Origin of the sequence: Brachybacterium sp. J153, from assembly GCF_036311905.1 — a bacterium.
In the GTDB taxonomy this organism is placed as follows: Bacteria; Actinomycetota; Actinomycetes; order Actinomycetales; family Dermabacteraceae; genus Brachybacterium.
Window position 1 is genome coordinate 1 of the sequence record NZ_JAZDCH010000029.1, and the last position, 55,708, is coordinate 55,708.

52 protein-coding genes and 1 pseudogene (1 of these 53 cut by a window edge) are annotated in these 55,708 nt (G+C 73.1%); 31 read left to right on the top strand and 22 right to left on the bottom strand.

The genetic code is table 11. The features are described from left to right. Positions 1-154 precede the first annotated feature (154 nt). The 5 genes from ykgO to rpmB form a co-directional block, all read right to left on the bottom strand. Complete coding sequence (ykgO, locus tag V1258_RS14380) at positions 155-280, bottom strand: type B 50S ribosomal protein L36 (protein ID WP_329745550.1); 126 nt, start codon at positions 278-280, stop codon at positions 155-157. Then, positions 277-534, bottom strand: a complete 258-nt coding sequence (locus V1258_RS14385; RefSeq protein WP_329750323.1) for a type B 50S ribosomal protein L31 — start codon at positions 532-534, stop codon at positions 277-279. Before V1258_RS14385 ends, ykgO begins: the two co-directional genes overlap by 4 nt. Positions 535-603: 69 nt before the next feature. After that, positions 604-909: a 30S ribosomal protein S14 gene (gene rpsN, locus V1258_RS14390; protein WP_329745548.1), complete on the bottom strand. Its 306-nt coding sequence runs from the start codon at positions 907-909 to the stop codon at positions 604-606. Continuing rightward, the gene (gene rpmG, locus V1258_RS14395; RefSeq protein WP_329745547.1) at positions 909-1,076 is read right to left on the bottom strand and encodes a 50S ribosomal protein L33; all 168 of its coding nucleotides are present in this window, start codon (positions 1,074-1,076) and stop codon (positions 909-911) included. The genes rpsN and rpmG overlap by 1 nt, the downstream gene beginning before the upstream one ends. A 14-nt stretch (positions 1,077-1,090) precedes the next feature. Further along, positions 1,091-1,327 carry a 50S ribosomal protein L28 gene (gene rpmB, locus V1258_RS14400; protein WP_329750324.1) on the bottom strand — a complete coding sequence of 79 codons (237 nt, stop codon included), beginning with the start codon at positions 1,325-1,327 and terminating at the stop codon, positions 1,091-1,093. Between the two features lie 57 nt (positions 1,328-1,384). On the opposite strand from rpmB, the gene V1258_RS14405 reads away from it, so the two are divergent. Continuing rightward, entirely contained in the window at positions 1,385-2,485 is a 1,101-nt protein-coding gene (locus V1258_RS14405; protein ID WP_329750325.1) for a GTP-binding protein, read from the top strand. A gap of 4 nt (positions 2,486-2,489) precedes the next feature. Here the strand turns inward: V1258_RS14405 and V1258_RS14410 are convergent, their stop codons facing one another. The 3 genes from V1258_RS14410 to V1258_RS14420 form a co-directional block, all read right to left on the bottom strand. Beyond that, positions 2,490-3,191: a DUF4282 domain-containing protein gene (locus V1258_RS14410; RefSeq protein WP_329750326.1), complete on the bottom strand. Its 702-nt coding sequence runs from the start codon at positions 3,189-3,191 to the stop codon at positions 2,490-2,492. A 437-nt stretch (positions 3,192-3,628) separates the two neighbouring features. Further along, entirely contained in the window at positions 3,629-4,291 is a 663-nt protein-coding gene (locus V1258_RS14415; RefSeq protein ID WP_329750327.1) for a carbonic anhydrase, read from the bottom strand. Between the two features lie 51 nt (positions 4,292-4,342). Beyond that, on the bottom strand, positions 4,343-4,924 hold the full coding sequence (locus V1258_RS14420) for a helix-turn-helix domain-containing protein (RefSeq protein ID WP_329745542.1): 582 nt from the start codon (positions 4,922-4,924) through the stop codon (positions 4,343-4,345). 79 nt (positions 4,925-5,003) lie between these two features. Here V1258_RS14420 and V1258_RS14425 point away from each other — a divergent pair, with 79 nt between their 5' ends. From V1258_RS14425 to V1258_RS14435, 3 genes are all read left to right on the top strand, one after another. Beyond that, positions 5,004-6,017, top strand: coding sequence for an NAD(P)/FAD-dependent oxidoreductase (locus V1258_RS14425; RefSeq protein WP_329750328.1), 1,014 nt, complete (start codon positions 5,004-5,006; stop codon positions 6,015-6,017). A 117-nt stretch (positions 6,018-6,134) separates the two neighbouring features. Continuing rightward, the gene (locus tag V1258_RS14430; RefSeq protein ID WP_329750329.1) at positions 6,135-6,623 is read left to right on the top strand and encodes a PTS sugar transporter subunit IIA; all 489 of its coding nucleotides are present in this window, start codon (positions 6,135-6,137) and stop codon (positions 6,621-6,623) included. Positions 6,624-7,643: 1,020 nt separating this feature from the next. Next, the gene (locus V1258_RS14435; protein ID WP_329750330.1) at positions 7,644-8,132 is read left to right on the top strand and encodes a GNAT family N-acetyltransferase; all 489 of its coding nucleotides are present in this window, start codon (positions 7,644-7,646) and stop codon (positions 8,130-8,132) included. A gap of 146 nt (positions 8,133-8,278) precedes the next feature. Here V1258_RS14435 and V1258_RS14440 read toward each other — a convergent pair whose 3' ends face one another. Further along, the gene (locus V1258_RS14440) at positions 8,279-9,544 is read right to left on the bottom strand and encodes an MFS transporter (protein ID WP_329750331.1); all 1,266 of its coding nucleotides are present in this window, start codon (positions 9,542-9,544) and stop codon (positions 8,279-8,281) included. Between the two features lie 352 nt (positions 9,545-9,896). Here V1258_RS14440 and V1258_RS14445 point away from each other — a divergent pair, with 352 nt between their 5' ends. Together V1258_RS14445 and V1258_RS14450 are read left to right on the top strand one after the other, a co-directional pair. After that, a complete protein-coding gene (locus tag V1258_RS14445; protein WP_442878632.1) occupies positions 9,897-10,583 on the top strand; it encodes a winged helix-turn-helix domain-containing protein in 687 nt (228 codons plus the stop codon). 8 nt (positions 10,584-10,591) lie between these two features. Continuing rightward, positions 10,592-11,260, top strand: coding sequence for a nucleotidyltransferase family protein (locus V1258_RS14450; protein ID WP_329750333.1), 669 nt, complete (start codon positions 10,592-10,594; stop codon positions 11,258-11,260). A 37-nt stretch (positions 11,261-11,297) separates the two neighbouring features. Here V1258_RS14450 and V1258_RS14455 read toward each other — a convergent pair whose 3' ends face one another. Further along, positions 11,298-12,020, bottom strand: a complete 723-nt coding sequence (locus V1258_RS14455) for a YoaK family protein (protein ID WP_329750334.1) — start codon at positions 12,018-12,020, stop codon at positions 11,298-11,300. A gap of 99 nt (positions 12,021-12,119) precedes the next feature. On the opposite strand from V1258_RS14455, the gene V1258_RS14460 reads away from it, so the two are divergent. The 6 genes from V1258_RS14460 to V1258_RS14485 all read left to right on the top strand — a co-directional run bounded on the left by V1258_RS14460 (position 12,120) and on the right by V1258_RS14485 (position 18,729). Continuing rightward, the gene (locus tag V1258_RS14460; protein WP_329750335.1) at positions 12,120-13,211 is read left to right on the top strand and encodes an acetamidase/formamidase family protein; all 1,092 of its coding nucleotides are present in this window, start codon (positions 12,120-12,122) and stop codon (positions 13,209-13,211) included. Next, positions 13,208-14,812, top strand: a complete 1,605-nt coding sequence (locus V1258_RS14465; protein ID WP_329750336.1) for an AtzH-like domain-containing protein — start codon at positions 13,208-13,210, stop codon at positions 14,810-14,812. The genes V1258_RS14460 and V1258_RS14465 overlap by 4 nt, the downstream gene beginning before the upstream one ends. After that, the gene (locus tag V1258_RS14470) at positions 14,809-15,318 is read left to right on the top strand and encodes a 2-oxo-4-hydroxy-4-carboxy-5-ureidoimidazoline decarboxylase (protein WP_329750337.1); all 510 of its coding nucleotides are present in this window, start codon (positions 14,809-14,811) and stop codon (positions 15,316-15,318) included. Before V1258_RS14465 ends, V1258_RS14470 begins: the two co-directional genes overlap by 4 nt. An 80-nt stretch (positions 15,319-15,398) precedes the next feature. After that, positions 15,399-16,643: a pyridoxal-phosphate-dependent aminotransferase family protein gene (locus V1258_RS14475; protein ID WP_329750338.1), complete on the top strand. Its 1,245-nt coding sequence runs from the start codon at positions 15,399-15,401 to the stop codon at positions 16,641-16,643. Then, complete coding sequence (locus V1258_RS14480) at positions 16,640-17,881, top strand: allantoate amidohydrolase (protein ID WP_329750339.1); 1,242 nt, start codon at positions 16,640-16,642, stop codon at positions 17,879-17,881. The genes V1258_RS14475 and V1258_RS14480 overlap by 4 nt, the downstream gene beginning before the upstream one ends. Continuing rightward, entirely contained in the window at positions 17,878-18,729 is an 852-nt protein-coding gene (locus tag V1258_RS14485; protein WP_329750340.1) for a MurR/RpiR family transcriptional regulator, read from the top strand. Before V1258_RS14480 ends, V1258_RS14485 begins: the two co-directional genes overlap by 4 nt. Positions 18,730-18,810: 81 nt before the next feature. Here V1258_RS14485 and V1258_RS14490 read toward each other — a convergent pair whose 3' ends face one another. After that, positions 18,811-19,905, bottom strand: a complete 1,095-nt coding sequence (locus V1258_RS14490) for an ABC transporter substrate-binding protein (RefSeq protein ID WP_329750341.1) — start codon at positions 19,903-19,905, stop codon at positions 18,811-18,813. Between the two features lie 267 nt (positions 19,906-20,172). Here V1258_RS14490 and uraH point away from each other — a divergent pair, with 267 nt between their 5' ends. The 5 genes from uraH to V1258_RS14515 are packed head-to-tail and all read left to right on the top strand — an operon-like array spanning position 20,173 to position 27,004. After that, positions 20,173-20,493 carry a hydroxyisourate hydrolase gene (gene uraH / locus V1258_RS14495; RefSeq protein WP_133677879.1) on the top strand — a complete coding sequence of 107 codons (321 nt, stop codon included), beginning with the start codon at positions 20,173-20,175 and terminating at the stop codon, positions 20,491-20,493. Between the two features lies 1 nt (position 20,494). Beyond that, positions 20,495-21,499 (top strand): factor-independent urate hydroxylase, encoded by a 1,005-nt coding sequence (gene pucL, locus V1258_RS14500; RefSeq protein ID WP_329750342.1) that lies wholly within the window; start codon positions 20,495-20,497, stop codon positions 21,497-21,499. 11 nt (positions 21,500-21,510) lie between these two features. Then, the gene (allB, locus tag V1258_RS14505) at positions 21,511-22,938 is read left to right on the top strand and encodes an allantoinase AllB (protein ID WP_329750343.1); all 1,428 of its coding nucleotides are present in this window, start codon (positions 21,511-21,513) and stop codon (positions 22,936-22,938) included. Continuing rightward, positions 22,935-24,194 (top strand): XdhC family protein, encoded by a 1,260-nt coding sequence (locus V1258_RS14510; protein ID WP_329750344.1) that lies wholly within the window; start codon positions 22,935-22,937, stop codon positions 24,192-24,194. Before allB ends, V1258_RS14510 begins: the two co-directional genes overlap by 4 nt. Next, a complete protein-coding gene (locus V1258_RS14515; protein WP_329750345.1) occupies positions 24,191-27,004 on the top strand; it encodes a molybdopterin-dependent oxidoreductase in 2,814 nt (937 codons plus the stop codon). Before V1258_RS14510 ends, V1258_RS14515 begins: the two co-directional genes overlap by 4 nt. A gap of 7 nt (positions 27,005-27,011) precedes the next feature. On the opposite strand, the gene V1258_RS14520 is transcribed toward V1258_RS14515, so the two are convergent. Continuing rightward, positions 27,012-27,656 carry a nucleoside deaminase gene (locus V1258_RS14520; protein WP_329750346.1) on the bottom strand — a complete coding sequence of 215 codons (645 nt, stop codon included), beginning with the start codon at positions 27,654-27,656 and terminating at the stop codon, positions 27,012-27,014. A gap of 272 nt (positions 27,657-27,928) precedes the next feature. Between V1258_RS14520 and V1258_RS14525 the strand changes: the two genes are divergently transcribed. The 6 genes from V1258_RS14525 to V1258_RS14550 all read left to right on the top strand — a co-directional run bounded on the left by V1258_RS14525 (position 27,929) and on the right by V1258_RS14550 (position 33,266). Continuing rightward, a complete protein-coding gene (locus tag V1258_RS14525) occupies positions 27,929-29,011 on the top strand; it encodes an ABC transporter substrate-binding protein (RefSeq protein ID WP_329750347.1) in 1,083 nt (360 codons plus the stop codon). 27 nt (positions 29,012-29,038) lie between these two features. Further along, complete coding sequence (locus V1258_RS14530; RefSeq protein WP_329750348.1) at positions 29,039-29,878, top strand: ABC transporter ATP-binding protein; 840 nt, start codon at positions 29,039-29,041, stop codon at positions 29,876-29,878. Positions 29,879-29,910: 32 nt separating this feature from the next. Further along, a complete protein-coding gene (locus V1258_RS14535; protein WP_329750349.1) occupies positions 29,911-30,780 on the top strand; it encodes an ABC transporter permease in 870 nt (289 codons plus the stop codon). Further along, a complete protein-coding gene (locus V1258_RS14540; protein ID WP_329750350.1) occupies positions 30,780-31,568 on the top strand; it encodes an ABC transporter permease in 789 nt (262 codons plus the stop codon). The genes V1258_RS14535 and V1258_RS14540 overlap by 1 nt, the downstream gene beginning before the upstream one ends. A gap of 4 nt (positions 31,569-31,572) precedes the next feature. Continuing rightward, complete coding sequence (locus tag V1258_RS14545) at positions 31,573-32,508, top strand: FAD binding domain-containing protein (RefSeq protein WP_329750351.1); 936 nt, start codon at positions 31,573-31,575, stop codon at positions 32,506-32,508. Between the two features lie 80 nt (positions 32,509-32,588). Beyond that, positions 32,589-33,266, top strand: coding sequence for a CotH kinase family protein (locus V1258_RS14550; RefSeq protein WP_329750352.1), 678 nt, complete (start codon positions 32,589-32,591; stop codon positions 33,264-33,266). A gap of 30 nt (positions 33,267-33,296) precedes the next feature. On the opposite strand, the gene V1258_RS14555 is transcribed toward V1258_RS14550, so the two are convergent. From V1258_RS14555 to V1258_RS14570, 4 genes are read right to left on the bottom strand one after another with little or no spacing between them, the layout of a single operon-like run. Beyond that, entirely contained in the window at positions 33,297-35,717 is a 2,421-nt protein-coding gene (locus tag V1258_RS14555; protein ID WP_329750353.1) for a TIM-barrel domain-containing protein, read from the bottom strand. A gap of 8 nt (positions 35,718-35,725) precedes the next feature. Further along, a complete protein-coding gene (locus V1258_RS14560) occupies positions 35,726-36,544 on the bottom strand; it encodes a carbohydrate ABC transporter permease (protein ID WP_329750354.1) in 819 nt (272 codons plus the stop codon). Position 36,545: 1 nt separating this feature from the next. Continuing rightward, complete coding sequence (locus tag V1258_RS14565; RefSeq protein ID WP_329750355.1) at positions 36,546-37,490, bottom strand: carbohydrate ABC transporter permease; 945 nt, start codon at positions 37,488-37,490, stop codon at positions 36,546-36,548. 45 nt (positions 37,491-37,535) lie between these two features. Then, complete coding sequence (locus V1258_RS14570) at positions 37,536-38,912, bottom strand: ABC transporter substrate-binding protein (protein ID WP_329750356.1); 1,377 nt, start codon at positions 38,910-38,912, stop codon at positions 37,536-37,538. A gap of 196 nt (positions 38,913-39,108) precedes the next feature. Here V1258_RS14570 and V1258_RS14575 point away from each other — a divergent pair, with 196 nt between their 5' ends. Then, positions 39,109-40,125, top strand: a complete 1,017-nt coding sequence (locus V1258_RS14575) for a LacI family DNA-binding transcriptional regulator (protein ID WP_329750357.1) — start codon at positions 39,109-39,111, stop codon at positions 40,123-40,125. Positions 40,126-40,298: 173 nt separating this feature from the next. On the opposite strand, the gene V1258_RS14580 is transcribed toward V1258_RS14575, so the two are convergent. Next, entirely contained in the window at positions 40,299-42,068 is a 1,770-nt protein-coding gene (locus tag V1258_RS14580) for a helicase (protein WP_329750358.1), read from the bottom strand. Between the two features lie 28 nt (positions 42,069-42,096). Further along, on the bottom strand, positions 42,097-43,116 hold the full coding sequence (locus V1258_RS14585; RefSeq protein WP_329750359.1) for a helix-turn-helix domain-containing protein: 1,020 nt from the start codon (positions 43,114-43,116) through the stop codon (positions 42,097-42,099). 91 nt (positions 43,117-43,207) lie between these two features. On the opposite strand from V1258_RS14585, the gene V1258_RS14590 reads away from it, so the two are divergent. Further along, a complete protein-coding gene (locus tag V1258_RS14590) occupies positions 43,208-44,596 on the top strand; it encodes an alpha-glucosidase/alpha-galactosidase (RefSeq protein ID WP_329750360.1) in 1,389 nt (462 codons plus the stop codon). Between the two features lie 508 nt (positions 44,597-45,104). Beyond that, entirely contained in the window at positions 45,105-46,679 is a 1,575-nt protein-coding gene (locus tag V1258_RS14595; RefSeq protein ID WP_329750361.1) for a glycoside hydrolase family 68 protein, read from the top strand. Positions 46,680-46,868: 189 nt separating this feature from the next. Here V1258_RS14595 and V1258_RS14600 read toward each other — a convergent pair whose 3' ends face one another. Then, positions 46,869-48,578, bottom strand: coding sequence for a glycoside hydrolase family 32 protein (locus V1258_RS14600; RefSeq protein WP_329750362.1), 1,710 nt, complete (start codon positions 48,576-48,578; stop codon positions 46,869-46,871). Positions 48,579-48,813: 235 nt separating this feature from the next. On the opposite strand from V1258_RS14600, the pseudogene V1258_RS14605 reads away from it, so the two are divergent. The 3 genes and pseudogenes from V1258_RS14605 to V1258_RS14615 all read left to right on the top strand — a co-directional run. Beyond that, a pseudogene (locus V1258_RS14605) lies at positions 48,814-48,930 on the top strand (LacI family DNA-binding transcriptional regulator); the annotation flags it as partial. 247 nt (positions 48,931-49,177) lie between these two features. Beyond that, a complete protein-coding gene (locus V1258_RS14610; protein ID WP_329750363.1) occupies positions 49,178-50,554 on the top strand; it encodes a glycoside hydrolase family 32 protein in 1,377 nt (458 codons plus the stop codon). Positions 50,555-50,865: 311 nt separating this feature from the next. Further along, positions 50,866-51,186: a hypothetical protein gene (locus V1258_RS14615; protein ID WP_329750364.1), complete on the top strand. Its 321-nt coding sequence runs from the start codon at positions 50,866-50,868 to the stop codon at positions 51,184-51,186. Between the two features lie 57 nt (positions 51,187-51,243). On the opposite strand, the gene V1258_RS14620 is transcribed toward V1258_RS14615, so the two are convergent. Beyond that, complete coding sequence (locus tag V1258_RS14620; protein ID WP_329750365.1) at positions 51,244-51,510, bottom strand: hypothetical protein; 267 nt, start codon at positions 51,508-51,510, stop codon at positions 51,244-51,246. 236 nt (positions 51,511-51,746) lie between these two features. Here V1258_RS14620 and V1258_RS14625 point away from each other — a divergent pair, with 236 nt between their 5' ends. Continuing rightward, entirely contained in the window at positions 51,747-52,952 is a 1,206-nt protein-coding gene (locus V1258_RS14625) for an MFS transporter (RefSeq protein ID WP_329750366.1), read from the top strand. 140 nt (positions 52,953-53,092) lie between these two features. On the opposite strand, the gene V1258_RS14630 is transcribed toward V1258_RS14625, so the two are convergent. Next, the gene (locus tag V1258_RS14630) at positions 53,093-53,569 is read right to left on the bottom strand and encodes a hypothetical protein (protein ID WP_329745491.1); all 477 of its coding nucleotides are present in this window, start codon (positions 53,567-53,569) and stop codon (positions 53,093-53,095) included. 134 nt (positions 53,570-53,703) lie between these two features. After that, entirely contained in the window at positions 53,704-54,666 is a 963-nt protein-coding gene (gene ku / locus V1258_RS14635) for a non-homologous end joining protein Ku (protein ID WP_329750367.1), read from the bottom strand. A gap of 128 nt (positions 54,667-54,794) precedes the next feature. Between ku and V1258_RS14640 the strand changes: the two genes are divergently transcribed. Continuing rightward, a protein-coding gene (locus V1258_RS14640) for an ATP-dependent DNA ligase (RefSeq protein WP_329750368.1) crosses the window boundary here: on the top strand, positions 54,795-55,708 show its beginning. Its footprint extends 1,606 nt past the window's final position; the window shows 914 of its 2,520 coding nt (coding positions 1-914); the start codon lies at positions 54,795-54,797; its stop codon lies off the right edge, out of view.

Genomic DNA, 55,708 nt, shown 5'->3' on the forward strand with positions numbered 1-55,708 from the left:
CACCATAGTGTGTGTCGCACAGTGTTGTCTATGGGGCAGTCTCAACACCCGGAAACGGGCGGGCGCGGCGACCGTGAAGGCCGCCGCGCCCGCCCGTCGGGAGCTGGGGTGTCAGGTGGTGGTGGCTGCCGCGAGGTGTTCGCCGGGTCCCGCCTCAGCCCTTCTGCCGCCCCGTGAAGCGGGGCTCCTTCTTGTTGATCACGTAGAGGCGCCCGCGGCGGCGCACCACCTGGGCGCCGGGTCGGGCGGCGAGGGAGCGGAGCGAGCTGCGCACCTTCATCGGAGATCCTCCGTCCGGGCGTAGCGCCGACGGAAGCGCTCGACGCGCCCCGCGGTGTCCAGCACCGTCGCGCGGCCGGTGTAGAAGGGGTGCGAGGCGGAGGAGACCTCCACGTCGATCACGGGGTATTCACGACCGTCCTCCCAGAGCACGGTCTGCTCGGAGGTGCGCGTCGAGCGGGTCAGGATGGCGACGTCGGCGCTGCGGTCGCGGAAGACGACCGGGCGGTAGTCGGGGTGGATGGTGCTCCTCATCGGATGCTCCTTCGGTCAGTGCGGTCAGCGTGATCGGGGGATGGGGTGGGCGTGCGGCGGGGCGCGAGGTCACCAGCTGGACTTCCGGATCCCCGGGAGCTCGCCGCGATGGGCGAGCTCCCGGAAGCGCACCCGGGAGAGGCCGACGCGGCGCAGGTGGCCGCGGGGCCGGCCGTCGACGGCGTCCCGGTTCCGCAGCCGCGTCGGACTCGCGTCGCGGGGCTGCCGCTGCAGGGCCCGCTGGGCGAGGACCTTCTGCGCGGCGGAGGCCCGGGGGTCCTTGATCACGCGCTTCAGCGCGGCGCGCTCGTCCGCGTGCCGGGCGACGATCGCGCGGCGGCGGGCGTCGGCGGCGATCTTCGAGGTCTTCGCCATCAGCGCTCCTCGCGGAACTCGGTGACGGCCCGCAGTCGCGGATCGAACTTCCGCAGGGTGAGCCGATCGGGGGTGTTCCGCCGGTTCTTCGTGGTCATGTAGGTCGAGCCGGTGCCGGCGGTCGAGCGCATCCTGATCGTGGTGCGCACATCGTTCTTCCTGGCCATGGGGCGGGGTCCTCTCAGATCTTCTCGCCGCGCGCGCGGATCTCGGCCACGACGGCCTCGATCCCGCGCCGGTCGATAGTGCGCAGGCCCCGGGCGGAGACCTGCAGGCGGATGGTGCGGCCGAGCGAGGGGACGAAGAACCGCTTCGTCTGCACGTTCGGGTCGAAGCGGCGCGAGGTGCGCCGATGGGAGTGGGAGACGGACTTCCCGAAGCGGGGGACCGCTCCGGTGACTTGACAGCGTCGGGACATGGTGGGCGATAGTAGTTACTGAGACCCATTATCGTCAAGAAGGAAGGGCTGGCCCCTGTGTCCGCCATCTCCCCGAAGCCCGTCGCCCCTCCCGTCCCCGTCGCCGTGATCACCGCGATCGACCCCGTGCTGCGTGACGTCCTCGTCGGCAGCCTCCTGCTCGAGGGCGAGGGGCTGCTCGCCCTGCGCTACGAGGTGGACCACGAGGCCGCCGCACTGCGCCGCCTCGTGGTCGCTGCCGACGGAGTGCGCGAGGACGAGCTGGTCGAGCTCGACCACCCGTGCGTCTCCTGCGCCATGCGCGAGGATGCCGTGCCGACCCTGCGCCGCCTCGCCGAGCGGCGCGAGGTCGACGGGATCCTGCTCGCCCCGCCGCTCAGCGCCGATCCCGCGACCGTCGTCGGCACCCTCCACCCGCATCAGGGCGACTGGGAGCTGGCCTCCTCCCGCGCCGTCGCCGCGAGCGGCACCGCCCGCGAGGACCTCCTCGGGGACGACACCCTCGCCGAGCGCGGCGCGCAATGGGCCGACGGCGACGCCCGCTCCGTCGGCGAGGCGCTCGCTGCCCAGCTCGAGCACGCCGACCTGATCGTGCTCGACGGCGATCCGGGGGATCCCGGCACCGAGCTGGTCGAGCACCTCCGTGCCCCCGAGCAGCGGCTCCTCCACGGGCTCCACGCGCTGCGGGCGGGGGAGGCGCTGGGCGGGCGCCACGACCGCGCGGCCGGACTGCGCCGACGTGACGCCCGGCTCGTCGAGCCCTACGGCGGCCCCACCCGCCACGGCACCTGGACCCTCGACCTGAGCTCGACGAGGCCCTTCCATCCCGAGCGGCTGCTCGAGAACATCGAGGACCTCGGGGGAGGGGAGCTGCGCGGCCGCGGCCGCTTCTGGGTGCCCGACCGCCCGGACAGCATCTGCCAGTGGGACGGGGCCGGCGGGCAGGTGTCGATCGGGGCGGTGTGGCGGGCCGGCCGCGACCTGCCGACCACGCGCATTGTCGTCACCGGGATCCGCCCCGCCGACGCCGGGCGGGTGCGGCTCGCCTTCGGCCGCAGCCTGCTCACCGAGGCCGAGTGGGCCGAGGGGCTCGCCCCCTGGCTCGGGGCCCCGGACCGCCTCGCGCCGTGGCTCGGCGAGCGGGACGCGCGCGTGTGAGGGCTCAGGCCCCTCGGGCCTCGGTCGCCTCCGCGATGCGCTTGGTGTGCTGCGCGGTGCGGACCGTCGCGACCGCGAACTCGAGGCCGAGGCGCATTGCGATCAGCGCGATCACGGCCGGGATCCAGCCGAAGAGGATGCCCAGGATCAGGGGCACCGCGTTGAAGCTCGGCTCGCCGTAGAAGCCGCTGAACGAGCCCAGCAGCGAGCCGAACATGATGCCGCTGAGGATCTGCCCCAGCCACACGAGCGCGGCCACGATCATGACCACGACGTAGAGGAAGCTCGAGAACTTCACGGTGATGAAGTGCTCGAAGCGGAAGTCGAACAGCGCCTTGAAGAAGCCTGCCTCACCCCGCGCGCCGGGGCTGGCCGGGGTCCACTGCGCGCCGGTCTGCTGGGAGTCGGCGGGGGTGCCCTGCGGGGCGGGGGCCGCATAGGGCGACGGCTGGCCGCCGACGGCGGGGGAGGCCTGGCCGAACGGCGCGGCCGCGGGCGACGGCACGGCCGCGGGCGACGGCGCCGGCGCGGCCGCCTGCTGCGGGGCGGGGGACTGCTGCGGCGCGGGCGGCTGCTGGCCCCACGGCTGCTCCGTGCCCTGCGTCTGCGCGGGCTCCGGCTCCTGCGGCGCCGGCCAGGCGTTCTCCCGCGGCTGGCCGGTCCCCGGCTGGCCGTCCTCGTACTGGCTGTTCTCCGGCTGAGTCATGATGCGTCGTGCCCCTACCGCGGTGCGGTCGATGTGCGGTGTCCCCTCGGCGCGCGTCCCGCCGTCGGCGAGGCGCGCCCGGTCACCGTACTGTCCCGCGACGACATCCGGGTGACCGGCCCGGGGACGGTCGGTGCCGCGGAACAGCAGCTGCGCCGTCCCGTCGGCGTCGACTCGTCCGTCGTCACCCTTTCCTCGCGCACGATCCGCAGCGCCCGGTGCTGGGCGCCGAGGTCGAGGTGGTTCGTCGGCTCGTCCAGGAGCAGCACCCGCCGGCGTGCGCCACCGTCGAGCGTTTCAGAGAGGTCGCGCCGGCGGCGCGTGATCGCGGACCTCCCAGGTCACGAAAGAAAGACCCCCGAGCCTCCATTCCGGGTCACGGAATGGTCTCGGGGGTCTCGGCGGGACGACGCCGCGGGATTTTCGCGGCCCGGGTCTCAGCGCTCCAGGGTCAGCTGGCCCACGGCGGTGATGGGGAGCACGTGCCCGTCCTCGAGCTGGTACTGGCAGCCCACGATCCCCAGTCGGCCCTGGGCGACGGCGTCGGAGATGACGCGGGAGGAGCGCATCAGCGCATGGATCGTCTCGTCGAGGTGACGGCGGCCGACGGCGTCCGCGTCGATCAGCTCCGGGTCGACGTACGGGGTGTCCTGATGGGTGGCGAGCCATTCCCGCTGCACGGCCGGCTGGATCCGCTCGAGCTCGCGGCGGATCGCGGGGGTGACCTCGCTGGGTGTGGCCGTGGTCTGGTCGATCGCGGCCCGCACCGCCCCGCAGGACCCGTGCGCGAGCACCACGATCACCGCGACGCCCAGCTCGGAGACTGCGTACTCCATGGTCGCGGTGGTGTTCTCGTTGGCGATCTGGCCGATGTTGCGGACCACGAAGAGATCGCCGAGGCCGCAGTCGAAGAGGATCTCCGCGGCGACGCGCGAGTCGGAGCAGCCGAGGAACGCGGCGTTCGGCGCCTGGAAGGTGCTCAGCTCGCTGCGGCGGGCCGCGCTCTGCTGGGGGTGGTGCAGGTCGCCCTGCATGAAGCGGTCGTTGCCCTCGGCGAGGGCATCCCACGCCTCCTGCACGCTGACTCGGGGATCGGCCATGACTCGTCCTTCCATGGGGATGGGTCTCCCGGCTGCGGAGCCCCCGGCAGACTACTCCCGGAGCCCGGGTGCGGGATCGCGGTGTCCGCGTCGGGCCTCCCGGTCGAAGACCATCACCACCTCGCAGGGGCGGCCGTCGGCCCCGAGCGCATGGGGGAGCATCGTCGGGAACTCCGCGGCATGATCGCGCTCGATCCGATAGCTGCGGGTGCCGAGCAGGAGGGTCGCGGTGCCCGAGAGCACCAGCAGCCACTCCCGGCCCGGGTGGGCGCGGAGCCTCGAGGGGTCCGACGGGGGCGGCCCCGTGAAGCGGCGGCGGAGGATCGTCGTGTCGGGGCTGTCGCGGAGCGTCCAGCGCAGACCGCCGTCGCCGGCATGATCCTTGACCGGGGCGATCACCACGTCGTCGGCCTCGGTGGCGACGAGCTGGTCGAGGCTCGTGTCCAGAGCGCGGGCGAGGGTCGCCAGCTGGTCGAGCGCCAGGCGACGCGAGCCGGTCTCGATCCGGGACAGGGTGGAGACCGAGAGGTGCGAGGCCTCCGCGAGCTCGGCGAGGGAGAGGCCGCGGGCGAGTCGCACAGCTCTCAGCCGCTTGCGCACCAGGTCGTCGAGACCTCCGGGTGTCTGCGTCATGAGCAAGAGAGTAGTCCCGTGGGGCAACTCCGGTCCAGGATCGACCAGCACCCGCCCGCTGATCCCCCAAGGAGCTCCCATGTCGTCGATCCACCCCGCCACCCCCGACACTGCCGACACCCTGCCCGACGAGCTCGTGGACGTCGCCGTCCTCGGCGGCGGTGCCGCGGGGCTCAACGCCGCCCTGATGCTGGTCCGCTCCCGCCGCTCGGTGCTCGTGCTCGACACGGGCGACCCCCGCAACGCGCCCGCCGCCGGCATCCACGGGCTCCTCGGACGCGAGGGCATGGCGCCCGCCGAGCTGCTCGCCCGCGGCCGCGCCGAGGTCCGCTCGTACGGCGGGCTCGTCGTCAGCGCCCGGGTCGCCGCCGCCCGCGCCGACCGGCCCGCCGCCGACGGGGACCTCCGCTTCACCGTCGACCTCGCGGACGGCCGCGTCGTCACCGCCCGTCGGCTGCTGCTCGCCACGGGCGTGCGCGACGAGCTGCCCGCGATCCCCGGCCTCGCCGAGCACTGGGGCCGCGGCCTCGTCCACTGCCCCTACTGCCACGGCTGGGAGGTGCGCGACCAGGCGATCGGCGTGCTCGCCGTCGGCCCCGCCTCCGCGCACCAGGCGCTGCTGTTCCGGCAGCTGAGCGACGACGTGACCGTCTTCTCCCGCGGCACCCGCTTCGAGGAGGAGACCCTCGAGCGCTTCGCCGCCCTCGGCATCACGGTGATCGACGGCGCGGTCGAGCGGGTCGAGGCCGCGGCCGACGGATCCCTCGCCGGGGTCCGCCTCGCCGACGGCACCCTCGTGCAGCGGGACGTGCTCGCCGTCGCCTCGCGGGTCTACCCCCGGCTCGACGGACTGGGTGACCTCGGACTCCCTCTCGAGGAGCTCCCGGGCGGCTTCGGCGAGAAGGTGGTCACCACGATGGGCGGGGCGACGGGCGTGCCCGGCATCTGGGCCGCGGGCAACCTCGCCGACCCGATGGCGCAGGTCGGAGCCTCGGCGGCGGCCGGCGCGCTCGCCGGGGCGCACCTGAACGCCTCCCTCGTGAGCGACGAGGCCGATGCCGCCGTGGCCCGCCGGACCGCCGTCGGCGTCTGAGCGGACGGGGCGAGGCTCACACGTCCTCTGCGGCTCCCATCTTCACGGCCGCTCCGGAACGGGCGCATACTGTGGGGCGTTTGTCCCGCAGATCGGTCGTGACGGAGAGGAGGAGCCGTGCTCGGGTTCGGGAAGAAGAAGCCGCTGATCGACGACACCGTCGCGGTCGCCAGCCCCGTCGCCGGACGGCTGCTGGCCCTCGACGAGGTGCCGGATCCGGTGATCTCCCGCGGCATGATGGGCCCCGGCTTCGCCGTCGACCCGGAGAACGGGCGCTTCTGCTCGCCCGTGGACGGGACGATCGTGCTCATCGCGAAGGCCGCCCACGCCGTCGGGATCCGCACCGCCAACGGCGCCGTGATCATGCTCCACGCCGGCCTCGGCTCCGTGTCCCTGTGCGGCGAGGGCATCCGCTGCCGCCTCGCCGAGGGCGAGCGGGTGATCACCGGCCAGCCGGTCCTCGAGGTCGACCTCGAGCTGCTGCGCGCACGCGTCCCGTCCCTGATCAGCCCGGTGATCGTCGCCAATGGCGATGACTACGAGGTCGAAGGGCCCTTCCTCGACGCCGTCGGCAGCGACCCCGTGGTGCTCGTCCGCCGCCGCTGAGCCTCGCCCTGCGGGCCGCGACGCCCCGCTCGCGCGCCCGGCGCCACGCCCTCGCGCGCCCGCGCCTCGTCACCCGCGCGCCCACGCCGCGCTCCCGTTCCCCCCTCGCCCGCGCGCGCCCACGCCGCGCCACGTCCCCGCGCCCGCGCCGCTCGCACTCCCGCCTCGCCGCTGCGCCCGCGTTCCGCCGCTCCGCCCCGGAACCGCTGCACTCTGGGGCGAATGGGGCAGGGATTCCGCCGAGTCTGCAGCAGTTTCTGGGATGGGGCGCGGGGGAGGAGTGCGGCGCTCGCACACCCCTGCGCTCCCGATCCGCCGCCGCGCCCCGGAACCGCTGCACTCTGGGGCGAATGGGGCAGGGATTCCGCCGAGTCTGCAGCAGTTTCTGGGATGGGGCGCGGGAGTTAGGCGCGGGGCTGGGGCGCGGGAGTTGGGCGTGGGGGGTCGGGCGTCGGGTGGGGCGCGGGGAGGCCACCGGGGGTGGCTTCGGCGTGGGAACGGGCGCGCTGCCCGGGCGCCTCGTCAGCCCGACGTCGACGTGCCCGCCTCGAGGGGCGCCGTGGAGTCGCGGACGGTGAGACGCGGGGCGATCCGCTCGGTGCCGCGGCGGGGGCCGGGGCGGGGGTGACGGCAGCGGGGCCGGGGCAGGGCGGTCCGGCCTCCGGACCGTCTCCGACCCCGGTTCCGGCCGCTGCCCCTGCCTCCGCCTCTGCCCCTGGCCCTGCCCCCGTTTCAGTCCCTGCCCTTGCCCTGCCCTTCCCCTGTCCCCGTCTCTCGGGGCGGGGCTGCTGGAACTCCGCGCCCTCCGTGACCTGACGGGCTGTGGGGCCGTGAGGTCACGCCAGGCGCAGTTTTTCAGCAGCGAGCCCGCCGCACCGGGCCGCTGCCGCTACTCCCGCCCTGCCGCCGCACCTGGCACCCGCCGCACCAAGCCCCTGCCGCCGCACCTGGCCGCTGCCGCCCCTTCCGCCGCCCGGAAAGTCAGGTGCCCGTCCCCACCTGCCCTCGTAAAGTGCGGGCATGGCAGCGCCGACAGCAGGGCAGGGACCGACCGTCACCCGAGCGACCGAGGCGGAGTTCGCCCTGCTCGAGCAGCTCCTGCAGCTCTACCTCCACGACTTCTCGGAGCACGCGGGCGGCGACGTGGACGAGCAGGGCCGCTACTCCTACGCCTGGCTCGACGCGTATCGGGAGGAGCCCGAGCGTCATGCCTACGTGATCCGCGTCGACGCCCACCCGGCCGGCTTCGCGCTGGTGCGCGCCGAGGACCCGGTGCAGATGGCGGAGTTCTTCGTGCTGCGGAAGTACCGCCGCACCGGGATCGGGGCCCGCTCCGCCCGCGAGATCATCGCCCTCCACCCGGGGCGCTGGTCGATCAGCCAGGTCGCGACGAACTCCTCGGCCACCGCGTTCTGGCGCCGGGTGATCCCGGCCGAGTTCGAGGAGACCGTGCACGCCGACGGCACCGTCGAGCAGCGCTTCGTCGCGGAGGCCGTCCCGGCGGGCTGAGCACCGGCGGGGCACCCCAGCCGCGAACCGATGCTTCCCGCCCGGCCCTGCTGGAACTCCGCGCCCTGCGTGACCTGAAGCCCTGAGGAGCGGTGAGCTCACGCCTGGCGCGGTGTTTCAGCAGCCGGCGACTCGGCCCCGCCCGCTCAGGCGCCGACCCGCACCGCCTCGGTCTCCGCCCGGGCCTCGGCGCCGACCTCGGCTACGACCCGCCGGCGGTGCAGCGCGAACGACCAGGCGGCCACGACCAGGCCGAGCAGGGCGAGCCCCACGCCCACCCAGGACGGGGCGAGCAGTCCCCAGCCGGCGGCGAGCACGGCCGCGCCGAGCGCCGCCCCGAGGGAGTTGCCGAGGTTCAGCGCGGAATGGTGCAGGGCTGCGGCGAGCGAGGGGGCGTCGGGCGAGGCGTCGAGCAGGAACATCTGCAGCGACGGGCCCATCAGCTGAGAGGTCACGGCGATCGCGAACAGCAGCACGAGGCCGGCCACCGCGCTGTGGGCGACGAGGGCGAACACGGCGAGGCTGAGGGTCATGCCGACCAGGCCCGCGAAGATCGTGCCGTAGATGCTGAGATCGGCGAGGCGGCCGGCGAGGATGTTGCCGATCGTCATGCCGATGCCGAACACGAACAGCGCCCATGGCACGCCGCGCTCGCCGAGGCCCAGCACGCCGGGGACGATCTCGCCGATGTAGCTGTACACGGCGAACATGCCGCCGAAGCCGATCGAGCCGATGCCGAGGCCGAACCACACCTGGGCGCGGCGCAGGGCCCGCAGCTCCGCTCGGATCGACCCGGTGGTGCCGCTGCCCTCCGGCTCGGGCACGAGGCGCCAGATCGCGATCGTGCTCGCCGCGGCGATCACCACGACGATCACGTACGCCCAGCGCCAGCCGACCGACTGGCCGAGCGCGGTCGAGGCGGGCACGCCGAGCATCGTCGCGATGGTCAGGCCCAGCATCACGAGCGACACGGAGCGGGCGCGCCGCCCGGGCGGGGAGAGCCGCGAGGCGACCAGGGAGGCGACGCCGAAGTAGGCGCCGTGCGGGAGGCCCGCGATGACCCGGGCGATCGCGAGCACGCCGAAGCTCGGCGCCACCGCCGAGAGCAGGTTCCCGAGCCCGATCAGGGCGATCAGCAGCACCAGCAGCCGCGCCCGCGGAATCCGCACCGCGGCGATCGTCACGAGCGGCGCCCCGATCACCACGCCGAGCGCGTACAGGGTGATCAGCATGCCGGCCTGCGGGATGCTCGCCCCGAGGTCGTCGGCGATCTGCGGCAGCAGGCCCATCGAGGCGAACTCGGTGGTACCGATCGCGAAGGCGCCGAGCGCCATCGCCACGATCACCAGCCGCAGCCGCCCGGGGGCGAGCGGGGCCGACGGGGCCGACGGGGCGGACGGGGACTGCGGCACGGGGACCTCCGGCGCGGGCGGGACGGGAACGCTGCCGACGCTGGAAGCGGTGGGGAGGGTCCGATGGTATCGACTCCGGGGCCGCGGGGGAGGCGAGCCGACGGCGGGAGATGGCGGGCCGGACGAGGGCGCACCTCCAGCGCACCCCCAGCGCACCCCCAGCGCACCCCTCCCGCTTCCGCCCCTGATCGCGCTGCGGGCTCCTTGATCACTTTTCGGTCTCGGCGATCCTCGACCATGGGCATGAAACGAGTGTTGCGGTGAAGTGGGGGCACACGACGGACGCGTTTCACAGTCGCTCCGTCCTGATCCAGAAGGTGGTCCCGTGGTGAGCCGTTCCCCGCATTCCGGTCTGCGCGTCCTGCACATCTCCCCGGCACCGCTGGCACTGCATCGTCCCGCGCTCGGGGCGCTCGCGGTCCTGCCGCTCTCCGTGCACTACGCCGGTGCCTCGCTGCCCGAGCTGCAGCGTGCCCCCGACTGCGATGTCGCCGTGTTCGATGCGACCTCGGACCTCACCTGGGCCCCGCACATGGCGACCCGGCTCGAGGCCGCCGGGCTCGGGCTGCCGCTCGTGATGATCATGGCCGAGAGCGGTCTGGCCGCCGCACACCAGGACTGGGGAGTGGCGGACTTCCTGCTCCCGACCTCGGGACCGGCCGAGGTCGACGCCCGTCTCCGCCTGGCCATGCGCTTCGCGACCGCGCCGGAGGCGGGCCCCGAGCTGACCATCGTGGGCGGCCTGGTCATCGACGAGTCCAGCTACACCGTCACTCTGGACGGGCAGCCGCTCGAGCTGACCTTCAAGGAGTTCGAGCTGCTGAAGTACCTGGTCCAGCACCCGGGTCGGGTGTTCACGCGTGCCCAGCTGCTGCAAGAGGTGTGGGGATACGACTACTTCGGCGGGACCCGCACCGTGGACGTGCACGTGCGTCGGCTGCGGGCGAAGCTCGGTGTCGGCATCGAGTCCGCGATCCACACCGTGCGCAATGTCGGCTACCGCTTCGACCTGGCCGTCTCCGAGCTGCAGAGCGCCTGAGACCCGCCATGTCGCAGCCGCTCCCGCCATCCACCCCGCATCCCGACGGCACCGCTCCCGACGACCCCGAGCTGCCGGTCACCACGGGCGTCCTGCTCGCGGCCGGCGAGGGCCGGCGCCTGGGCCTCGGCCCCAAGGCGCTGCTGGAGGTCGGCGGCGAGCCGGTCGTCTCCGTCCTCACCCGACGCCTGCTCGAGGGCGGCTGCCGGGACGTGGTGGCGGTCGTCGGCGCCCATGGCGAACGGGTCGGCGCCGCGGCGCGGGAGGCCGGCGCGGTCGTGGTCGACAGCCCGCTGTGGCGGCTCGGCATGTCCGTCTCGCTGCGCGCCGGGGTCGCCGCGGCCGACGCCCCGCAACTGCTGATCACGCTGGTGGACCAGGTGGGGGTCGACGCCGTGCTGGTGCGCCGACTGCTCCGGGCCCACCGGTCGGGACGCGTGACCTCCGCGGCGTATCCCGGCCCGGACGGGACCCTGGTGCGTCGGCACCCCGTGCTGATGGATGCGGCCGACGCCCGCGCGGCGGCCGCCCAGGCGCACGGCGACCGCGGGGCCCGCGACTGGCTGCGCGCCCATGCCGAGCGCGTCGACCTCGTGGACTGCCGCGATCTGGACGACGGCGGCGATCTCGACACCCGAGCGGATCTCTCGCGCCTGGACCTCCACACCACCCGCTGAGCGGCGTCTGCGCCCTGCACCGGTTCCGGACTCGGCCTCAGACCCGGCACCGCCGGTGCCCGACGAGCGCGGTGACGGCGCAGATCAGCCCGGCGAGCAGCAGCCCCGCCCCGACGTGCACCTGCAGCAGCAGCGCCCCGACGGCGGCGCCTACGAGCATCAGCACCACCGCCAGCAGCCGTCGGGCCCACAGGTCACCGGCTCCCCCGGCCAGGCGCGAGTCCATCGCGAGCCCCGTGATGGTGGAGGTGATGACCACCGTGGTCACGTCCTTCACGGCGAGCGCGCGGGCGGCCGCGGCCTGCGCCCCCATCGCGAGGCCCAGCGCCCCGGTCACCCCCAGCAGCACCGGATGCGGGGCATCGCCCCAGAGCATCAGCAGGGCGCCGGTGGCGATCACCAGCGCGCCGACGCCGCAGAGCACCCCCGTGGTCGCCGTCGACCATGCCCCGCTGCGACCGCGCACGGCGCGACCGGCCAGGACGGCGCCCAGCACGAACCCTGCCAGGGCGAGCACCGGACCGGTGACCGGGAGGTCATCCGCGCCGGTCAGCGCCATGCCGAGGATGACCACGTTGCCGGTCATGTTCGCGGTGAACACGCGGTCCAGCCCCAGATAGCCGACGGCGTCGACGATGCCGGTGGCGGCGGTGAGGGTGAGCATCAGGTGGAGCGTGGTGGGCCGCGGAGCCCGGGCCGGAGCGGCGGTGGGCTCGGGGGCGGTGGGCTCGGCGACGGCGGGAACATCGGGGGCGGTCATGCGCCGGACGCTACGCACCGGGCGAAACCCGGACGGCACAGCCGTGTAACAGGCGCGTAAAACCCCGCCGCTAGCGTGACGAGCGACCTGAGGAGGAGCATGAGCACCGACATCCTGCGACCGGGCGGAGACCCGACGACCGGAGTGGCCCACCTCCCCGTGGAGGAGTCGACGAGCCTGTGGGGCCGGCTGCCCTGCGCCGCCGATGCGCCGGTGCTGCGTCTCGACCCCGGCGACGAGGTGGTCGTGGACACCCTCAGCCACGAGGGCATCCTCGAGGACCAGGGGCGCGATCCCGTCGCCTTCTTCGCCGCCCACGGCGTCGACCCCGAGCAGGTGCTGCCCGACGCGATCGCGCTCGCCGCCGGGCATCCGGGCCGGGATCCCCGCCGCGACGGACCCCACGTGGTCACCGGCCCGATCCACGTGGCCGGCGCCCTCCCCGGGGACCTGCTGCGGATCACGATCCTCGAGCACACGCCGCGCGTCCCCTACGGGGTGGTCTCCAACCGGCACGGCCGCGGCGCCCTGCCGGGGGAGTACCCGCGCGGCGAGGGCTCGGTGAGCATCTTCGCCGGCGTCGAGGAGACCGGGGACGGGCTGGTCGGCACCATGGCTCCGCGCGCCGGGGCCGAGCGCACCATCCGCTTCCCGCTGCGACCGTTCCTCGGGATCATGGGCGTGGCCGTGCCCGGTGCGGAGCGACCCCACTCGGTGCCGCCCGGTCCCCACGGCGGCAACATCGACCTGAACCTGCTCACGGCCGGGTCGTCCCTCTACCTGCCGGTGCAGGTCGAGGGGGCGCTCGCGTATGTCGGCGACCCGCACTTCGCGCAGGGGGACGGGGAGGTGGCGCTGACCGCGATGGAGGCGAGCCTCCGCAGCCGGCTGCGGCTCGACGTGATCCCCCGCGAGGAGGCGGTCGAGCAGTTCGGCGAGGTCGTCGGCCCCCTCGCCGAGACCGCCGAGCATCTCGTCCCCACCGGCATGGACGAGGATCTCGACCGTGCCGTGCAGGACTGCGTGCGCCAGGCGATCGCCCTGCTCCAGGCGCGATGGGGGCTGGATCCGGAGCATGCCTACGCCTATCTCAGCGCCGCCACCGACTTCGACATCTCGCAGGTCGTCGACGTCGTCAAGGGCGTGCACGCCCGCATCCGCACGGCCGACCTCGCGGAGGTCCGCCGATGAGCACCCCGCCCGACGAGTCCCGGCCCGTTGCGCAGGGGCCGGAGATCCCGGGCCTGCTCGAGGCGTTCTGGGCCTACGAGACCGCGCTCATGGCCGACGACCTGGCGGCGCTCGACGACCTGTTCGCGCCCGGACCCGACACCCTGCGCGGGGACGCCGGCGGGCTGCTGCGGGGCCACGAGGCGATCAGCACCTTCCGCGGCGCCCGGGGCGGGGCCCCGAGGCGACGCATCGTCGCCCTCGACGTGCGCGCGCTCGGCGAGGAGCACGCCGCGGTCGTGGCGACCACGGAGCTGCTGCGCGGCGGCCGCGGCCTGCAGACCCAGGTGTGGCGCCGCGGCGAGGACGGCTGGAAGGTCGCCGTCGCCCACGTCGCCGTCGCCGCCCCCGCCCTGGACCGCCGCATCTGGCGGGTCGTCGGGGACCCCCTCGTGCCGTCCACCCGCCCGGCCGGCGCCGGACCGGGGCCGCTCGCCGGGGAGCGCGTCGCCGTCAAGGACGTCCTCGCCGTCCAGGGCCAGCGGGTCGGCGGCGGCAGCCCCTCCCTGCTCGCCGGCTCCCACCCCGAGCCCCGTCACGCCGCCGCGGTGCAGGCCCTGCTCGACGCCGGCGCGGAGGTCACCGGCATCGCCGCCACCGACGAGCTCGCCTTCAGTCTCGCCGGCACCAGCACCCACTACGGCACGCCGCCGAACCCGCGGGCGCCGCACCGCATCAGCGGCGGATCGACCTCGGGCCCGGCCACCGCCGTCTCTCTCGGGCACGCGAGCATCGGCCTCGGCACCGACACCGGCGGGTCGATCCGGGTCCCCGCCGCGTATCAGGGGCTGTGGGGGCTGCGGCCGACCCACGGCGCCGTCTCCCGCGAGGGCGTGCTCCCGCTCGCCCCGAGCTTCGACACCGTCGGACTCCTGACCCGCGACCCGAGCCTGCTCGCCCGGGCCGCAGCGACCCTCCTGCCCGATCACGGGCAGGTGCTCGCGGACCCCGTGCTGCGCACCGTCCCCGGTCTCGGGCAGCAGCTGGACGCCGAGATCGCCCGCGCCCTCGAGGCGACGCTACGCCGCTGGTCGGCGATGACCCCTGTCGAAGCGGTCGCTCCGCTCGCGACGGAGGAGCTCGAGCGCTGGGCCGAGGCGTTCTCCGTCCTCCAGGCCCGTGAGGCCTGGGCGGCCCACGGTCCGTGGGTGCGCGCCCACCGCGAGGCGCTCGCCCCCGACGTCGGCGCCCGCCTCGACCGCGCCGCCGCCCTCACCGCCGCCGACGAGGACTCCGCCCGTGTCGAGCGCGCCCGCGCCGTGGAGGCGATCCTCTCCCGGCTCGCCGACGGGGTGCTGGTCGTGCCCGCGACCTCGTCGGTCGCGCCGCTGCTGCACGAGGCCGCTGCCGGAGGCCCGGTCCTCGAGGCGCAGCGCGCCCGCACCCTGCGCCTGACCTGCCTCGCGGGACTCGCCGGGCTGCCCGCCGTCGCCGTCCCCCTGAGCGTCGACCCGCAGGGCGTGGGGGAGCGCCTGCCCACCGCCCTCACCCTCGTCGGCCCGCCGGGCAGCGACCTCGACCTGATCCGCCTCGCCGCACACCTCGAGGGAGAGCCCGCATGAGCCCCCGCACCGCCCTGGACCGCCTCAACGGCGCCCCGCCCGTCGAGCTCGCGGAGCAGCTGCGCGGCTGCGCCCCGATCGAGAGCTGGGTGCGGCATCTCATCGACTCCCGCCCCTATCCGAGCCGGGAGTCGCTGCTCGCCGAGGCCTCCGCCCGCGCCCGCACCTGGACCACCGCCGAGGTGCTCGGGGCCCTCGCGCACCACCCGCGGATCGGGGAGCGGGCCGGTGATCGGGCCGTCGCGCTGAGCGCCGTCGAGGCGGAGCACTCCGCCGCCGAGCAGGCCGGGGTCGACGACCCGGGCGCGTGGGTCCTCGCCAACTCCCGCTACGAGCGGCGCTTCGGCACCGTGTTCCTGATCCGCGCCGCGGGCCGCAGCCAGGCCGAGATGCTCGCCGAGCTCGAGCGCCGCCTCCTCCTGGACGACGAGGACGAGCGGGCGGAGCGCGCCGAGCAGCTCCGTCAGATCGCCCTGCTCCGTCTCGACGCCCTGGTCGCGGACTGACCCGCATCGGTAACACCCCTGAAACGTTCGTTGCATTGACTGGGGTCATTCACCGGAACGGCCCCAGGACGGAACTCCCCATGAGCACAGCCCCGATCGACCCGCCGCAGCGGCTCCTGATGGGTCCGGGTCCCATCAGCGCCGATCCGCGCGTCCTGCGCGCGATGTCCGCCGCGCTCGTGGGCCAGTTCGACCCCGCGATGACCGCCTGGATGTCCGAGACCCAGACCCTCTACCGCGAGGTGTTCCGCACCGCGAACGAGGCGACGCTGCTGGTGGACGGCACCTCCCGCGCCGGCATCGAGGCGGTGATGGTCTCCCTGCTCGAGCCCGGCGACCGGGTGCTCGTGCCGATCTTCGGCCGCTTCGGCCACCTGCTCGTCGAGATCGCCGAGCGCTGCGGAGCGGAGGTGCACGTCCTGGAGGTCGAGTGGGGCCAGGTGGTCCCCGTCTCCCGGATCCGCGAGGCCGTGGCCCGGGTGCGCCCCAGGCTGCTCGCGGTGGTGCAGGGGGACACCTCCACCACCATGAACCAGCCCCTCGAGGAGCTCGGCGCGATCGCGGCGCACCATGGCGCCCTGCTGTACACCGATGCGACCGCCTCCCTGGGCGGCAACGAGCTGGCCGTGGACGCGTGGGCGATCGACGCCGCCACCGCCGGGCTGCAGAAGTGCCTGGCCGGACCCTCGGGCAGCTCCCCGCTGACTCTCTCGGAGCGGGCGCGCGAGATCATCTCCGCCCGGCGCCATGTCGAGGCCGGGATCGCCGACGGCAGCACGGGCCGCGGGCGGCGCATCGCCTCGAACTACTTCGACCTCTCGATGATCCTGGACTACTGGGGCGAGCAGCGGCTGAACCACCACACCGAGGCGACCAGCATGCTGTACGCCGCACATGAATGCGCTCGGCTGCTGGTGGAGGAGGGGATCGACGAGGCCGTCGCCCGCCACCGCCTGCACGGGGGAGCGATGGCCGCGGGGGTGCAGGGGCTCGGGCTCGAGCTGTTCGGCGATCAGGCCCACCGCATGCACAACGTGCTGGCCGTGCGGATCCCCGACGGGATCGACGGGGACGCCGTGCGCGCCGCGATGCTCGAGGACTACGGCATCGAGATCGGCACGAGCTTCGGGCCGCTCCACGGGACGGTGTGGCGCATCGGCACGATGGGCTACAACGCCCGTCGGGACGCGGTGCTGCTCACCCTCGCCGCGCTCGAGCAGGTGCTCCGCCGCGGCGGCGTGAGCGTGCGGGGCGGCGGAGGCGTCGGCGCGGCCCTCGAGCACTACGACGGAGCGACCCCTGAGCGCGCGGGAGGTGGGCGATGAGCGCCGACGCCCTCGAGGCCGCCCGCCGCATCATGGCCGACTGCGATCGGATCGCCGCCATCTCCGCGCGCGAGGACGGCATCGAGCGCACCTACCTCACTCCCGAGCACGCCCGGCACAACACCGTCGCCGCGGAGCTCATGACCGCGGCGGGCCTGCACACCTGGCAGGACGCCGCCGGGAACCAACGGGGTCGGCTCGAGGGCTCCCGGCCCGGGCTGCCCGCCCTCGTCCTCGCCTCCCACCTGGACACCGTGCCCGACGCCGGACGGTACGACGGGATCCTCGGGGTGCTGCTCGCGATCGAGACCGTCGCCCGGCTGCGGGAGCGGGCCGCGGAGCTGCCCTTCGCCCTCGAGGTCGTCGCCTTCGCCGACGAGGAGGGCACCCGCTTCGGGGTCACCCTGCTGGGCAGCCGCGCGCTGGCCGGCACCTGGGAGCCCGAGTGGTTCGACCTGCCCGACGCGGACGGCGTCACCATGGCCGAGGCCTTCGCCTCCTTCGGTCTGGACCCCGCCCGGATCGACGAGGCGGCGCTGCGCCGCGAGGACCTCGCCGGCTACCTCGAGGTGCACATCGAACAGGGCCCCTACCTCGAGGCCGCGGACCGGCCCCTCGGCGTGGTCACCTCGATCGCGGGCGCCCGCCGCTTCACCCTCACCATCCACGGGGAGGCCCGGCATGCCGGCGGCACCCCCTACGAGCGGCGCCGCGACGCGCTGATCGGCGCGAGCCGTGCGGTGCTCGACATCGAGCGGATCGCCCGGGAGCACGGAGCGATCGCGACCGTCGGCCGCCTCGAGGCGTTCCCCGGCGGGGTCAACGTGGTGCCCGGACGGGTGGAGATGTCGTTGGACCTGCGCGCCGAGACGGACCGGCTGCGCGACGAGGTGCTCGAGCGGATCCTGGAGCGCGTGCGCGGCGCCTGCGCCGAGCGGCGGCTCACGCTGGACGTGGAGCAGATCCACGCGGCCCCGGCCGTGCGCTGCGCGCCCCGTCTGATGGACGCGGTGCGTGCGGGGATCCGTGCGACGGGCGATGATGAGCCGATGGAGCTGTTCTCCCGCGCCGGTCACGATGCGATGGCGATGGCCGCCGTCACCGACATCGGCATGCTGTTCGTCCGCTGCGCCGACGGCATCAGCCACCACCCCGACGAGTCCGTCACCGTCGAGGACGTGGCCGTCTCCCTGCAGGCCTTCGAGGCGGCCATCCTGCACACGGCGGACGCGGCATGAGCGGTGCCCGCATCGACGCGCGGATCGACGGCAGGTATGCCGAGCTCACGCCCCAGGAGCGGCGGGTCTGCGACTTCCTGCTCGAGCACCTCGGCGACCTGGCCGTGTTCAGCGCCGCGGACATCAGCCGCGAGACCGGGGTGTCCAAGGCGACGGTGAGCCGGCTGTTCCGCAAGCTGGACTTCGCGGACTACCGCGAGGTCAAGGAGCACACCCGGGCCATGCGCAGCGCCGGCACGCCGCTCGCGGCGCCCATCCGGACCGGCGTGCCGGGACTGGGGCCCGGTCTGGAGGCGCATCTGCGCGCGGAGCGCGAGAATCACGACCGTCTGCTCAGCGTGCTCTCCGCCGGGGGGCTCGAGCAGGCCACCGCCCTGCTGAGCGGGGCGCGGCGGATCCTCGTCATCGGCCTGCGCAACAGCTATCCGGTCGCCCTGCATCTGCACCAGCAGCTGATCCAGGCGCGGGAGGACGTGCGGGTGGCGCCGCGGCCGGGCCAGGCGCTGGGGGAGGAGCTGGTCGGCATCGGCGCCGATGACCTGGTGGTGCTGGTCGGCTTCCGACGACGTCCTGCTACCTTCCCCGCCCTCGCCGCGGCGATCTCCGACGGACCGGCCTCGTGCCTGCTGATCGGCGACGGCACCGCCCGCCCCTACGCCGCCGGGGCCGACTGCTGGCTCGAGTGCCCGATCGACTCCGACGGCGCCTTCGACTCCTACTCGACCGCGATGGCGCTGGTGTCGGTGCTGTCCAACGGCGTGCTGAACCGGCTGGGGCCGAAGGGGTCCCGCCGCATCAGCCGGATCACCGCCGCCTACGACCTCCTCGGCGAGCTCGAGGACAGCTGAGCCGGAGGGGCAGACGGCCGCTCCCCGCGCGCACGGGAACGGGGGCGGACCCTGCGGTCCGCCCCCGTCGGCTCCCCCACGTCAGATCAGGTCGGGGTTCTCCGCGTAGACCTCCTCGAGCAGGCTGGTGTCGAAGTAGTCCTCCACGGTGAGGTCGTAGCCGGCCGCGACCAGCGCGTCCACGTTCTGCTGCATGAGCTCGTCGGACATGGTCAGCAGACCGTTCGCGTCGGTCTCGTCGGTGCTGACCAGCGCCACCTGCTCCTCGGCCTGGCGGGTCTCCTTCTCCATGTCCAGGCCGAGATCCTGGCCGAAGTCCTCGACCGCGAGGCGCGCGCTCTCCTCGGGCTCGGCGATCGCGTCCTTCCAGCCGCGGATGAGCGCCACCAGCGCCGCCTTCAGCAGGTCGCGCTGGGTCTCGATGGACTCCTGTGTGACCACGATGCTCTCGGCCATGAACGGCAGGCCGTTGTCCGCCAGCGGCAGGTTCACCACGTCCTCGCCGGCGAGCTCCAGGGTCAGCGCCTCGTTGGTGAGGTAGCCGAAGAACCCGTCGACCTCGCCGTTCACGAGCGGCTGCGGGTCGTACTGCACCGGCACCTTCTCGAGCTGGGCCGCGTCGATCCCGTTGGCGGCGAGGAACCCGTCGAACAGGGTCTCGTTCACGCCGGTCTGCACGCCGATCTTCTTGCCGACGAGGTCCGCCGGGGTGGCGATCGGGGCGGCGTCGCCGAGGGAGATGATCGTGAAGGGGTTCTTCTGGTAGGTGGTGCCGATGATCTTCAGCGGCGCCTCCTCGTCCTGGATCAGCGGCGCCACGCCGAGCGGCGAGGTGGTGCCCATGATCGCCGAGCCCGAGAGGACCATCGTCTCGCTCGAGGTGCCGGACGGTCCGCCCGCGATGAGGTTCACCTCGGAGAACCCGGCCTCCTCGAAGTAGCCGCGGTCGATGGCCATGTACTCGCCGGCGAACTCCGCGTTCTTGATCCACGAGAGGTTGATGTCGAGCGTGCCGTAGTCGGCCGCGCCCTCCCCGCCGTCGGAGGAGCCGGCGGAGGCGGACTCGGCGTCGGCCCCGCCGCAGGCGGCCAGCGACAGGGCGCCGAGCGCGGTGAGGGACGTGCCGATCACGACGCGTCGGGTCGGGGTGGAGGCAGAGGTGCGAGGGGTCTTCATGGCGTTCGCCTTCTTCTCAAGGGGTGCAGCGCCTCGGGGCAGTGGCGGCGAGTCCGACGCTAGGGATCGTGTGTTTCAGCGGGCGTCTGGGCCTGTTTCGCGGCGGTTACATCTGCAGAGCAGACCCGCGAAACACATGTTTTACACGGGAGAAACGGTCCGGCCGTACCCGATTCCTAGCGTGGAGGAACCAGGGCGGGACCCGGCCGCGCAGCCTGTCGCAGGCGGCGCGCGGGACCCGCCGACCGCCGGAGGAAGGACGCCGTCATCAGCCACGTCACCACCCACGTGCTCGACACCGGCACCGGCCGGCCCGCTGTCGGCGTCGCCGTGACTCTCCTGGATGCAGGCGGCTCGGAGGTCGCGACCGGGGTCACCGACGCCGACGGGCGCGTGCGCGACCTCGGCCCGATCGCGCTCGTGCCAGGTACCTACCGCCTCCGCTTCGCGACCGGCGCCTACTACGCCGAACGCCGTCAGGTCACGTTCTTCCCCGAGGTCGAGGTGGCCTTCTCCCTCGACGAGGGTCACGCCCATGTGCCGCTCCTGCTGAGCCCCTTCGCCCACTCCACCTACCGAGGCAGCTGACATGCTCGAGATCACCACCCCGCAGACCCCCGCCGGTCAGACTCCCGCCCCGTCGGCCGCCCCCGCGGGTTCCGCTCCCGCCGGCTCGGCCCCCACCGCCGTGCTGGGCCGGAACCAGTACGGCAAGGCCGAGGTGCGGCTCGTCCACGTGGACCGCTCCACCCCGCGCCATGCGCTGACGGACCTGAACGTCACCTCGATGCTGCGCGGGGACTTCGAGGAGTGCTACCGCACCGGCGACAACGCGCGCGTCATCGCCACGGACACGCAGAAGAACACCGTCTACGCCTTCGCGAAGCAGTACGGCGTCGCCGGTCCCGAGCGGTTCCTGCTGCGCCTGGCCGAGCACTTCATGGCCGAGGGCACGTGGCTGACCGGCGGGCGCTGGGAGGCCGAGCAGTTCGGCTGGGAGCGCATCACCGCCGCAGGTGAGGGGCACGACCACTCCTTCGTGCGCACCGGGCCCGAGGTCCGCACCGCCGCCGTCACCGTCCAGGACGGCGCCACCCACGTGATCGGCGGGATCAAGGACCTCGTGGTCCTGAAGTCGACCGGCAGCGAGTTCCACGGCTTCCCGCGGGACCGGTACACGACCCTGCCCGAGACCACCGACCGCATCCTCGCCACCGAGGTCACCGCCCGCTGGCGCTTCCGGGAGCCCATCACGGCCGACGGGACCTCCGGTGTCGACCCGGACGAGACCTTCGCGGCGGTGCGCGCGGTGCTGCTCGAGACCTTCGCGACCACGCACTCCCTGTCCCTGCAGCAGACCCTCTTCGCGATCGGCGAGGCCGTGCTCGCCGCCCGTCCGGAGCTGGCCGAGATCCGCATGGTCATGCCCAACAAGCACCACTACCTCGTGGACCTCAACCCCTTCGAGCTCGGCAACGACAACGAGGTGTTCATCGCCGGGGACCGCCCCTACGGCCTCATGCAGGCCGCGGTCACCCGCCCCGGCGAGCCCGACCAGCCGGCCGCCTGGGAGTGGCTCGGCGGATTCTGCTGAGGCCCCGGACCATGCCAGGACCAGGGACGACGGCCGCGACGAAAGCCGGGACGAGCTCCGGCGAGCTGCACACCGTCCGCGCCCACGAGATCCTGCTCGGGGACCGGCTCGTCGCGGCCGAGCTCGACATCGAGGACGGCCGGATCACCGCGATCCGCCCGCTCCCGGACGAGGCCCCGCGCCTGCCCGGCACCCTCGTCGTCCCCGACGGTCTGCAGGTGCTGCCCGGGAACGTGGACACCCACGTGCACATCAACGAGCCCGGCCGCACCGAATGGGAGGGTTTCGCGACCGCCACCCGCGCCGCCGCGCTCGGCGGGGTCACGACCCTCGTGGACATGCCGCTGAACTCCGTCCCGCCCACGATCGACGTGGCATCGCTGCGTGTGAAGCAGGCCGCCGCCCGCGACGCACTCGCGGTGGACCTCGGGTTCTGGGGCGGGATCGTCCCCGGCAACACCGCCCAGCTGCGCCCGCTGTGGGAGGCGGGCGTGATGGGCTTCAAGTGCTTCCTGCTGCCGTCGGGGGTGGACGAGTTCCCGCCGGTCGACGCCGCCCAGCTGCGCGCGGCGATGCATGAGGTCGCCACCTTCGACGGGCTCGTGATCGTCCACGCCGAGGATGCCTCCACCATCGACGCCGCACCGGCGGTGCCGTCCGCGAAGTACACCGATTTCGTCGCCTCCCGGCCCGAGTCCGCCGAGGTCACTGCGATCGCGGGGCTCATCGAGGCGGTGCGCGAGACCGGGGCCCGCACCCACCTGCTCCACCTCTCCAGCGCCCGCGCCCTGGACCTCATCCAGCAGGCCAAGGCGGAGGGTCTGCCGCTCACGGTCGAGACCTGCCCGCACTATCTGTGCTTCGCCGCGGAGGCCGTGCCGGATGCGTCGCCGGAGTACAAGTGCTGCCCGCCGATCCGCGACGCCGGCAACCGCGACGCCCTCTGGCAGGGCCTCGAGGCCGGGCTCATCGACATGATCGTCACCGACCACTCGCCGTCCTCCCCGGCGGAGAAGCACCGTGGCGCCCCCGACCTCCAGCAGGCCTGGGGCGGGATCTCCGGACTCCAGGCCGGATTCACCGCCGTCGCCGCCGAGGCCCGCACCCGCGGCATCGACATCGCCCAGGTGAGTCGCTGGATGGCGCGGGCGACCGCCGACCTCGTGGGCCTCGCCCACAAGGGTCGCCTCGAGGTGGGCGCCGACGCGGACCTGATCCTCTACGACCCGGCCCGCCCCCAGACCCTGCGCGCGGACCGCTTCGCCCACCGTCACCCGCTCTCCGCCTACGACGGCCTCGCGCTCCAGGGCGCGGTGGTCGATGCGGTGCTGCGCGGGCAGATCCTCGCGGCCGACGAGGACGCGTCCCCGCGCGGCCGGTTCCTCGGGGGGCCCGGGGCGACGGCGCCCGGCGTGGAGCAGGCGGGAGCGGGCGCATGAGCGACACCCTCACCGCGCCGCTCCCGGGTGGACTCGCCGCGGCCTGCACCCGCTGGCTCGAGGCCGGCAAGCCCCTCGCGCTCGCCACCATCGTCGCGACCGAGGGCTCCGCGCCCCGGCCGCTCGGCACCACGATGGTGATCGGGGAGGGCGGGCTCGTGCGCGGCTCCCTCTCCGGCGGCTGCGTCGAGTCCGACCTCATCGAGCAGGGCCTCGAGGTGCTCGCCACCGGCGTGCCCGAGCGCCGCACCTACGGCTACACCGACGCCGCCGCCTGGGAGGTGGGGCTCATGTGCGGCGGCAGCATCGACGTGCTCGTCCAGCCCCTCGCCGCCCCGGACCCCGCCGCCGGACTCGACGCGCTGCTGGACGGTGCACCGGGAGCGCTGCTGTGGAGCCTCGACGAACCGAGCCGACGCCTCGCCCTGCCCGTCCCGCTCGCCGACGACGCGGGGGAGTGGGAGGGCCCGCTCGCGGCACTGCTCGCCGGGGCCGACGGGCCCGGCGCGACCGGCGAGGCCGACGCGACCGGCGGAGCGAGCGAGCCCGTGCTCTTCGTCGACCCCGCGCTCGTACGCCGCCTCGCCGCACAGCTCGCCGCCCGCACCGCCGCCGGCGAGACCGGCATCGTCTCCCTCCCCACCGGCTGCGGTCTGCTCGCCGCGGGCATCCCGGCCCTGCCCGCACCCGATGCCCCCGAGCTGTTCCTCCTCGTGAGGCGCCCCGCCCCGCGCCTCATCGTCAGCGGCACCACCGACCTCGCCGCGGCCCTGCTCGCCCAGGGCCGCACCCTCGGCTACGACACCACCGTCGTCGACCCGCGCAGCACCTTCCTCACCCGCGAGCGGTTCCCCGCCGCGGACCGGGTCGTCGTCGCCCGCCCCGACCGCTACCTCCGCGAGGAGGACGAGGCCGGGCGGCTCGACCACCGCACCGTCATCGCGTGCCTGGGTCATGATCCGAAGATCGATGACCCCCTGGTCGAGACCGCTCTCTCCCTCCCGGTCGCCTACGTCGGCGCGATGGGCTCCCGCCGCACCCACGACGAGCGGATCCGCCGCCTCCTCGAACGGGGCGTGACCACCGCCCAGCTCGAGGCCCTGCACTCGCCGATCGGCCTGGACCTCGGCGGCTCCACCCCCGCCGAGTTCGCGCTCTCCGTCATGGCGGAGGTCGTCGCCGAGCGCACCGGTCGCGCGGCCGCCCAGCCGCTGCGCACCACCACCGGCCCCCTGCACGGGAGGATCCCCGCATGACCGGCACCCCGGACCCGGCCGTCGTCGACGGCACCCCCGCCGCGACCCCGCCCCGCCCCGGCCAGTGCCTGCGCACCTACCTGCGCGATCTCGGTCGCCTCGGGGTGAAGAAGGGCTGCGACGGAGGCGACTGCGGCGCCTGCACCGTCCACCTGGACGGCAAGCCCGTGCACAGCTGCGTCGTCCCCGCCGTCCGCGCGGCGGGCGCGAGCGTCACCACGATCAACGGCCTCGCCGCGACCATCGAGCCACCGGCCGCAGAGCCGCGCCCCGCGGACCCGCCCGAGCATCCCGTCCAGTGCGCGTTCCGCAGGGCGCAGGGCTTCCAGTGCGGGTTCTGCACCCCCGGCATGATCATGACCGCCGCGGCGCTGACCGACGGGGACCGCGCCGACCTGCCCCGCTCCCTCAAGGGCAACCTCTGCCGCTGCACCGGCTACTCCGCGATCGAGGACGCGATCGCCGGCTGCGCCCACGTCGAGGAGGGGGCGGCCGCGGGTCGAAGCCTCGGCGCCCCCGCCGCCCGCCGCGTCGTCACCGGCACCGAGCCGTATACCCTCGACGTCGATCCCGCGACGCTGCCCGGGCTGCTGCACCTGAAGCTGCTGCGCTCCCCGCACGCCCACGCCCGGATCCGGGCGATCGACACCGCCTCCGCGCTCGCCGTCCCCGGCGTGCACAGCGTCCTCACCCACGAGGACGCCCCGGACGTCCTGTTCTCCACCGGCCAGCACGAGCACCTCGCCGACGACCCCCTGGACACCCGGGTGCTCGACGACACCGTCCGCTTCGTCGGGCAGCGCGTCGCGGCCGTGCTCGCCGATTCCGTCGCGGCGGCCGAGGCCGGGGTGCGCGCCCTGCAGGTCGACTACGAGCTCCTCGAGGCGAACACCGACCCCACCCGGGCCCGCACCGGTCCGGCCCTGCACGGAGAGAAGACCGAGGGCTCCGGCATCGCCGACGCGGCCACGAACCTCGTCGCCGCCCTGCACACCCGGGTCGGGGACCTCGAGGCCGGCCTCGCCCGCGCCGCCGTCGTGATCGACCGCGAGTTCGAGACCCAGCGCGTCCAGCACGTCAGCCTCGAGACCCACGCCTCGATCGCCTCCCTCGACCCCGATGGCACGCTCGTGGTCCGCTCGAGCACCCAGGTCCCCTACCTCGCCCGCCGCACCCTGGCGCGCCTGTTCGACCTGCCCGCCGAGCGGGTCCGCGTGATCGCCCCGCGCGTGGGCGGCGGCTTCGGCGGGAAGCAGGAGGTGTTCACCGAGGACCTGGTGGCGCTCGCGACCCTGCGCACCGGCCGGCCGGTGCAGCTCGAGCACACCCGCACCGAGCAGTTCACCTCCACCTCGGTGCGCCACCCCATGCGGCTGCGGGTCCGGGCCGGGGCCGACGCCGACGGTCGCCTCACCGCGATCCACCTCTCGCTGCTCTCGAACACCGGCGCCTACGGCAACCACGGCCCCGGCACCATGTTCCACGGCACCGGCGAATGCCTGGCCGTCTACAACGCGCCGGCCAAGGCGGTGGACGCCGAGGTGGTCTACACGAACACCGTCCCCTCCGGGGCGTTCCGCGGCTACGGGCTCAGCCAGACCGTCTTCGCGATCGAGTCCGTGATGGACGAGCTCGCCCGTGCCCTGGGCCTGGAGCCCTTCGCGTTCCGCCGCCGGAACGTGATCCGCGAGGGCGACCCCATGATCTCCACGTCGCCGACGCCCACGGCGGACGTCGAGTACGGCTCCTACGGCCTGGACCAGTGCCTGGACCTGGTCGAGGAGGCGCTCGCCCGCCCGGCGGAGGAGGCCGACGGCGGTGCCCAGGGGATCGCGGGGCTCGGCCCCGACTGGGCGATCGGCACCGGCATGGCGCTGTCGATGCTGGACACCGTGCCGCCGCGCGGCCACCACTCCCACAGCCGGCTCGCCCTGCGGGGCGACGGGAGGATCGAGGTGCGGACGGGGACGGCCGAGTTCGGCAACGGCACCACCACCGTCCACGTCCAGCTCGCCGCGGCCGCGCTCGGCTGCGCCCCGGAGCGGATACGCATCCTGCAGTCGGACACCGCCCTGGTCGGCCACGACACCGGGGCGTACGGCTCGGCCGGCACCGTCGTCGCCGGCAAGGCGACCTTCCACGCCGCGCAGGCCCTCGCCCGCCGGCTCGCCGAGAGGGCGTCGGCGCTCCGCGGCACGACCACGGACCCGTCGGACTGGGCGGGGGAGGAGTCCGGTCTCCGCCACGGGGTGACCGGGACCCTCGTCCCCTGGGAGGAGCTCGCCGCGAGCACGACCGGCCCGGACTCCCCGGGGCCGCTCGAGGCGGAGGCCCACTGGGACGGCTCGCCGCGCTCCGTCGCCTTCAACGTCCACGGGGTGCGGGTCGCCGTGCACCGCCGAACCGGCGAGCTGCGGATCCTGCGCAGCATCCAGGCGGCCGATGCCGGCTTCGTGGTCAACCCCCACCAGTGCCGCGGCCAGGTGCAGGGCGGCGCCGCGCAGGCCCTCGGCGCCGCCCTGTACGAGGAGGTCGTGGTCGAGGCGGAGGGGCGGGTGAGCACCGACATCCTGCGCCAGTACCACATCCCCACCTACGCCGACGTCCCCCGGACCGAGGTGCTCTTCGCGACCACGAGCGACCGGCTCGGCCCGCTGGGCGCGAAGTCCATGAGCGAGAGCCCGTACACGCCCGTCGCCCCGGCGCTCACCAACGCCGTCCGCGACGCCGTCGGGGTGAGGATGACGTCCCTGCCCATGAGCCGGGACCGCCTGTACCTCGCGATGAAGGCCGCCGGGGTGACGGGCTGACGGGACCTCAGCCCGCGTGCACCCCGGTGCCCCGCGCGTTGTACAGCGTCGCGGAGCCCGCGGAGACGAGGTCCCGGTAGCCGGCCAGCACCTCGACCGCCTCCTCGCGCAGCACGTCGGTCTCCACCTCGATGCCCCGCTCGCGGAACCGACCGATCCAGTCCTCCGGCATGGGGCCCTCGTCGAAGCCGGTGAGCTCCTCCACCTCGGGTCCGTCCACGGCGATGACCAGGCGCGTCACCCCCGACCACATGGTCGCGCCGTAGCACATGACGCACGGGCGCGCGTTGACCCACAGCTCGAGCGGGGCCGCGCCGGCGGCGCCCAGATCCCAGGCACCCCGCCGCCTCTGCGCGAGGGAGAGCGTCGTGACCTCGGCGTGCATCGAGGACAGCCCCGAGGCGAGCACCCGGTTCACGCCAGCCGCGACGATCTCCCCGCTCGCGCCGTCGCGCACCAGGGCGGCGAAGGGCCCGCCGCCGCCCTCGCGCACGTTCCGCTCCGCGAGCCGGTTCAGCAGCCGCATGAGCACGGTGCGCGTGGCCGGGGAGTCGCCGCTCGGGGCGGCGCCGAGCGCGGCCACCTCCTCCTCGACCCAGTCCGGCATGGTGACGCCGAAGGTCGAACGGGCGGTGGATGCGTGCTGGTCCATGGGCTGCCTCCCGGCGGTCTGATGACGGTGCGGACGCGCACCCTCCGGTCGCCGTCAGGCTAGGGGCGGGACGTGTCCACCATGTTTCCGCGGGTGCCGTCGTGCGGGGGTTCGGGTGCCTGTGGACCCGGGTTTACGCCGCCGAAACAGGAGCGCACCGCTGGCGAAACAGTCGTTCCATAGCGTGGCCGTCACCGGAAGACCTGGTGCGGTGACCGACCTCGGAGCACCGTGTGCGGCTCGCCGGACCGTCCTCCCAGAAAGGGGCTCCCGTGTCCTGTCTCCGACCCGCCCCCGCCGGCCCGAGCCGGCTCCGTCCCTCCCGTCGCCTGCTGCTGGGCGGGGCGCTCGCCGCCCCGGCCCTCGCCCTGACCGCGTGCTCCGCGGCCGACGGGTCGGGCGCCGACGCCGGGAGCCTCGGCGGGCTCGAGGTGAACCAGAACTGGATCCGCACCACCGAGTTCGCCGGCGAGTACTTCGCCGACTCCCGCGGCTACTACGCGGAGGCCGGCTTCGACGAGGTGACCCTCATCCCCGGCGGGCCCAGCGGCACCTCCTCCGAGGCGATGGTCCTCTCCGACTCCGCGCTCGTCGGTATGACCACCCCGCTCGCCGCCGGATCGATGGTCGCGGGGGAGGAGGCGCCGCTCGTGCTGCTCGGGGCGAAGTTCCAGCGCAACCCCTTCACCATCTGCTCCACCTCCGCCTCCCCGATCACCACCCCCGCCGATCTCGTCGGCCGGCGGATCGGCGTCGCCACCGGCACCAACGAGGTGCTCTTCGACGCGCTCCTGGAGGTCAATGGGATCGACCCCCCCGACGTCGAGCGGGTGACCGTCCAGTTCGATCCGCAGCCGCTGATCAACGGGGAGGTCGACGGGCAGATCTGCACCCTCACCAACGAGGCGATCACCGTCGCCCTCGCGGGCCTGGAGGTCGTGAACCTGCCGCTCGCCGAGAACGGCCTGCCCTTCGTCTCCGGCGCCTTCGTCACGACCGCGGCGAACGTCCAGGAGCGGCGGGAGGAGCTCAAGGCCTTCCTGCTCGGCACGATCCGCGGCTGGCAGGACGCCCTCGCCGACCCGGCGGAGTCCGCCCGGCTCGCCTATGAGGAGTACGGCGCGGACCTCGGCCTGGACCCCGAGAAGGAGCAGCGCCAGGCCGAGGCCCAGAACCAGCTCGTCGTCAGCGAGGAGACCGCGGCGAACGGCCTGTTCACGATCTCCGAGGAGCTCGCCGCGACGAACGTCGAGCTGCTGGCGCTCGCCGGCCACGTGGTCGACCAGGGCTCCTTCTTCGACCCGACCCTGCTGCAGGAGGTTTACGAGGAGAACCCCGACCTCCTGGCCTCCTGACCCGTCCCCGAACCGAAGGGCACACCCATGACCGCGCAGCACGATCCCCGGCCCCGCGCCGAGATGCCCGAGGCCGGCGCCACCGGCATCGACCTCCGGGGCCTGAGCAAGACCTTCACCTCGGGCCGCCGCCCCGTGACCGCCTTCCAGGACACGCAGCTCGCCACCGACCGCGGCTCCTTCCTCTCGCTGCTCGGGCCCTCAGGATGCGGCAAGTCCACGATCCTGCGGATCCTCGCCGGACTCGAGGCGCCGACGACCGGCACCGCGCTCGTGGACGGGATGAGCCCCGAGCAGCTGCGCGCCAGCTCCCGCCTCGGGATCGCCTTCCAGGACTCCGCCCTGCTGCCCTGGCGCACCGTGCGCGGCAACATCCGCCTCGCCCTCGAGGTCGCCGGGAAGCTCGAGAACGAGCCCTACATCGACGACCTCCTGGACCTCGTGGGGCTGCGCGCCTTCGAGAACGCGAAGCCGGGCCAGCTCTCCGGCGGCATGCGCCAGCGCGTCTCGATCGCCCGCGCCCTCGTCGTCAAGCCGGAGGTGCTGCTGCTCGACGAGCCCTTCGGCGCGCTCGACGACATGACCCGTCAGCGCCTGAACCTCGAGCTGCTCCGCATCTGGACCGAGAAGCCCGCGACGACCCTGATGGTCACCCACGGCATCTCCGAGGCCGTGTTCCTCTCCGACCAGGTCGCCGTGATGAGCGCGCGGCCCGGCCGGATCGTCGAGGTGTTCGACGTGGACCTGCCGCGTCCCCGCACCCCGGAGATGATGCGCACGCCCGAGTTCCACGCCCTGTGCGACCACGCCTCCGAGGTGCTGTTCGGCGCCCCGGCCGACGCCGCCGCCCTGCCCGAGAGCGCGTGAGCCCGCCGACACGGGAGAAGGAGGACCATGCCATGACCGCTGCCACCCCCACCACCGCCGTCGCGGACGACATCCCCGCCGCCCCCTCCCTGCCCGCCCGTCGGCCGCTGCCCCGCTGGGCGATCGGCGTGCTCGGCACCCTCGCCGTGATCGCCGGGTGGTGGATCCTCGCCGGCACGGTGCTCTCCGGGGCCGGGGCCGCCGAGGGCGGAGCGATCCCCACTCCCGGTGCGATCCTCGCCCAGTTCGCGGTCGACGGCTGGTCCTACTACGCCCGCAACGCCTCCGTCACCCTCGCCGAGGCGGGCCTCGGGTATCTCGCCGGGAACGCCCTCGCCCTGCTGCTCGCCGCCGTGGTGATGCTCGTGCCCGCGCTCGAACGGATCATCACCCAGCTCGGCGTCATCAGCTACTGCCTGCCTCTCGTCGCGATCGGCCCGATCATCTTCATCGTCCTCGGGCCGCCCGCCTCCGGCGCCCCCTCCGGGACCGCCGTCGTCCTCGCCGCGCTGTCGGTCTTCTTCACGACCCTGGTCGGCTCGATCCTGGGCCTGCGCAGCGCCGACCGGGCCGCGCTGGACGTCATCACCGTCTACGGCGGCACCCGCCTCACGCAGCTCCGCACCGTCCAGGTCATCTCCGCCCTGCCCAGCGTCCTGAGCTCCCTGAAGATCGCGGCGCCGGGCGCGCTGCTCGGTGCGGTGCTCGGCGAGTACGTGGGAGGCGTGGACCGGGGGCTCGGCCCCGCCATGGTCAACGCCCAGCAGTCCCTGGAGATCGAGCGGGTCTGGGGTGTCGCGATCGTGTGCGGTCTGCTCGCGGGCGGCGCCTTCGCGGTGCTCGCCCTCATCGCCCGTGTCGCGACTCCCTGGTCCGCCGGCACCGAAGGAGGCAGGTCCTGATGACCCACGCCCTGAAGAACCTCTCCCGTTCCGCGCTCGGGGTGCTGATCTCCCTCGCCGTGGTCCTCGCGATCTGGGCCGGAGGGCTGCGCGTCCTGGACGTCTCCAGCTTCATCGGCAAGGGCCCGCTGGACGTGCTCGGCCATCTCGCGCTGGACGAGGACGCCGCCGCGCACCGCGCCGCGGTGCTCGACAACCTCACGATCACCCTCGGCGATGCGGCGATCGGCTTCGTCGCCGGTCTGGCGCTGGCCCTGGTCGTCGCGGCCGCGTTCACGCTCGTCCGCGGTGTGGAAGACGCGCTGCTGCCGCTGGCCATGCTGCTGCGCTCGGTGCCGCTCGTGGCCATGGCCCCGATCCTCATCCTCGTCTTCGGCCGGGGCACCGGGACCGTCGCCGCCATGGGCGGGGTGGTGGTGCTGTTCCCGGCGCTCGTGACCATCGTGCTCGGGCTCCGCTCCGCCTCGCCGGCCATGGTCGACGTGGTCAGCGTGTTCGGCGGCAGCAAGCTCACCGCCTTCACCAAGGTGGCCCTGCCCGCCTCGCTGCCCGCTTTTTTCACGGCGCTGCGCATCTCGATCCCGGGCGCCCTGACCGGGGCGCTGCTCGCGGAGTGGCTCGCCACCGGCCAGGGCATCGGCTACCAGATCGTCTCGGACGTCTCCCGCGCCCGGTACGACTCGGTGTGGGCCTCCGTGGTGGTCGTGACCGCGGCGTCCCTGGTCCTCTACGGACTGGTCGCAGTCCTCGAGCGCCTGGTGCTGCGGCGCATGGGCACGGCGGTCTGAGCCGGTGGACCTCTCCACCGTCGAGGCGGTCCGCGCCACCGCCGATCCCGACGAGTTCCGCGAGGGCGACGCCTGGCTCGGCGGGGGCACGGTCCTGTTCTCCTACGGCAGCGACCGCCTGCGCCGCCTGCTCGACCTCCGCAGTGCCGGCTGGGAGCCGTGGACGGTGCGCGAGGACGGCCTGGAGATCGCCGCGACCTGCACCATCGCCGAGCTCTATGCTCTTCCCGGCACAGAGGCGCCGTACGGGATCCTCCGTCCCGGCGTCACCCCGCAGGCCCGCGCCGCGGGCTTCCCCAGCGCGGACGAGTGGCCCGCGACAGCGATGATCCGTCCCTGCTGCGACGCCTTCGTCGCCTCCTTCAAGATCTGGAACACCTCGACCGTCGGCGGGAACGTGGCGACCGCCCTGCCCGCCGGGCCCATGATCTCCCTGCTCGCCGGGCTCGACGCCGAGGCGACCATCTGGGGCCCGGGCGGGGCACGTCGGCGGGTGTCCGTGGCCCGGCTCGTGCTCGGCGAGCGGCGCACGGGCCTCGCCCCCGAGGAGCTGATCCGCTCCTTCCACATCCCGCGGGCCGCGCTCGAGTCCCGGGCGGCGTTCCGACGGCTGTCCCTGTCTAACCTCGGCCGCTCCGGGGTCCTCCTGATCGGACGCGACCTCGGCGACGGGCGGATGCGTCTCACCGTCACCGCGGCGACGGTGCGTCCCGTGCAGCTGGACCTCCCGCTCGGAGTGGCGGAGTCCGAGGTCGCCCGGCGCCTCGAGGCAGCTCTGCCGTGGAGCCTCGTCCACGACGACATCCACGGCCTGCCTGAGTGGCGGCGCGACATGTCCCTGCTGCTCGCGCAGGAGATCCACGCGGAGCTCGGCGCCGCACCGGAGCCGGCGCACCCTGCCCTCCATCCGCTCGAGGCGCCGGGCGGGCACCTGCGCTGACCGGGGGCCTCGCCTCACTCCGCCGGCAGCGCCTCCGCGAGCAGCGGGGTCAGCTGCTCGGCGAGGCGGACTACGTCGACGTGTTCGACGCGGAATGGGTGGGGGACGACCTCACCACGGAGCAGAGCTTCGCCACGCTCGGCGAGTTCCTGCAGTTCCTCGAGGAGTCCGAGGACGACGAGTTCGCCTCCACGCTCATGGACCGCTTCGACGTGGACGGCTTCGCCGCCTATCTCGCCGCCCAGGAGATGGTCGCCAACACCGACGACATCGACGGCCCCGGCAACAACTCCTACCTCCATTACGACTCCGGCGCGGCGACCTGGAATGTCGTGGCCTGGGACCACAACCTCGCCTTCGGCGGGATGGGTGGCGGGGGCGACATGGGCGGTGGACCCGGCGGCTTCCCCGAGGACGGCGAACTGTCCGAGGGTTTCGAGCCCCCGGCCGAGCGTGAGCTGCCCGACGGTGAGCTGCCCGAAGGCGCCGGCGGCCGCGGCGGCGCGGCCGGTGGCGGGGGCATGGGCGGCGGGATGGGCGGGAACGTCCTGTCCGAGCGCTCCCTCGCCGACTCGACCTTCGCCGCGCTCTACGACACTGCGCTCGCCGATCTCACCGGGGCCATCTACACCTCCGGCGACGCGGCCGCCCGCCTCCAGGAGCTGGTCGACCTGCTCACCGCCGACGCCTCCGACCTCGTCACCGTCGAGGACCTCCAGTCCGACGCCGAGACCATCACCGCCGTGCTCGAGGGGTGAACCGGGCGGCCAGGGTCCGGTGACCGCGGGTCACTCGGCGCCGAGGATCTCGGCGACGGCAGCGATCAGCGCGGGGGAGGGCCGGTCGTAGTCGTGGGTGATCGGGGCATGGCCTGTCGGCGCCGACCCGATCGCGCTCAGCTCCGCGAGCGCCCCCGCGCCCTCCCGCTGCACGGCCGCGAGGACCCGCTCCTTGAGCGCGAACCCGACCTGGGCGGCATGGAGGAGATCCTCGATCTGCGCCGTCCGGTCTGGTCCGCCGATCGTGGTGAAGCCCGCAGAGCGCAGCTCGATCTCCGCTCCCGCAGCAGGTGAGCCGAGGTCGAGGAGCGCGGCGGCGCCGTCGCGGCGCACCGACACCCCCGCCGCATCCCCGGAGAGATCCGCGAAGGCGTCGGCGTCGGCCCCGAGAACGCGCAGCACGAGACGCCGGCCGCCCAGCGCTCCGCCGCCGTCGCGGAGGCGGAGCACCCCGGCGGCGACGTCGACCTCCATCGACAGGCTGGTCCAGATCCCCTCCTCCGGCTCCTCCCAGAGGGTGAAGGCGCCGTCCGCCCCCACCGCCACCAGGATCTCCAGATCTGGACGGGTGGAGTCCGACCAGGGGTCCTCCGTCTCCGCGGCCAGGGGCAGGAAGCCGCCGGCGCGCAGCAGCACGGGGATCGAGGAGAGATCGCGATGCATGCGCACCGTGCGATCGCCCTGGTAGCTGAGACCGGTCGTGATGTCGGTCCAGCGGCCGGCGGGCAGGCGCACGTCCACACCCGCCCGGCCGGTGTCCGGCGCGGACGGGCAGGTGATCGGCGCGACCAGCAGCTCCGAGCCGAAGGAGTACTGGTCCAGCCGCTCGTACGCCTCCGGGGAGGGGTCCGTGAAGTAGCTCGGCTCTACGAGGGAGCGGCCCTCGAGATGCGCCCGACGGTTCATCGCATGCAGGTACGGCACGAGCCGGTGCCGCATCCGCAGATGCGCGGTCATGCTCGCCTCCGCCGCGGCGCCGAAGCGCCAGGGCTCCTTCCCTGCGAACGGGGAGTTGCTCGAATGGAGGCGCATGATCGGGGAGAACACCCCGAACTGGACCCAGCGGGCGGCGAGCTCGTCGTCGCGGTAGCCCTCCATGTGCCCGCCGATGTCATGGCTCCACCAGCCGTAGCCGATGTTCGCCCCGGCCGCCGTGAAGCGCGGCTGGAACGCGAGGGTCTCCCAGGTCGTCACCGAGTCGCCGGAGAATCCGACCGGGTAGCGGTGCGAGCCGGGGCCGGCATAGCGGGAGAAGGTCAGCGGTCGCCGCCCGTCCCGCCGGTTGTCCTCGAAGTGGCCGTGGTTCAGCACCCACAGCGGATCCAGCCCCGCCCGGCGCGAATACGGGCCGGACTGCCAGTCGATCCACCAGAAGTCCGTGCCGAGCTCCTCGAGGCCGCGATGCAGCACCTCGAAGTAGGCGTCCATGAAGGCGGGGTCCGAGGCGTCGAAGAGGATCGGCTCGCCGTCGGCCTCACGCCCCAGCGCTGCGCACATCGCCGGATATGCCTCCTCGAAGGCGCGCACCCCGTCGGCTGGATGGACGTTGAGCGTGACCGCGAGTCCGCGATCGTGCAGAGCCCGCTGGAACCGGGCCGGATCCGGGAACAGCTCCCGGTTCCAGGTGTAGCCGGTCCAGCCCGATCCGTACCGCGGATCCACGTCGGTGAGGTGCCAGTCCATGTCGATCACGGCGACCGACAGGGGGATCCGCTCATCCCGGAAGCGATCCATCAGGGCGAGATACGAGTCCTCGTCATAGCGGTGGAAGCGGCTCCACCAGGTACCGAGCGCGAAGCGCGGCAGGAGGGGCTGCGGCCCGCTCAGCGCGTGCAGGTCCGCGACGGCGCCGATGTGGTCGTGCCCGGCGGTGAAGACGTAGAGGTCCAGCGCCTCGGGCTCTGCGTCGCGGGGGACGAGGTGGCCGTCGGCGTCGAAGACCATCGAGCGGGAGTCGTCGATCACCGCGTAGCCGTGCCGGGAGTTCACGCCCGGCTCGAGGGGGATCGGACCGTCGGCCTCGTCGAGGGTCCGGGCGGCCCCGCCGAGGTTCCCGTCGAGCACGCGCACGCTCTCGCCGCGGCGTCGGCCCTCCTGATGCGCCGGCAGGGAGAGATCCTGGCCGTAGCGCCACACCGAGTGATACGCGGAGACCGCGCCGGTGACCTGGACCTGTAGGCCGTTCGTGCTGAACGGGCCCTCGTCGTACTCGAGCCGGTAGTGGTCCGAGACGACCACGAGGCGGCCGTGCTCCCGCGTGGCCCGGACGGGCTGCGGGGGCAGGTCCCGGCGGATCGCGAAGGTCGAGGGGCGGTCCTCGAAGCGACCTGTCGGGGACCATTCGAGGCGGACCACCCGCGGGGCCACCGGCGAGATGCGATAGGTGTCGCCGCGGATCGTGCCGTCCGCGGAGAGGAGGGAATCGGACATCGGTGGGGTCACCCCTTGACGGCTGCGCTCGCCGCACCGGCGATGAAGCGCTTCTGGAAGATCAGGTAGACAGCGAGGACCGGGACGATCGACAGCGTGGTCGCCGCGAAGAGCCCGCCGTAGTCCGTCGAGTAGCGGCCGCTGAAAGTGGTGAGGCCGACGGCGAGCACCTGGAGGGAGTCGTCGTCGATCATCAGATAGGGCCACAGGTAGTCCTCCCACACCCAGAGGAACTGGAAGATCGCGAGCGCGCTGATGGAGTTGGTGCTCATCGGCAGCACGATCCGGTGGAAGATGTACAGCTCCGAGGCGCCGTCCATGCGGGCGGCCTCGAGGATCTCGTCGGGGATCGAGTCCATCGACTGCTTCATCATGAAGATGCCGAAGCCGCTGAACACCGCGGGGATGATGAGCGAGGCCCAGGTCCCCTTGAGGCCGACGTCGGCGAACATCGTGTAGCGCGGGATGATCGTCACCGCCCACGGGATCATCATCGTCGCGAGGATGAAGCCGAACAGCAGGCCCCGCCCGCGGAAGACGTACTTCCCGAGCACATAGCCGGCGAGCACGCTGGTGTAGATCGAGATGGCCGTGATGGTGACGGCGAGGATCACCGAGTTCGAGAACAGCCGCAGGAAGTCGAAGTTCTCCTGGATGGTCAGGAAGTTCTCGAGGGTCCACTCGCGCGGCAGCAGCGACTGGTCCAGCGCACGGATCTCGCTGTTGGGCTTGAAGGCGCTCAGCAGCATCCAGACGAACGGGAACACGGTGATCACGCCGATGATCAGCAGCCCGGCGTGCAGCAGGAGCGAGGGCAGGCGTCGCATGTCAGGCCTCCGTCCGGACGGTGCGGGAGGAGCCGGGGCGGCGGATCCGCATCCCGGTCGCCGCGAAGGAGAGCAGGGTCAGCACGGCCGTCACCACGAACAGAGCGAAGGCGACCGCGGAGGCGTAGCCGAAGTTGTACTTCACGAACGCCTCGTCGTAGATCAGGTACGAGAGCAGGAACGTGGAGGAGCCGGGCCCGCCCTTGGTCAGCACGAGCACCTGGATGAACGCCTGCAGGTACGAGATCAGCGAGGTGATGACGACGAAGATCGTCATCGGCCGCAGCAGCGGGAAGGTGATGCGGCGGAAGCGCTGCCAGGCGTTCGCGCCGTCCATCTGCGCCGCCTCCATGACGTCCTCGGGGAGCGAGTAGAGCCCGGCGAGGAAGAGGATCACGGCGTAGCCGAAGTCCTTCCAGATCGTCATCAGCATGATCGCGGGGAGGGCGAAGGAGGTGTCGAACAGCCAGTTGACGTCCAGCCCGAAGATCGCGTTGATCGCGCCGACCTGCGGGTCGTACATCATCTTCCACACGTAGGCGACGGCGACCAGTGGCGTCACCGTCGGCATGTAGAACAGGGCCCGGAAGAAGGTCTTGAAGCGCGTGGCCCGCGAGAAGATCGCGAGTGCGAGGGCCAGGCCGATGACCACGCGGGCCACGATCACGACCACGCCGAAGGCGGTGGTGTTGGTGATCGACTGCAGCAGGCGCGGGTCCTGGACCATGCGCACGTAGTTGTCGAGGCCGACGGGGTCGTAGACCCCGCTGAGCGGGTTCCAGTTGTGGAAGCTGCCGGCGAAGGCGATCCCGACGGGGATCACCAGCAGCAGAAGGTTGAACGCGATGAGCGCGAGGACCACGGTGTTGCGGATCGAGGCCTCGCCCTTGTAGACGATCCTCCTCCGGCGCCGGGTGCGCGGGGCGGGGGCGGTGGTGGTGTGCATGGCTCCTCCGCGGGGCCCGGCAGCTGTGCCGGGCCCCGCGTCCGATCAGTTCGAGGGCTGGTAGAAGGCGTACTTGTCCTCGACGGCGGTGAAGTCGAGGGACGCCAGATCGGTCTCGATCGTGGCCTGGGCGGTCGCGATCGCCTCGGCCGGGTCGACTCCGTTGTAGAGGACGTCCTCCCAGAGGGTGGTCGAGCTGGTCTCGAAGGTCGCGGGCATCGGGCCGGGCCAGATGTAGCGCTCGAGGCCGTCCGCGAGGGAGGCCAGCTGCGGGTCCGCCATGACATCCGCGTCCTCGGCGAGGGGGCCGTACATCGGGAACACGTGGTAGTTCAGGCACAGCTCCTTGAGGTTCTCCCGGCTGGTCAGGAAGAACGCGAGGAAGTCCTGGGCGACGGCCTTCGCGGCGTCGTCGGCGCCCGCGTTGATGCCGATGGTGGACTCGCCGTTGTAGCGGTCCAGCGCGTACGGCTCGGCGGAGGCATCCGGGACCGGGGTCGGGAACGTCGCGTACTTCAGATCCGGGAAGTCCGCGGCGAGGGTGCCGCCGAGGTGGGTCCAGGAGTAGACCATCGCGGACTGGCCCTGACCGAAGGAGTCGCCGGCCGCCGTGCCGAAGTCCTTGGAGCCGACGCGGTCGGTGTCGTAGAGGCTCTGGAAACGGGCGACGACCTCGGCCAGCGCAGCGGTGTCGAAGGTCGGGGTGACCTGGTCCTCGGCGAAGAGGTTCTGGCCCAGCTGGTACGGCATGCCCGGCGTGAAGGCGCTGAACTGGCCGTTGAAGTTGAAGCCGGCCTGGGTGAAGGAGTCGCCCTCGGCGATGGTGAGCTTCTTCGCGACCTCGCGCAGCTCGTCCCAGGTGGTGGGGATGTCCGCGTCGGTGAGGCCCGCGGCCGCCCACATGTCGGTGTTGTAGTAGATGACGCCGGACATGAGCCCGTAATCGACGTAGTAGACCTTGCCGTCGATCTCGTGGGCGTCGACCGCCTGGTAGTCCGTCTTGAGAGCGTCGAGGTCGACGCCGTAGGGCTCGAGATAGGGCAGCAGGTTCGCGTGGTAGCTGTTGTGGATGTTGAAGATCGCCGGGTTGCCGCTGTCCTTCAGCGCGAGGGGCAGCTTGGTCCAGTAGTCCTCCCACGGCTGCTTCACGATCGAGATCTCGACGTTGGTGTGGATCGCGGAGTACGCCTCGGCGAACTTCCCGAAGATCGCATCGCCGTCCCACAGCCACCACTCGAGCGAGATCGGCTCGCCGTCGTTGACGAGGTGATTCGGGTCGTAGGTGAGCGTGGCGCCCTGGACGGCGTGGCCGCTGGGGGCGGTCTCGAGCTTCTCGGGGCCGCTCGAGGAGCAGGCCGAGAGGCCTGCGGTGCCGACGAGGCCGAGGGCGGCCGTCGACAGGAGGGAACGTCGGCTGAACATGGTCCACCATCCTTGCTAGGTGTTCAGTGCGGGGGCATGCGAAATAGAGGGTTCTGCGCCTGGCCTGCGACAATGGTTAGGTTTAGCGCTAAACTCCGGATAGAGTAGCGCAGGTGACCGGGACCGGCAAGGGCCTTCGGGAGAACTGCCGAGACGGCAGTGGAGAGAACAGTTGAGAGACACGGGGAGAGGCGACATGACCACACTCGCGGACGTGGCCAAGGCGGCCGGGGTCAGCACGATGACGGTGTCCAACGTCCTCGCCGGGCGGACGCACAAGGTCAGCGAGGCCACGGCGCAGCGGGTGCGCGAGGCGGTCGAGGCGACGGGATACGTGCCCAGCGGCGCGGCCCGAGCCCTCTCGCGGCGGCGCTCGCGGATCGTCGCGCTCGTGGTCAACGGGGACGGCAGCGCCATGACGTCCACGCACGACGCCCGCTACGTCGGCGAACTGTCCCGGCTCCTCCAGGCGCGCGGCTACGTCTCGATGATGACCCCGGCCACCGATCTGCAGGCCACGGTCGCGAGCCTGCGCTCCTGGAACGTGGAGGGCGCGATCGTCATCAACACCCTCGGCACCCAGGTCGAGGCGCTGCTCGACGCCCATAACGTGCCGATGCTCTTCTCCGACAACTACGCCGAGATCGACGGGACCCTGACCGTGCGCACCGCCGATGCGGAGGGCGGGCGCCTCGCGGCCGAACACCTCCTCGCCCGGGGGCATCGCTCGGCGATCTTCCTCGGCCCGCTCCGCGACGTGGTCAGCGTCGACGACGAGCGGTGGCGCGGGTTCCGTGAGGCCTTCGAGGTGGCGGGGGTCACGGCATCTGCCCCCGTCGGCATCAGCCAGACGACCGTCGCCTCCGGAGTTGCGGCGGCCGCCCGGATCGCGGTCCTCGACCCCCTGCCCACCGCGGTGTTCTGCTCGGCCGACGATCTCGCCGCAGGTCTCCTGCGCGGGCTCACCGCGGCGGGGCTGCGCGTCCCGGAGGACGTGTCCGTGATCGGCTTCGACGGCTTCGCCATCTCGCAGGTGACGACGCCCGTGCTCACCACGATCGGGCAGGACATGAGCGCCAAGGCCGAGCAAAGCGTCGCGCTGCTCCTCGCGGCCCTCGAGGACGGGGTGGAGGCCGCCGCGGCGAAGCACCCCGAGCCGGTCCCCGTGCGCCTCATCGAGGGGGAGTCCGTGGGGCCGCCGGCGGCGCGCTGATCTGGGGCGGACTTCACTCCGGTCCCGTCTGGTCTCGCTGCCCCGCCCCAGTTCGTCACGCCCGACCCGTCCGCCGGTCCTGGAACTCCGCGCCCTGCGTGACCTGAGGGCCTGTGGGGCGTGGAGGTCACGCCTGGCGCGGAGTTTCAGCAAGGGCGGGCCCCGTCCGCCCATCACCCCTCGGTCAACGCCCCCGTCGGCAGCCAGTCCGCGCCGAGCAGCTGCGCGACGTCCTCGAGGCTCTCGGTGTCGCCGCCCACGGTGTCGGAGGCTGCGGCGATCCGCTCCACCATCACCTTGCTGACCTGCTCCTCGACCGTGTCCTGGGCGTAGGCGATGTACCAGGGGGAGACCTGGTGGTCGCGGTGGGTGCGGCCGGTGACCTGTCGGCCAGCGATGCCCGAGAAGCGCGCCTGGTGGAAGATCCCGACGCGCGGCGCGGTGCTCGCCTGCCCGCCGCCCTCGAGGGTCTCGCCGGCATGCAGGCTGATCGAGGCGACGGTCGTGAACACGCACACGGGTGCCTTCCCCGTCTGGAATCGCAGCCGCTCGGCCTCGACGTCGAAGCGGCCCTGGCCGTAGATCGTGGCGACCTCGATCCCGGTAGCCCGCAGTCGGTCGACGATGGGATCGGCCGCGGTGCCGACGAACTCGACCGAGCAGGCCACCTGCCGCTCGGCCTCGACCTGCTGCGCGATCCACTGCACCGTCGAGTCGACGCGCAGCAGCCCGGCCTTCTGCCGGAAGCGCAGCAGCGCCGCCCGGCCCTTCGCGGTGTTCCGTCCGCGTCTCGCGAGGTCCATCTCGCGGCAGAACTCGCCCCAGTCCGCCTCGTAGGCCTCCCGCTCCGCCGGGGTCAGCGCGACCGGCAGGCCCGAGATCGGCACCGGCCCCCACGGCGCGGCGCGATGCAGCATCGCGGGCGGTTCCGACTCCGCGAGCCAGCTGCGCACGCGGGCGAGGTCCTCCGCCCGACGGGTCGCGTCGGCGGTCCAGGTCGGACCGTAGCGGCCCTTCTCGAGGGCGATCCCGTGCCGTTCGAGGGCGGCCGCGAAGTCGCCCGCGGGATCCTTCGCCGAGGTCCAGGCGGTCATCGGTTCGTCCTGCACCTGCGCGTAGGCGGGCGCGAGATAGGGCAGCTCGAGCGGGGTGTGCCCGGGCGTCGCGGTGGTCGCGATGACGAACGGCGCGTCGTCGTGGCGCTTCCCGTGCCCGGAGATCTTCGCCCAGAGCTTCCAGCGCTTCGTGGAGGTGCGCCGCAGGGCGTGGGCCTCGTCGGCGATGATCACGTCCCAGTCGTGGCCCGCGACCTTCTCCAGCCGGTCCCAGGTGATCACCACCCAGTCCAGGCCGCTGTCGCCGAGGGCGGTGATGGTGCGGCACCAGTGGCCGATGGTGATGGCGGCGGGCCGGTCGGCGACGACCAGCACCCGCTCCGCGCCGCGCAGGTCGCCGACGGCGCTCGCCCCCAGCACCGCCGAGATGGTCTTGCCGACGCCCGGCTCGTCGGCCAGCAGGAACAGGCGCCCGCCCGCGGCGGCCCGCGCGGCGATCGCGTCGGCCGCCTCGTACTGGAGCCGGCGCGGTTCGAGATCCTCCGCCGGGCCGGGGACCGGTGCGGGCGCGCCGGGGTTGAGATCGTTCTCGAGGAACCGTCCCAGCGTGTGCGGCCCGGGGGAGTAGGGCGCGAGATGCGCGGGCAGGGTGCGGCCGACGTGCAGGTGCATCCGCACCGCCGGATGCCACGACGCCCCCTCGACCCGCGTCCCGTACGGCACGTCCAGCACGAACAGCCGCTCGCCGGGGCCGACGAAGGGCAGCTCCCTGTGTGCGGAGCTCGAGCCGCGACGTCGCGAGTGGCTGCGGCGTCGACGGGTGCTGGAGCGGCGGGAGGTGGGCACCCGGCGACGATAGCCGGGGTCGACGACGATCGGTGCGAGCACGCGCGGTCGAGGAGCCGGCCGCCCGCGGTCACCGCCCCTGCCGCCGGTACTCCCGCGGCGTCATCCCGCACGCCGCGGTGACATGCTCGTAGAAGCTCGAGAGCGAGCCGAAACCCGCGGCGGAAGCGATCTCCGCGGTGGTCATCGAGGTGGTCAGCAGCAGGCGCTGTGCCTCGGCGACCCGGCACATCGTCACGTACTCGCCGAGCGTCACCCCGACGGTGCGGCGGAACACAGTCATCGCGTGCGACGGCGTGAGATGCGCGGCGGCGGCGATGTCGGCGATGGTCAGGGTCTCGCGATGGTGCTCCCGCACGTGCTGCGCCATCGCGGAGACGTGGCGCAGCCGAGCCGTCGGCGCGGAGCCGATGGGGGAGCCGGTGCGAGGGCTGCCCTGGGCGCCGGCCTCGGGGCCGGCGGGGGCGCTGCCGATGGGGGCGCCGCCGACGGTCGGGTCCGCCGGATGCCCCGGCCGGATGCCCGCGCGGAGTATCCGCCGCACCGCCGCGCGGATCTCGAGCTCGGCGAGGTCCAGCGGGGCCGGGGCGAGCGCACCGCCCCCGGTGTCGTCGGGCGTCGTCGGCCCCGCGTAACCCGTCGGCGGCGCGGAGACCGTCGGCCCTGCGGACCCGGGCACCTCGTGCACCCACTGTTGCGCGAGCAGCGCCGTGCGCGCCGCGAGCTCCGGCGCGCGCACCACGAGCGGCCGCCCGCTCAGCAGCGGCGCGGTCTCCGCCTCCGGCAACCCCCAGGCGAGCACCGTCGCGAAGGGCACGTGCATCCACAGCGTGTCGCCGGGCCGCGAGTCGACCAGGCCATGGGGCTGCGCCGCCCAGAACACCGCGATCTCCCCTGCGCGCACCGTGAGCGGCCGGCCCGCGAGGAGGTACTGCAGCTGCCCATCGAGGACCACGTTGATCTCGACGTCGTCGTGCCGGTGCATCGAGAGCATGCGCGGCGGGGAACCGCGGCGGATCCACAGCCCCGCCCGCTCCTCGTCGACCCGAGCATCGAGCCCGAACCCCGGGACCACCGTCGCGCTCGTCATCCCCGCACCGTAGCGGGGGATCGCAGGATCCTGGAAGAGCGGGGGAGGAATCCGGGAGACCTCCGGCTCTGTGCGCCCCTAGCGTGACACCATGACGACGACGTTCCTCAAGACCCCCAAGATCACCCTCATCGGCGCGGGCGGATTCGTGTTCCCGTTCCGGCTGATCGGCGACATCCTCTCCTTCCCCGCGCTGCGCGAGGCGACCCTGACGCTGATGGACGTGAACCCCGACAAGCTCGGCCCGGTCGCCGCCGCGACCCGCGAACTCGTCGCCCACCACGGCTTCGGCGCCACGGTCGAGGAGACCACCGACCGCCGCGCGGCCCTCGACGGCGCCGACATCGTGATCATCACCTTCCAGGTGGGCGGGGTGGAGTCCTACCGCCACGACGTCGAGATCCCGCGGAAGTACGGGATCGACCAGACGGTCGGTGACACCGTCGGCCCCGGCGGCGTGTTCCGCTTCCTGCGCTCGGTGACCGCGTACGACGAGATCGCGGCCGACGCCCTCGAGGTGTGCCCGGACGCGACCTTCATCAACTACGCGAACCCCATGGCGATGGCGACCGCGTACCTGAACGCGAAGGGGCTGCGCACCGTGGGCCTGTGCCACAGCGTCCAGGGCACCACCCGCATGCTCGCCCGCACCCTCGGCGTCCCCTACGAGGAGGTGTCATACCGCTGCGCCGGCATCAACCACCAGGCCTGGATCCTCGAGTTCATGCACGGCCAGGAGGACCTCTACCCGCGGCTGCGCGAGGTCATGTCCGCCAAGCACCGGCGCGGGCGCGGGGCCGACGGGCTCGCCGGCGACGACGGCGACCACTCCGAGGCCGCGGAGGAAGCGAGCACCTACGAGGGCGGCAACGAGCAGGTCCGCACCGCGATCATGAACGCCTTCGGCTACTTCCAGACCGAGTCCAGCCACCACGCCTCCGAGTACCTGCCCTACTTCCGCAAGACCCCCGAGCTGGTCGAGGAGTACATCCCCGAGCGCTGGGACTACTACGAGATCTGCGCGGCCCACGACGACCAGGGCGACATCGACGCGCAGCTCGAGAAGCTCAAGGCCGAGCTGGCGCCCAGCGTCGAGTACGGGGCGAGCATCGTGAACTCGATCGTCACCGGCACGCCGAGCGTCGTGCACGGCAACGTCCCCAACGCCGGGGCGCTGATCCAGAACCTCCCGGCCGACGCCTGCGTGGAGGTGCCCTGCCTCGTCGACGCCCGCGGCGTGCAGCCCACCGCGATCGGCGAGCTGCCCCCGCAGCTCGCGGCCGTGAACCGCACCAACGTCAATGTGCAGACCCTCGCCGTGCGCGCCGCGCTCACCGGGGACCTCGAGAACGTCTTCCACGCGGTGGCGCTCGACCCGCTGACCGCCGCGCTGCTCACCCTCGAGGACGCCCGCGCCATGACCGAGGAGCTCCTCGCCGCCCACGCCGACCGGCTGCCGGAGCGGCTGCGGGCGGGGTGAGCGGGCGGGTCGGGGGTTCTGTTCCTGCGCCCCCAGAACCGCTGCACTCTGGGGCGAATCCGAGCCGGATTCTGCCGAGTCTGCAGGGGTTGCGGGGCGAATGGGAGGGCATTGCCCCGAGTCTGCACGTCGTACGGGACGGGGCGGGACGATGTCCGCGGGGTCGCGGGTCGGCGCGCGGTGGGCCGGTCTGCGGCTGACCGAGGACCGGTGCGCCGCGTCGCCGACGATCCCGGAGCGGGCACCCCGTGAGACCTCCGTCATGTCGCGACGGAGCCCTCGGGATCGTTCACATCTCCCCGCTCACATGGCTCTGACCTGTACTGACGCCCTACAGCGCACAGCCTCCCTTAAGGGGTTGAGCGATCCTGTGGTCGCCGTCACGGCCGTTTGACGCGCCTGCTTCAGCACGTGTCACGGTCGATTCCGACGAGCGCCGGCGGTCGATGGCGGCTCGTCCGCCTCGGCACCGGCAACCGTCTCCCGAATCCCCGACCCAGGAGTAGACGTGTCCCGTCACACCACCCCCCTGAACCCCACCCGCCGTGGCTTCGGCGCCCTTGCGCTGGGTGCGCTGGCCGCCGCCGGCACCTCCTCGGCGCTGGGCACCTCCGCGGCCCAGGCAGCCCCCGCCGCGCCGGACGCTCCCGCCGCCCCCACCGGTGACGGCCCCCAGCCCACCCCGCACACCCAGCAGGCCTACGACCCGATCACCAGTGACTTCCACGCCCGCTGGACCCGTGCGGATGCCCGCCAGATCATGCGCACCCAGAACGACACGACCGTCGAGCGCGGCGAGAACTCCATGCCCGAGTCGATCACCATGCCGGAGATCCCCAGGGACTTCCCGATCATGACCGACGAGGTGTGGGTCTGGGACACCTGGTCGCTGACCGACGAGCACTCCAACCAGATGAGCTACAAGGGCTGGGACGTCATCTTCTCCCTCGTCGCCCCGCGCGACATCCCCTTCGACGAGCGCCACTGGAGCGCCCGCATCGGCTACTTCACCCGTCCCTCCAGCGCCGAGCCCGACGAGGCCTGGACCTACGGCGGCTACCTCTTCGAGGACGAGACCTCCCTGTCCAACACCGAGTGGTCCGGCTCCGCCCGCCTGATGCAGGGCAACAAGGTGCGCGTGTTCTACACCGCGACCACCTTCGGCGAGAAGCGTCCCGGCACCGACGGCAAGCCCGCCGTTCTCGCGACCGTGCTCGGCAAGATCAAGGCCACCAAGAAGGGCGTGAGCTTCTCCGACTTCGGCGAGCACGTCGAGATCGCGGAGCCCGACGGCACCTGGTACCAGACCCAGGAGCAGAACCCGTACTTCTCCTTCCGCGACCCCTTCACCTTCGAGGACCCCGCCCACCCCGGCGTGACCTTCATGCTCTTCGAGGGCTGCGGAGCGGGCGTGCCCGGCACCGCGGAGACCGACGCGACCGAGGAGGACCTCGGCTACGTCGACGGCGACCCCTTCGCGGAGACCGTCGACGAGGTCAACGCCAAGGGCGTCCAGTGGCAGCGCGGCAACATCGGCCTCGCCTGGGCGGACTCCAAGGACCTCACCTCCTGGACCATGCTCCCCCCGATCCTCACCGCCTACGGCGTGAACGACCAGACCGAGCGTCCGCAGATGATCATCGAGGACGGGAAGTACTTCCTGTTCACGATCTCCCACCAGTTCACCTACGCGGCGGACCTCCGCGGCCCCGACGGCGTCTACGGCTTCGTCGGCGACGGCATCCGCTCCGACTTCCAGCCGCTGAACTCCTCCGGCGTGGTGCTGGGCAGTCCGGTGGACCTGAACCTCCCGGCCGACGCCCCTGAGTCGCCCACCGAGGGTCAGAACCCGCGCCAGTTCCAGGCGTACTCGCACTACATCCAGCCCGGCGGCCTGGTCCAGTCCTTCATCGACAACGTCGAGGGCCGCCGCGGCGGGACCCTCTCGCCCACGGTGAAGGTGGACGTGGACGGTGCCACCGCGACCTCTGCGGTGGACTACTCCTTCGGCGACGACGGCCTGGGCCCGTACGCCTACATCCCCACCAATAAGCGAAAGGGCGGGGTCGGTCACTACAAGTGATCGGCGGCCTGCGCCGGGAGCCCCGGGCCTGATGGCCCCTGGGTCTGATGGCGCAGGACTCGCGGCACAGCGACGACGGCGCGGTGTCGCCCCGAGAAGGGGCGGCACCGCGCCGCGGTGCGTGCGGGGCGCCCGCCCGGTGTTCGCGCGATGTGCCCTCGGTGCCCGCGCGACCGGCCGCAGGTCGGGTCAGTGCGCGCGCAGGCGCAACCCTGTGAACCGCGCGGTTCCGCCCGCCGCGTGCAGGCGCACGTGCTCCTCCCCGGGGGCGGGGTGGACAGTCATCGAAGCGACGGTGCGCCCGTCGTCGAGGAATACCTCCACGCTCTGCGTGTCCACGAGCACCTGCAGATGCGCGGAGCGGGCGTCCGGGGCGATCGGGGCGACAGCCGCGGTCCGCCCCGCGAAGGGCTCTGCGTCGCCGTCCTGCGCGATCGCGCTGCCGCTGCGGTCCACGCGCAGCTGCCCGCCGCCGAGCGTGATCCGGGTGCCCCGCGAGCCGTTCGCGGACCCGACCACGGTCACCGCCGCCTCGGCCCCGTCATCCCAGCTCACGTCCATCTCCAGGCCGAACGCGCGCCCCAGTGCACCGAGCTCGACCAGGCCCTCGGGCTCGGCGTCGGCCCCTGAACCCTCGTCCCCTGAACCGTCGGCCGCGCTCTCGCCGGACGCCCCGGCGGCGACCTCCTGGTCCGCGAGGTCCCGCGCGGCGGTCGCCGTCGCGGCGAGCGTCGGCACCGGGGTCGAGACGAGCGTCAGCGCATCGTCGTCGCGCACCAGGCGCACCTCGCGCACCACCGAGTACTGGCCGTCGTAGCCGTCGGTGGCCGCTGTCGCGGAGGCCGCGCGCGCGTAGGCCCAGTTGTTCATCCAGCCGATCGCGTGGCGCACGTGCTCCGGGTCCTCCGCGGACGGCCAGGTCACCGCGGCATACCAGTCCTGGCCGCGGTCGAGCCAGCGCGGCGCGGGGTCCGCCGGGGTGAAGCGCTCACCGTCCCAGTCGCCCACCCAGTACGCGTAGTTCGTCGGCTCATCGGCGCCGCTGCCATCCAGGCTCGCGCCGAGCACCCAGTGCGCGGTGCCGTCGTCCGCGGTGAGGGGGAACAGGTCGGGGCACTCCACCCCGCCGAGGTCCGGGCCGCCGGGATCCAGATCGCGGTAGGCGAACTCCTCGCGCGGCTCCCAGGAGCGCAGGTCCGGGGAGGTCCAGAAGGCCACGCGGTGGTCGCGGCCAAGGGCGCACACCCACTGGCCCCGTTCCGCGTCCCGCTGCAGCTTCGGGTCGCGGAACCAGGAGGCCTGCGCGAGCTCCTCCTCCGTGCGGGCGGCGGGACCGTCGGGGTTCGTCAGCACCGGCTCGGGCTCCAGGGTGAAGGTCGCGCCGTCGGAGGAGGCGGCGAGGTACTGCTCCTGCAGCTCGGCGCGCCCGTCCGTGGGCCGGGTGGCCAGCGCGATCACGGTGCCTGCACCGAGGCCCGCGGTGTCCTCCTCGTCCACCACCGCGGAGCCGCTCCACACGTCGACCCCGTCGGCCCCCGCCAGGGCCGTGCCCTGGTGGGTGAAGGTGACCAGGTCCGTGCTGGTCCAATGCGCCCAGGCGGTGGGGCCGGGAACGGTGTCCTCGGCGTGGTGCAGCCCGTAGACGTGCAGGGTGTCGCCGATCCGCACGGGGCGCTGCGGGTCACCGATCCAGCCGCCGGGCGGGGTGAGATGGAAGCGGGGGCGGAGGGTCGCGGACCCGCCGTCGGTCGCATCGGCGCGCGTGCCGGAGCTGTCGCCGTCGGCGTGCTCCGGGCCGCCCGCGCCCCGGGTGCAGGAGCTCGCCGCCAGCACCAGCGGGGCGGCGACGACGCCGGCGGCGGTGCGCTGCAGCAGAAATCGTCGGGTGGGGCGGGTCATAGCGGCTCCGGGTCGAGGCGGCGGGATCGATGCGCCCCCTTGCGCGGCCCCGACGGTAGCGAACCGTGACGGCGCACCTCCACCGGGTGTGAGGGGCGCCGCGGTCGGGACCGGCCCGGTGATCGGTCGGCGGCCGGTCCGGCGGGTGCGCGGATCCCCCGGTGCCTCGGCGTGTCCTTCGCCGTACGCTGGGGGAGTGACCTCCGCCGCTCGCCGCCGCCCCACTTCCGCCGATGTGGCCGAGCGTGCCGGGGTGCCCCGGGCGACGGTCTCCATGGTCCTCAACGGCCGCACCGAGGGCACCGTCTCGGCGGCGAACCAGCGCAAGGTGCTGGACGCCGCCGCGGAGCTGGGCTACACCCGCTCCGCCGTGGCGATGTCCCTGCGCGAGCGCCGCACCCGCACGATCGGCCTGATCAGCGACGAGATCGCGACGTCCCCCTGGGCCGGTCGGATGGTGCGTGCCGCGAACCACGCCGCGGCGGAGCGCGGCTACATGGTGCTCGCCGCGGACCTCTCGCTGCGCGAGGCGACGATCGAGGGGGCCGTGCGGATGCTCGCTCCACCCCGATCCCGCCTCCCGGAAGGACTGAGAGACCATGACGACCTCACCCGCCGCCGCATCCCGGCCCGTGCACTTCCCGGCCCTCCACCGCGTGCACGACCGGGGCTGGATCAACGATCCCAACGGGATCCTGCACCACGACGGCCGCTGGCACGTCTACTTCCAGTACAACCCGGCCGCGTCCCGGCACGGCGACATCGAGTGGGGCCACATGGCCTCGACCGATCTCGTCAGCTGGCAGCGGGAGCCGGCCGGCCCGGTGCGCCGTCCCGGCGAGGCGGACCGGGGCGGCTGCTGGAGCGGGGTGGGCCTGGTGGACACCGCGGCCGACGGCACTCCCGTGCCGACCCTCGTCTACTCGGGGGTCGACGGGGTGGCCAGCCACCTCGCGCAGGTGCTCGTGGCACGCACCGATGAGCGTCTCGAGCAGGTCACGCGCACCACGCTCGCTGCCCCGGTCCCCGCGGGCGTGGCGCTGGAGGGGGTCCGCGACCCGTTCCTGGTCGAGCTGGACGGCCGACGCTGGGGGATCCAGGGCGCCGGGATCCGCGAGGGCGACCAGGTGGTCCCCGCGGTCCTCCTGTACGACGCGACCGACCTCGAGCACTGGGAGTACCTGGGCCCGCTGCTGACCGGGCACGACCCGGTGGCGGCGGAGCACGTGCCCGCCGAGATCTGGGAATGCCCGCAGCTGGTGCGCGTCGGCGAGGACTGGGTGCTGATGGTGTCGCTGTGGTTCCGCGAGGATCGGGTGCCCGGCAGCATCACCGAGTCCGCCTACCTGGTCGGGTCCCTGGCCATCGGTGAGGGCGGCCTGCCCGTCTACCGTCCCCGCTCTGGAGGGACGGTGGACCGGGGCCCGGACTTCTACGCACCGCAGGCCGTGGCCGACCCCACGCAGGAGCGGGTACTCACCTGGGGCTGGTCCTGGGAGCACCGCACCCGTACCCAGGAGCAGACCGATGCCCAGGGTTGGGCCGGCTGCCTGACCTTCCCGCGTGCCCTGTCCCTGGACGGCGACGTACTCGTCTCCACCCCGGCCGCCGAGCTCGCGGCCCTGCGCGGTGAGGAGCTCGCGCTCGCGGGCGTCGGGGCGGGCGAGGGGTCGGTCGACGAGACGGCTGGTGTGTCGGCCGACGGGGCGGGCCGCGCGCTCGTCCTGTGCGCGCCTTTCCGGGCCGAGGCGCGGCTGACCGGACCGGCGCGCGTGGTGCTGCGTCGGGCTGACGGCACCGAGGAGACGCTGCTGGAGCACGACGGGGGCGCGGCGACCCTGCTGCTGGACGGCGGGATCGCCGAGTTGCTGCCCGCTGCCGCGACCCCGACCACGGTGCGGCTGTACCCGGGGGACGAGGACGCCGTGGTGCTCATCGGGGCGATCGACGAGGCGTGGGAGCTGCGGCTTCCGTGAGCGGGGCCGCCGGCGGGAGCTCGTGATGGACCGGCCGTGCGGCGGAGGGATAGTCGGGGTGAGCTGCTCCCGCCCCGCCCCGCCCCGGCCTCCCGGAACCGCTGCACACTGGGGCGAATCCTCGCCCGATTCCCCCGAGTCTGCAGGTCTTTCGCGGCGGGGAGACGCGGCGGCGTCTCGGCGCGCGACCGTCGGGACATCGTGGTGGCCCGGAGGATGACCCGGTACCGTGCAAGGAGCCGGGCGCAGCCGCTCGGCGGCGGTGCGGGTCCGGCCCGCACTCGCACCTCGACCTCAGGGGGATCGTCACCGTGGAACTGATCACCGTCGCCGGCCATCCCGAGCCGGTCAAGGCCTCGCCCGTCGCCGCCCGCCTGCTGCACGAACGTCTCGACTCCGTGCGGGACAGCCGCGGGGACCAGGCCGCGGCGGCGCTCGAGCGGTTGGTGGGGGAGCGGATCGGCACGCTCCTCGCGGCAGGGACTCCGAGCATCGACGTGGCGACGATGCGGTCGATCGTCGACTACATCGAGCTGCCCTCCGAGGATGAGCCGGCGCCGACCGGTCTCGGCAAGACGCTGCAGGGCATCAAGGACAAGCTCGCCCAGCGCGGCGGACCGGTCGGCGGCTGAGTCGAGGCCGTCCCGCGGCCGCCGTCCCGGCCTCCCCACAGGTCCGCCTGCGTCGGCTCAGCCCGCGGCCGGCCGACGGATCGGCCCCTCGCCGTCCTCGTCGCGGGCGTAGACCAGGAAGAACCCGCGCTGGATATCCGCCCGATAGTCGACCAGCACACCCAGCGCGCGCAGCTGCGCGATCCAGGCGTCGAGCTGCTGAACGTCCTCGGAGGTCCCGCAGGGCAGTCCCGCGCGCCGGAGGCTCTCCCGCTCGAGCATGCGGTGGATGAAGGTGTCGCGATGCTCCTCGCGCACGTCCCAGGGAACCGGGGAGAGATCCATGGTGAGCTGCCTTTCCGGGCCGGATGTGCGGGGTGACGAGAGGCGTCCGTGCGTGCTGCCGCTCCCGAGAGAGTAGGGCGGGGGTCCGACGCCCGAGTCCACGGCCCGGAGCCGGCGTGACCGACGCACCCCGGTCTGTGTACGATCGTCCAAGCCGTCGGCCCCGACGCCGGCGCCGGCCCTCGTGGTCACCCCGCGCGCCCGCTGGGCCCCCTCTCGAAAGACGCCTCCACCCCGTGTACGCCCTCCTCCTCGCGATCATCTACGTCGCCTTCATCAGCCTCGGCCTGCCCGACTCCCTGGTCGGCGCCGGCTGGCCCGTCATGCATCAGGACCTCGCCGTCCCCGTCGCCTTCGCGGGGATCCTCACGATGATCATCGCGAGCGGCACGATCGTCTCGAGCCTCGCCTCGGAGCGGGTCACGCGACGCTTCGGCGCCGGGACGGTCACCGCGGTGAGCGTCGGCATGACCGCTCTCGCCCTGCTCGGCTTCTCCTTCTCGCCCACCTTCTGGATGCTGTGCCTGTGGGCGATCCCGTATGGCCTGGGCGCGGGCGCGGTCGACGCGGCGCTGAACAACTACGTCGCCCTGCACTACGCGGCGCGGCACATGAATTGGCTGCACAGCTTCTGGGGCGTCGGCGCCTCGATCAGCCCGTTCCTCATGGGGTACGCGATCTCGGCGGGCCACGGCTGGTCCGCCGCGTACCTGTGGATCGGCCTGCTGCAGGCCGCGCTGATGCTCGCACTGCTGGTCAGCATCCCGCTGTGGGGGAAGGTCGACCGCGAGCGGGCACGGCCGACGGAATCTCCCGATGCCGGCGCCGCACCCGACGCCGCCCCCGTCGGCCCCGTGCCGCTGCTGACCGCGCTGCGGATCCCCGGCGTGGTGCTGATCCTCGTCACCTTCTTCGCGTACTGCGCGCTCGAGTCGACGGGCCTGCTGTGGGCGGCGACGTACCTGGTCACCGAGCGGGGCGCCCCGCCCGCGGCCGCCGCGATGCTCGGGGCCCTGTTCATCCTCGGCATCACCGCGGGCCGCTTCCTCGCCGGCTTCTTCGCGGACCGGATCGGGGACCGCGCCCTGATCCGCGGCGGCTTCGCGATGATCGGCGTCGGCGCGCTGCTGCTCGCGCTGCCGCTGCCCACTGACGTGGTCGGCTTCGTGGGTCTGCTGCTCGCGGGCATCGGCTGTGCGCCGATCTACCCCGCGATCATCCATTCGACCCCGGCGAGCTTCGGCGCCCGGAACTCGCAGGCGATCATCGGCATCCAAATGGCCGCCGCCTACACCGGCTCCACGATCGCCCCGCCGCTGTTCGGCGCGCTCTCCGCGGTCACCGGGCTGTGGGTCCTGCCGCTGTTCCTGATTGTCCTGGTGGCCCTGGGCATCGTGATGTCGGAGCGGCTCAACCGGCTGGTGGCCACCCGCGCCGCCTGACCCGTCGGCCGTACCCCGCCTCGCGGGACCCCTGCAGAGTGGGCGGAATGCGGCTCCAATTCGCCCCAGAGTGCAGGGGTTACGGTCGCCGCGGCCCGCGGCGGGCGGTCACGGGCGGGACCTCACCGCCCGGCGAACGATCACCGTCCGGCGGCGCGCTCGTCCCGGAGTCGGGCGAGGTTCGGCAGCGGGCACCAGGAGCCGATGCGCGGGTAGTCGACGGTCACGCCGGCGACGCCGTGCTGGCCGAAGGACATCGCCCAGTCCAGACCGGCAGGCAGCGGCACGAGCATCAGCGGCACCGCATCGCCCTCGGTGATCAGCCCGTTCGCGATCGCCCCCTCCTTCGCACGGGTGGCGCTGGTGTAGATCGCGAGCATGTTCCCCGGCGGGGCCGCGAGGAAGTAGGGCCGCGGCTCCTCGGGGGTGCCGCGGTTGATGACCACCCAGTTGTCCAGGGCAGTCACCGCCCGCCACAGGGCGATCTGCGGCTCGATCTCGGTGGGGCGCGCGCTCGAGATCTCGTGGAGTCGGTCGATCTCGGCGAGCTGGTCGGGGTGCGGCTCGAGGGATCCGCGGGTGGGCTGGTCGTCCGGGCCGGGGGAGGGGCTGCTCATCGCCCCACCCTATGCGCCGCTCCCGGGAACGCCCTCGGCGACCACCTCCGCGAGCCGCATGGCCGGATCGGCAGACCAGGGACGGGTCTCCGCCGGCGGGCATAGGCGCCTGACGGCGGGGGCGTGAACACCCCCTAGGCAGACTTCTTCGTCGAGCCGGACTTCTTCTTCGTCGAGCCGGACTTCTTCTTCGTCGTCCCGGACTTCTTCTTCGTCGTCGACGAGCGCTTCTCGGTCCCTGATGATTCATTCGTCGCCGACGACCTCGTCGACCCGGTCGTCGTCCTCCCCGAGGCCGACGATCCCGCGCTCCGCTTCTTCTGCACGCTGCGCTCGAGGGCGTCCATCAGGCTGATGACCTTGCCGTCGCCCGCGTCGTCGTCGGTGGAGGAGTCCTTGCCGAAGGTCGCCTCGGTGTCGATGGCATCGCCCTCCTCGAGCTTGGCATCGACCAGCTCGCGCAGCTGCTCCTGGTACTCGTCGGTGAACTGCTCCGGGTCGAAGTCCCCGCTGAACTGCTCGACGAGCGCGGCGGACATCTTCCGCTCCTTCGCGCTGATCGTCGTCCGCGACGGACCGAAGTCGACGTCCTGGAGATCGGTCGGCCAGCGCAGGGTCTGCAGGGCGAGCAGGTCCTCGTGCACCCGCAGCACCCCCAGACGGGTCTTGGAGCGCAGGGTGAAGGTGACCACGGCCGTGCGCTCGGTGTCCTCGAGAGTGCGGCGCAGCAGTACGTACGCCTTCGAGGAGCGGCCCACCGGCTCGAGGAAGTAGGAGGTCCCCAGCAGGATCGGGTCCACCTGATCCCCGGGGACGAACTGGACGACGTCGATCTCGTCGTTGTCCTCCGCCGGCAGGTCCGCGAGCTCCTCATCGGTGAGCACGACGGTCTTGTCTCCGTCGTCGTAGGCCTTGTCGATGTGCTCGTAGTCGATCTCGCGCCCGCACACCTCGCAGATGCGCTGGTACCGGATCCGTCCCTGGTCCTCGTCGTGGACCTGGTGGAAGGACAGGTCGTGCGACCGTGTCGCCCCGTAGAGCTTCACGGGGACGTTGACGAGCCCGAACGTGATCTCACCGCTCCATATCGCGCGCATGCCCCATGACAGCACAGTGCTCGCCGCCTGGCCAGGGTCGAGGCCCCGGGGCGCGGGGCCTCGGACCGATCGGTCGCCGGTCGGGGCTGCTCCGTGACGGATCGGCGGAACGGGGGCACAGTGGCTCCATGGCACACGGTGAGCAGAAGGTCGAGGTCGACGGTCGCACGCTGAGGGTCTCGCACCTCGAGAAGGTCTACTACCCCTCCACGGGCACCACCAAGGGCGAGGTGCTGGACTACTACCGCCGCGTGGCCGGGGTGATGGTCCCGCAGGCCGCACGCCGCCCCGCCACCCGCAAGCGCTGGGTCGACGGCGTGGGAACCGCCGAGCATCCCGGGAAGGTCTTCTTCCGCAAGGACCTCGAGGACCACGCCCCGGACTGGATCCCGCGGGCGGACATCGATCATCAGGACGGCACGTCGACCTACCCCCTGGTCGACGAGCCGGCCGTGCTCGTGTGGCTCGCCCAGCTGGCATCCCTCGAGATCCACACCCCGCAGTGGCGCTTCGACGCGGACCTCTCACCGTCGAACCCCGACCGGCTCGTGCTGGACCTCGACCCCGGCGAGGGTGCGGGGCTGGCGGACTGCGCCCGCGTCGCCCACTGGTGCCGCGAGATCCTCGACGGCATGGGGATGGCGTCCTTCCCGGTCACCTCCGGCTCGAAGGGCATCCACCTGTACGCGCCCCTCGACGGCACCACCACGGCCGAGGAGATCGCCCAGGTCGCCCACGAGCTAGCCCGGGCCCTCGAGGAGGACCACCCCGATGATGTCGTCAGCGACATGAAGAGATCGCGGCGCGTGGGCAAGGTGCTCGTGGACTGGTCGCAGAACAACGGCCACAAGACCACCGTCTCCCCGTACTCGCTGCGGGGTCGCCTGCGGCCGACGGTCGCCGCGCCCCGCACCTGGGCGGAGATCGAGGATCCGCGGCTCGAGCAGCTGGAGCTCGAGGAGGTCCTGCGGCGGGTCGAGGACGGTGTCGATCCGATCGCGGACCTGGGGTTGAGCGGCGACGGTGAGCCGGCCAGCGGGCC

What these genes read in the sequence shown, in the direction of transcription:
- ykgO (WP_329745550.1), bottom strand. Translation starts at nt 280, where the DNA reads ATGAAGGTGCGCAGCTCGCTCCGCTCCCTCGCCGCCCGACCCGGCGCC.
- V1258_RS14385 (WP_329750323.1), bottom strand. Translation starts at nt 534, where the DNA reads ATGAGGAGCACCATCCACCCCGACTACCGCCCGGTCGTCTTCCGCGAC.
- rpsN (WP_329745548.1), bottom strand. Translation starts at nt 909, where the DNA reads ATGGCGAAGACCTCGAAGATCGCCGCCGACGCCCGCCGCCGCGCGATC.
- rpmG (WP_329745547.1), bottom strand. Translation starts at nt 1,076, where the DNA reads ATGGCCAGGAAGAACGATGTGCGCACCACGATCAGGATGCGCTCGACC.
- rpmB (WP_329750324.1), bottom strand. Translation starts at nt 1,327, where the DNA reads ATGTCCCGACGCTGTCAAGTCACCGGAGCGGTCCCCCGCTTCGGGAAG.
- V1258_RS14410 (WP_329750326.1), bottom strand. Translation starts at nt 3,191, where the DNA reads ATGACTCAGCCGGAGAACAGCCAGTACGAGGACGGCCAGCCGGGGACC.
- V1258_RS14415 (WP_329750327.1), bottom strand. Translation starts at nt 4,291, where the DNA reads ATGGCCGATCCCCGAGTCAGCGTGCAGGAGGCGTGGGATGCCCTCGCC.
- V1258_RS14420 (WP_329745542.1), bottom strand. Translation starts at nt 4,924, where the DNA reads ATGACGCAGACACCCGGAGGTCTCGACGACCTGGTGCGCAAGCGGCTG.
- V1258_RS14425 (WP_329750328.1), top strand. Translation starts at nt 5,004, where the DNA reads ATGTCGTCGATCCACCCCGCCACCCCCGACACTGCCGACACCCTGCCC.
- V1258_RS14435 (WP_329750330.1), top strand. Translation starts at nt 7,644, where the DNA reads ATGGCAGCGCCGACAGCAGGGCAGGGACCGACCGTCACCCGAGCGACC.
- V1258_RS14450 (WP_329750333.1), top strand. Translation starts at nt 10,592, where the DNA reads ATGTCGCAGCCGCTCCCGCCATCCACCCCGCATCCCGACGGCACCGCT.
- V1258_RS14455 (WP_329750334.1), bottom strand. Translation starts at nt 12,020, where the DNA reads ATGACCGCCCCCGATGTTCCCGCCGTCGCCGAGCCCACCGCCCCCGAG.
- V1258_RS14460 (WP_329750335.1), top strand. Translation starts at nt 12,120, where the DNA reads ATGAGCACCGACATCCTGCGACCGGGCGGAGACCCGACGACCGGAGTG.
- V1258_RS14465 (WP_329750336.1), top strand. Translation starts at nt 13,208, where the DNA reads ATGAGCACCCCGCCCGACGAGTCCCGGCCCGTTGCGCAGGGGCCGGAG.
- V1258_RS14470 (WP_329750337.1), top strand. Translation starts at nt 14,809, where the DNA reads ATGAGCCCCCGCACCGCCCTGGACCGCCTCAACGGCGCCCCGCCCGTC.
- V1258_RS14475 (WP_329750338.1), top strand. Translation starts at nt 15,399, where the DNA reads ATGAGCACAGCCCCGATCGACCCGCCGCAGCGGCTCCTGATGGGTCCG.
- V1258_RS14480 (WP_329750339.1), top strand. Translation starts at nt 16,640, where the DNA reads ATGAGCGCCGACGCCCTCGAGGCCGCCCGCCGCATCATGGCCGACTGC.
- V1258_RS14485 (WP_329750340.1), top strand. Translation starts at nt 17,878, where the DNA reads ATGAGCGGTGCCCGCATCGACGCGCGGATCGACGGCAGGTATGCCGAG.
- V1258_RS14490 (WP_329750341.1), bottom strand. Translation starts at nt 19,905, where the DNA reads ATGAAGACCCCTCGCACCTCTGCCTCCACCCCGACCCGACGCGTCGTG.
- pucL (WP_329750342.1), top strand. Translation starts at nt 20,495, where the DNA reads ATGCTCGAGATCACCACCCCGCAGACCCCCGCCGGTCAGACTCCCGCC.
- allB (WP_329750343.1), top strand. Translation starts at nt 21,511, where the DNA reads ATGCCAGGACCAGGGACGACGGCCGCGACGAAAGCCGGGACGAGCTCC.
- V1258_RS14510 (WP_329750344.1), top strand. Translation starts at nt 22,935, where the DNA reads ATGAGCGACACCCTCACCGCGCCGCTCCCGGGTGGACTCGCCGCGGCC.
- V1258_RS14515 (WP_329750345.1), top strand. Translation starts at nt 24,191, where the DNA reads ATGACCGGCACCCCGGACCCGGCCGTCGTCGACGGCACCCCCGCCGCG.
- V1258_RS14520 (WP_329750346.1), bottom strand. Translation starts at nt 27,656, where the DNA reads ATGGACCAGCACGCATCCACCGCCCGTTCGACCTTCGGCGTCACCATG.
- V1258_RS14530 (WP_329750348.1), top strand. Translation starts at nt 29,039, where the DNA reads ATGACCGCGCAGCACGATCCCCGGCCCCGCGCCGAGATGCCCGAGGCC.
- V1258_RS14535 (WP_329750349.1), top strand. Translation starts at nt 29,911, where the DNA reads ATGACCGCTGCCACCCCCACCACCGCCGTCGCGGACGACATCCCCGCC.
- V1258_RS14540 (WP_329750350.1), top strand. Translation starts at nt 30,780, where the DNA reads ATGACCCACGCCCTGAAGAACCTCTCCCGTTCCGCGCTCGGGGTGCTG.
- V1258_RS14555 (WP_329750353.1), bottom strand. Translation starts at nt 35,717, where the DNA reads ATGTCCGATTCCCTCCTCTCCGCGGACGGCACGATCCGCGGCGACACC.
- V1258_RS14560 (WP_329750354.1), bottom strand. Translation starts at nt 36,544, where the DNA reads ATGCGACGCCTGCCCTCGCTCCTGCTGCACGCCGGGCTGCTGATCATC.
- V1258_RS14565 (WP_329750355.1), bottom strand. Translation starts at nt 37,490, where the DNA reads ATGCACACCACCACCGCCCCCGCCCCGCGCACCCGGCGCCGGAGGAGG.
- V1258_RS14570 (WP_329750356.1), bottom strand. Translation starts at nt 38,912, where the DNA reads ATGTTCAGCCGACGTTCCCTCCTGTCGACGGCCGCCCTCGGCCTCGTC.
- V1258_RS14575 (WP_329750357.1), top strand. Translation starts at nt 39,109, where the DNA reads ATGACCACACTCGCGGACGTGGCCAAGGCGGCCGGGGTCAGCACGATG.
- V1258_RS14585 (WP_329750359.1), bottom strand. Translation starts at nt 43,116, where the DNA reads ATGACGAGCGCGACGGTGGTCCCGGGGTTCGGGCTCGATGCTCGGGTC.
- V1258_RS14590 (WP_329750360.1), top strand. Translation starts at nt 43,208, where the DNA reads ATGACGACGACGTTCCTCAAGACCCCCAAGATCACCCTCATCGGCGCG.
- V1258_RS14600 (WP_329750362.1), bottom strand. Translation starts at nt 48,578, where the DNA reads ATGACCCGCCCCACCCGACGATTTCTGCTGCAGCGCACCGCCGCCGGC.
- V1258_RS14610 (WP_329750363.1), top strand. Translation starts at nt 49,178, where the DNA reads ATGACGACCTCACCCGCCGCCGCATCCCGGCCCGTGCACTTCCCGGCC.
- V1258_RS14620 (WP_329750365.1), bottom strand. Translation starts at nt 51,510, where the DNA reads ATGGATCTCTCCCCGGTTCCCTGGGACGTGCGCGAGGAGCATCGCGAC.
- V1258_RS14630 (WP_329745491.1), bottom strand. Translation starts at nt 53,569, where the DNA reads ATGAGCAGCCCCTCCCCCGGCCCGGACGACCAGCCCACCCGCGGATCC.
- ku (WP_329750367.1), bottom strand. Translation starts at nt 54,666, where the DNA reads ATGCGCGCGATATGGAGCGGTGAGATCACGTTCGGGCTCGTCAACGTC.